The sequence below is a fragment of the uncultured Cedecea sp. genome, assembly GCF_947498825.1.
Taxonomy (GTDB): Bacteria; Pseudomonadota; Gammaproteobacteria; order Enterobacterales; family Enterobacteriaceae; genus JGM124.
Window position 1 is genome coordinate 115344 of record NZ_CANMLV010000005.1, and the last position, 57671, is coordinate 173014.

Consider the following 57671-nt stretch of genomic DNA (forward strand, 5'->3'; position numbering starts at 1 on the left):
TGTCTCCGGCAACCAGAGGGGCTGCGGTCTGCATCAGGGCATGGGGACGAACTTCTCCCATATTATTATGCAGATCAACAATGCCATTATTACCAAAATCGCTGCAGAGCTTACCTGTGTCCGCATCGAGTGCAATAAGCTTCGCATCAGGAGAAGCATTGAACACGCGCTTACGACACATCGCTGGTTCCGCATTTTCTACGACTGGGTTTGCTGACTCAACTGGCGCATCTTCATAATAGCTGACGCCCCGGCAGGTCTGATGTTGTTGTAAGTAAGAAGGGTTTTTCTCAGGAGCAAATTTCCACTTCACTTCACCCGTTTGAGGATCCAGCGCATGGATTTCACTGTGTGGTGTACACAAATAAAGCATGTTATTCGCCTTCAGTGGCGTGGCTTCAAAAGTGTACTCAGAGGCATCTTTATCCTGACGTACGTCACCCGTATGGTAGGTCCAGGCGACTTCTAACTCTCCAACATTCTTATTATTGATCTGATTAAGATTTGAAAAACGCTGTCCTGCGTTACTGCCACCATAGGCAACCCAATCAGTGTCCGGTTTGGTGTCAGACATTTGCTCGCGGAAATTAGTGACTTTTCCTGCCTGGGGCAATGGATCGTAAAAACAGAGTCCAATCACCACTGCAATCATAATAATGACAGTGCTCCCGAGGAAAGGATGAAAACGGCGTTTTCCTTTGTAGAGGGGCTTAACAATCCAGGGCATTGCCAGCCAGAAACCGATTACGCCCAACAGATCGCCACGCGGGATCCACTGCCACTTGTCCATTCCCACTTCCCAGATAATCCAGGCCAGTGTTATCCACATCAACAAGGCGTACAGAGAAAGTGCGGCAGGTTTGCGACACAAGAGAAGTACTGCGGTAATCATTATGCCTATTGCCATAACGATATAGAACGGACTGCCTCCCACAAGAGCAAGCTGCCCGGCCATATACAGTAGAATCAATCCTATGACGAGTAAGATCACGCCCGTTATTTTATTTAGCATGTTGTTTCCTTATGACAACGATTTCTTTTCTGCTTATCTGCTGTCTGGTCGCTTACACCAAGAAAACTATCGCTATTCGCTGATATAAAAATGTTTCCATGGTATGGCACCAGCACCACTATCCTTCTGGTCAAGATACATACCTGTATGAAACACGTTTTTTTGGCTGCATTTGGAGTTAAGTTGAAATTTTAAGCTAACTAATGAGCAGAAAACGTTTTCACCTGAACAATATATGGCGAGCTTTAATCTGTCATCTTTTCACTTCAGGTATAACAGCGGCGAGAAATAGCAGAATATACGCACGAAAAAAAACATAAAAAAAATCAATTAACATGATTAAAATCAGATGGATATAAACATTCCCTGTTAAACCCTAATAACTAGAAGTGAGTAGTAAAAAAGCAAATGAATTTCCCGCTGAACAATAAGAGGAAGGGCAAAAGCCATATAAATATAAATTAAAATAATTATATGAAAATTATAATATTAATTTAACAGAACCCTTTTATTAAAAGGGTTCTGCGTGCAGATATTGATAAAATTGTAAGTAGATGAAAAAGTTTCAAAAATAAAACCATTTTCAGATTATGCCTAATACAAGTCGCTTGCTGCCGACTCTAAAGCGAATACTCCGACGCTGACATATGATCTTCAAGATTCAATTTCCTTCAACCAACAGCGCCAGCTGATCCGCAATAATCCGCTTCAGTTCCGGAATACATGAGCCGCATTGCGTACCGCATTTCAGCGTACAGCCAAGCTGCTGTACGTTGTGACAGCCGCTGCGTACAGCATTGGTAATCGGGATTTCACCGACCGAGAAACAGCTACAGATAATCGCGCCAGTTGGGGTTTTATTACTATCAGAGCACCCCGCCAGTAAGGCGAGGCGTCCCTGCGCACTATTTGGCGGCAGGCTAAAAGCAGCAACCACTGCAGCTCTGTCTGGAGCGGGCTGGCTTTCACCAGCATAAAACGCCAGCTGTAGCTGCCCGTCCCCCCAGGCCAGCAAGTTAAAACCCTTATCACCCAAATCAGCTATCTGGCATATCCAGCGCCCACACCCCATTTGTTCATCTAACCAGACACGCCAGTCTTCCGGTCGCGAAGAGTCCGCCAGCAAATAATGAGTAATACCTGTCTGGGTGATGCGACTCCAGTAGGCAATCGAGGGGGGAGATATATCCTCACCGCGAATAAATAATTCAGCCTGCCAGGCGGCTTTCCAGTGTCGTAAGTTAACGGGCATATGCTTACTTTCTGGCTGCCCCGAAAGAGGGTCGGTATATGCTGCAATCAATGCATCTACCCGCGCTTGCTGACTGAATTGCGAATTCCAGTGCATAGGGACAAAGACACTACCCCGGCGCTGCAGGCTATCCGGCTGTGCTCGCAGTAACAGCCAGCCGTGAGAGGAAGACACCCGGACTAAGTCACCTCGTTCTATATGAGGCGCATCATCAGGATGAAACTGACAGAAGGGTTCGCTGATGTGCTGCATAAGCCGGGGGGACTTTCCGGTTCGTGTCATGGTATGCCACTGATCGCGTATCCGGCCGGTATTCATCACCAACGGATAAGTCGCCGTGGGCTGACTTATCGGCAAACGAGGCGTGACAGCAATGAGTTGAGCTCGACCGTTGGGATGGAAGAAACGTTTATCGGCAAAGAGTTGCGAAGTCCCCTGGGGATTTTCAGCATTGACTGGCCACTGAATCGGCTGTAACTGATCCCATTGCTGATTGGAAAGTTGTGCCAGTCCGCTGATATCAAAGGCCCGAGTACCGTTATTTTCAAAACCAGACAGCGCGGCATGTTCACGAAAAATCTCTGCCGGATGTGTCCAGTTAAAGGCCTCGGTAAACCCCAGTCTCTGTGCAACCTGACTCAGGATCCACCAGTCCGGTTTTGCTTCTCCTGGTGCAGGTAAAAAACTACGCTGACGTGAAATACGGCGTTCTGAGTTGGTCACGGTACCGTTTTTCTCCCCCCAGCCCAGTGCCGGCAGGCAGATATCTGCGGTCGAGGTGGTATCGGTATCGCGCATAATATCGGAGACAATCACCAGCGGACAACGTGCCAGCCCGGCACGTACCCTGTCGGCATCTGGTAAAGATACCAGCGGGTTAGTCCCCATTATCCATACAGCTTTAATCTGCCCTTCTGCTATCGCCTGAAACAGGGGAACGGCATTGAGCCCGGCCGATTGTGCGACGCGGTTACTGTTCCAGAAACGCCCCACCCTGTCGATATCAGCGGCAGTGAATCCCATATGTGATGCCAGCTGGTTTGCCAGTCCGCCAACCTCGCGCCCTCCCATGGCATTGGGCTGGCCGGTTATTGAAAATGGCCCACATCCAATACGGCCAATTTTACCCATTGCCAGATGTAAGTTAATAATAGCGTTACACTTATCGACCCCAGAGCTGGACTGATTAATGCCCATGGAATAGAGCGTGACCAGTCGTTCACTGTTTCCAACAATCTGATAGAAGGCCTCTAGTTGTGCAACGCTCAGGCCGCAAAAGGCAGCGGTTTTATTCAGCGTCCACTCTTTTACCGCCTGCAGAGTTTCTGCCGCGCCCTCGGTATGATGCTGTAAAAAATCATCATCGAGTTTACCGCTAAGCGCCATCGCATTTAATGCTCCACAAAATAATCCAGCATCGCTTCCTGGTCGTAAGGCAAGATGCAGATCGGCAAGATCACAGGTAGCTGTCTGGCGCGGATCGATAACAATGATCCGCATATGCGGCCTGTCTTTTTTCGCCTGCACCAGACGCTGATAGATAACCGGATGTGCCCAGGCGGTATTCGATCCTATCAGGATAGCGCAATCGGTCTGTTCCAGATCCTGATAGCTGCACGGTACAGCATCGCTACCCAATGCGCGTTTATAGCCCACGACCGCCGAAGCCATACAGAGACGCGAGTTAGTATCCATATTCCCCGTGCCAATAAATCCTTTCATCAGTTTATTGGCAACATAGTAGTCCTCGGTCAGTAACTGGCCCGAGCCGTAAAAAGCCACGGCCTGTGGTCCATGCTCTTGAATTATTGACTGTAATCCCGTAGCAACTGCATCCAGCGCTTCGTTCCAGCTCACCTGCTGGCGATTAATTTCTGGATAGAGTAAACGTCCCTGTAAGCCCAGCGTTTCGCCCAGGGCGCTGCCTTTTACGCACAGACGACCATAATTTGCCGGATGATTCAGGTCACCGCTGGCAGCAAATCCTCCTGCCTTAGGTTGCATATGAACGCCACAACCCACACCACAATAGGCACAGGTTGTCAGCCTGGACTCTGACACAGGGACTTTATTCATACGCCCGCCATCGCAATAATTTCAGCCACTTTCAAGTCTGCAGGCTGAGGGGATTCTTGTACCCAGACACGACCCTGCTCTATTTTCACTGGCCAGACATTCAGTACCTTATCCGCATCGTCGATGCTACGTCCGTCCCGTAAACGAAAACGCTGCTTATAGAGCGGTGAAATCACGACAGGCTCACCTTTCACATCCCCCAGTATGCCTCTGGCCAGCACATTCGCATTGCTGTCAGGCTCATGATTACTCAGCGCAAAAACTTTTTGTGGGTGACCGGGCAAGTGGAATAGCGCTATCTGTCGATTCGAGAGTCTTGCTGCCATGCCAGCATTCGCCGGGATAGCCTCCAGGTCGCACAACTCGACCCATCCCTGCACCGCAGTACGAGGATGATTAACGGTCACGATCGGTATCATCAATCGTTCCTGAGATGTCGCCGGGCGAATTTGCTGGCGTTCAGTCACCATCACCACCGCTTCATCAGGTTCCGGGCTGTTGATAAATGGCTTGAATAACGCAAGACTCTCCGGACTGGCGAGAGTGGTTTGCCATTCGCACTGATAGGTCGCGACCACCGATTCCATTTCACTTTCCAGCTCGCCAGCAATCTGTAGGCTGTCTTCCAGCACCACCTGCCGCAGGTAGTCTATTCCGCCTTCAAGATTATCCATCCAGGTACTGGTACGTTGTAGACGATCGGCAGTACGGATATAAAACATCAGAAAACGATCGACAGTACGGATCAGGGTATCGGTATCCAGATCCTGAGCCAGTAAACTGGCATGACGCGGTTTCATGCCACCATTACCGCAGACAAACAGATTCCAGCCCTTTTCCGTGGCGATCACGCCGACATCTTTACTCTGCGCTTCGGCACACTCGCGGGTACAGCCAGACACTGCCATCTTAATTTTATGCGGCGAGCGTAGTCCCTTGTAACGACTTTCCAGTTGGAGAGCCAGCAAAGTAGAGTCCTGAACGCCATAACGACACCAGTTAGATCCGACGCAAGATTTAACGGTACGCAGCGATTTACCATAGGCATGACCGGTTTCAAACCCGGCATCGACCAGTTGCTGCCAGATTTCAGGCAACTGTTCAAGACGAGCCCCAAAGAGATCCACACGCTGGCCGCCGGTGATTTTGGTGTAGAGGTTGTAACGTTTAGCGACCTGACCAATGGTAATCAGCCCGTCCGGGGTAATTTCTCCTGCCGGGATACGCGGTACAACAGAGTAAGTACCGTCTTTCTGAATATTGGCAAAATAGCGATCGTTGGTATCTTGTAGTGGTAAATGCTGTGGCTTGAGTAAGTAATCATTCCAGCATGACGCCAGAATTGAACCTACCAGCGGTTTACAGATCTCACAGCCACTACCCTGCCCATGTTGATGAATAAGATCCTCAAAGCTACGGATCTGGCCGACACGGACTAAGTGATAGATTTCCTGACGAGAATAGGCGAAGTGCTCGCAGATATCTTTTTTCACTTCCACGCCCATTTCTGCCAGCGCACACTCCATTACCTGTTTGGTCAGTGCAGCACATCCACCACAGCCAGTAGCAGCCTTAGTACAGGATTTGATCGCCGCCATATCACCGCAGCCCCCCTTCACCGCATCAAAGATATCCGCTTTGCTGACGTTATAGCAGGAACAAATTTGCGCACTGTCTGGCAGCGCCGCAACGCCGAGACTCTTCGGCGTTGTACCCGCACCAGCAGGCAAGATCAATCCTTCAGGATGCGCCGGCAGAGGCATATCGTTAAGCATCATCTGTAATAGCGTGCTGTATTCACTGCTGTCCCCTACCAGCACAGCCCCCAGCAGGCGTTTACCGTCGCCCGAAACAACAATTTTTTTATAGATTTCAGCCGGGCCGTCGACCCAGTTGTAGCTCTGACTGTCTGGCGTCCGGCCATGGGCATCGCCGACAGAAGCGACTTCAACCCCAAGTAACTTGAGTTTGGTGCTCATATCTGCACCTTTAAACGCCACCTCACTGCCACACAGAGTATCTGCCAAAGTACGCGCCATCTGATAACCCGGCGCCACCAAGCCAAAAATCTGGCCGTTCCACAAGGCGCACTCACCAATGGCAAAAATAGCGGGATCCGAGGTCTGGCATTGATCGTTGATGACAATCCCCCCACGCGGGCCTACCTCCAGCCCACCGTCTTTAGCCAGCTGATCGCGTGGGCGAATACCTGCCGAGAACAGCACCAGATCGGTTTCCAGATGGCTGCCATCAGCAAACTCCATCCGATATCGGCTATCCTCACCCGCAACAATGGCACGGGTTTCTTTGCCGGTGTGTACCTGTACGTCCAGCGCCTCAATTTTACGGCGTAACATGGCCGCGCCACCTTCATCAAGCTGGACACCCATCAGCCTTGGCGCAAACTCAACAACATGGGTTTGAAGTCCGAGATATTTCAGCGCATTTGCCGCTTCCAGCCCCAAAAGCCCACCACCGACCACGACACCGACTTTACCTTGTGCCGCATATTCCTGAATCGAGACCAAATCATCCAGCGTACGATAGACCAGACATCCTGGCGCATCGTTACCCGGAATCGGCGGTACAAAGGGATAGGATCCGGTTGCAAGAACCAGTAAATCATAGGCCGTCTGTCGCCCTTGTCGGTCAACGACAAAACGGTGTTTGCTATCAATATGTTCGATAGTATGGGCAAGGCGTAGCTCAATGCCAGTAGACTCAAAAAAGTCACCCTCGACCATCGACAGTGACTCGGCACTGCGCCCGGCAAAAAATTCCGAGAGATGAACCCGGTCATAGGCCGGTGACTTCTCTTCGGCAAAAACAATAATTTGATACTGCAGATGCAGTTCACGCTCAACCAGTTGCTGCAAGAAATAGTGGCCAACCATGCCGTGTCCGGCCATCACTAATACGGGTTTAGACATCACATTGCTCCTCGCTACCTCCAAGGGTAACGGCTCATTGAATGGTTTTATGGTCATCACAGGCGATTCATCGGGGTTAAAAACACTCGGCGCTCCCTGTTGAGTGGCAGGCGCCCCCAGGCGAGATAAATAGCCAGCGCCGTCGCTGATATCTCCCCAGAGCAATACGCCTTGCAGTTGGTTATTACGTAACAGTAAGCGGCGATAGTGGCCTTCAAGCGGATCGAAAACGGTATGGATTTGTGTCTGTTCTGTGGGGTGTAACTCACCGCCGCAAAACAAATTGATGCCAGTGACTTTTAAGCGCAGCGGAATGTTTTGTGTCAGCAGAGGCGGCATCTTTGTCCCCTTCAGCCGGGCAGCAAGCGCTTCAGCTTGCTGCCAGCATGGGGCGACCAGACCGAAAGTCATCTCTCCTAGCTGACAACACTCGCCTATTGCTGAAATATGGGGGTCAGAAGTTTGAAGTTGTCGATCAACGATGATGCCGCGATCGCACAGCAGGCCTGCAGTTTGTGCCAGGGCAATATCTGGCTGCACGCCAGCGGCCACGACGACCCGTTGCGCCGGGATCTCTCGTCCGCAATCAAGCTTCACCGCCTGAACGGCACCGGAGGCGTTGCCAGTATAAGACAGGGTTTTTGCCCGCAGCAGAGTATCAATACCGCGACCAGACAAATCGTCATACAACAATCCTGCCGCATGAGCATCAAGTTGCTGATCCATCAAGTGCGGGCCTCGGTGCAACAGCGTCACACGCATACCGCGCAGAGCCAGCGCTGCTGCTGCTTCCACTCCGAGTACACCACCACCAATGACCGCCACCGGTTGCCCGCTGTAATATCCTTGCAGAATATCGGTAACATCCTGGTGTGTACGAAAGCCGTGGATCCCTGATAATTCAGAGCCAGGTAATAACGGCATAAAGGGCCGTGAACCGGTGGCAATGACCAGATGGTCATAATGCAGAGTCTGTTCCCCCACCCGTACCGTACGTGCGAGTCGGTCTATTTCACTCACAGCAACACCAGACATCAAAGTAATATTGTGCTGCTGATACCATTGAGCATGGTGAGTCACAATATCGTCGAGGCTCTTTTCACCTGACAGCACAGGGGTCAGTAAAATGCGGTTATATGCGGTCTGATTTTCATCCCCTATGATTATCAGCTGAAAACGTTCTGGTGCTTGTTCACATAAGCGCTCTGCCAGCCGTATGCCCGCCATACCGTTGCCGATAATGATCAGCGTTGGTTTATCCATTACGCTCACCCCGCCCTGAATCAGACTACAGCCTGATGTTTTTCATACAGGAATTGCAGTACCTGCTGGCGGTACTGATGGAACAGAGGGGCATTCGCCAGTGCCACCCTGGAGCGCGGACGTTCCAGCTCGACATGTAATACCTCACCCACTTTCGCCGCAGGGCCGTTGGTCATCATCATCACGCGGTCCGATAGCAACACCGCTTCGTCAACATCATGAGTAATCAACAGGATGGTTGTTTTCAGACGCACCTGTATTTCCATTACCGCATCCTGAAGATGTGCGCGGGTTAACGCATCAAGTGCGCCAAAGGGTTCATCCATCAACAGGACTTTCGGTTTCATCGCCAGGGCTCGGGCAATGCCAACCCGCTGCTTCATTCCTCCGGAAATCTCGCCCGGGCGTTTATCAGCGGCATGTTCCATGTGAACCAGCTCGAGGTTATGCATGATCCATTCCTGCATCTCGCCTCTGCTCATCTTGCCCTGGAATACCTGGCGTACCGCCAGAGCGACGTTTTCAAAGGTGGTCAGCCACGGCAGCAGGGAATGGTTTTGAAACACCACCGCACGTTCCGGGCCGGGTTCGGTCAGTTCCTGGTTATCGCATAATAAGACGCCTTGTGTAGGACGACTTAGCCCGGCAATCAGATTCAGTAGCGTGGATTTTCCACAACCAGAATGGCCTATCAGGCTGACCGTCTCGCCGCGTGCAATATCAAAACTGACATTGTCGAGTGCCAGAAAAGGGCCTTTTGCGGTCTTAAAACTCTGACTGACGTTTTGTACCCGGATAATAGCTTGGTCATTTTTCATCGCAGACTCCTAACGCTTGTCGTAGCTAAAACGGCGAGCAATCGCCACCAACCCTTGATCCAGCAACATCCCCACCACGCCAATCAGCAAAATGGCAATAATGATGTTTTCCACATTGAGGTTGTTCCATTCATTCCAGATCCAGAAACCAATACCCACGCCACCGGTCAGCATCTCAGCCGCGACGATCACAAGCCACGCAATGCCAATCGATAAACGAACGCCGGTCAGAATGTAGGGCAGCACCGCAGGAAAGAGGATTTTGCGCATGACGGTAAATTCACTGAGTTTCAGCACACGTGAAACATTCAGATAATCTTGCGGAATACGGCTGACCCCTTCTGCGGTATTGAGGATCATCGGCCAGATGGAACAGATAAAAATGGTCCAGGCAGAGGCCGGTTCTGCGCGTTGGAACAACAACAAACCAATAGGTAACCAGGCCAGCGGACTCACCGGACGTAACAGAGAGATAATGGGATTCAGCATGCTGGCGATAAAACTAAAGCGACCAATCAGAAATCCCACCGGAATACCAACGAGTGCCGCCAGACCGAAACCCGTCACCACACGCTGTAAGGACGCTAATACATTCCAGCCAATCCCGACGTCATTCGGTCCGTCGATATAGAACGGGGCGGCAAAGATCACTTTTGCCGCTTCCCAGGTTTTCAGTGGCGTCGGAAAACCTTTGCTATTGAGAGCAGCAATCTGCCAGACAACGATCAGAATAAGAATACCGAGCAAAGCCGGTATGGCTTGCTGGATAACCTGTTGTAGCGCTATTCGAACCTGCAACCCAGCAGGCGTTTTAGATGTTGTTGACATCGGATATCTCACTTAGCGTTTCATCGCAAAACTGTTGGCATATTCAGCGGGATTACTGCCGTTCCAGACTTTTCCGTCCATAAGCGTACTGGTACGCATATCGTCGGCTGGCAGATTGACTCCACCGACTGCGGTCGCGGCCTGTTTATAAACGTCGGTACGATTGATCTTTCGGGCAATCGCCAGATAGTCAGGATCACTGTCGATCAGGCCCCAGCGCTTGTGTTGGGTCAGGAACCACATTCCGTCGGAGAGATAGGGATAATTGACCGCGCCATCATTAAAAAAGCGCATGCTGTGAGCGTCCTGCCATTGTTTTCCCAGTCCGTTGTCATAATTTCCGAGCATCCGACCCTGAATAGTGGCGACTGGGGTATTGATATAAGCGCGTGCCGCGACGGTCTGTGCGGTTTCGATTCGGTTAGCGTCGGAAGTATCAATCCAGCGTGAGGCATCCAGCACTGCAGCAGTCAATGCACGTGCAGAATTTGGATTAGCAGCGACCCAGGCAGAGGTCGTACCAAGAATTTTTTCCGGATGATCGGGCCAGATCTCCTGTGAAGTTATGGCGGTATAGCCAATGTCATCCTGAATCGCCCGTTGATTCCAGGGTTCACCAACACAAAAACCGCTCATATTGCCGATTTTCATATTCACCACCATTTGTGGCGGAGGGACCACGACATTTCTCACATCATCAAAAGGATGGATCCCGGCATTGCCCAGCCAGTAATACAGCCACATCGCGTGTGTTCCCGTCGGGAGCGTCTGGGCAAAGGTGTAAGTACCTTTATCGCTGGCATCAACTAACTTTTTCAGCGACTCGGCATCGGTAACCCCGGCCTGTTTAAGCTGGTTCGATAAGGTAATTGCCTGGCCGTTATTGTTAAGGGTCATCAGCATCGCCATATCATGCTGCGGCCCGGAAACACCAAGCTGTAATCCATATACCAGGCCATACAGCACATGCGCGGCATCCAGTTCACCAGAGACCAGTTTGTCGCGTACTGATGCCCAGCTTGACTCTTTGACGGGTATAATTTTGATGCCATATTTCTCATCAAATTTTTTCACCGCGGCCATCACCACAGAAGAGCAGTCAGTCAGTGGAATAAAGCCCACCCGTAGCTCTTTTTTTTCTGGCGCATCCGACCCGGCGGCCCAGACACTGTTGATAAACCCCGGCATCATCATGCTGCCCCCCAGCGCAACGCTACCTGCAATGAAGCGTCGACGGGATAATTCTCCGAAAGTTTTTTTGTCATTTTGCGTCATTGCGGCTTCCTGTAAGCTTGAAAAACAACCAAAAAAAAACGTCCAGTTAGTACCCAGTTTCCTGAGTACTAATGGACGTCTTTATCCTTGATTCTTACCAGACCGCCATTGGCCCGGAATTTATGTTGTAAAAATAATGCAGTTTGTGTGCCAACTTACAAAATGCGCCAGTACAGCGTCATCACCACCGCTATCACATCCGGCTTGCACCGCAACAGAACGTTATGCACATCACTTTGGTGCAGCAGCAATCCTTAAATCATCGTTCTTTTGTCACCCATACCGATGATACCGCCAGCATGGCTTCAGCAATTTCGCCAAGCTTTTTGTTCTGATTCATCGCCATATCACGCAGCATTTTATGGGCCTGTGGTTCAGTCAATCCCTGATATTGAATGAGTAAATTTTTTGCTCGCTCAACTAATTTTCGTTCCGCCAGCGTCGCGCGAAGTTCCGCCAGCTCCGCTTCACGGGCCTGTAACTGACGCGATTGCTGCTCTACCAGTTCCAGTACCGAACGGCTAAGTTGCAGTGGGATCAGCGAGGAATAATGATGTTCCTGCTGCGGGATTTGTTCGATATCTTGCTGCTGAAGTTGCAGCGCAATTTGTGCTTCAGAAATTCGCTGACGGCAGCATTCCATCAGAATGTCTTCCAGCAAATCTTCAACAATCTTCATGCCATCAATACGTGCCGTGGTGACAGCAAACCACTGTAATGCCACTTGTCCGGCTTCACCTTCAGGCGTCCCCCCTGTGCAGGCAATACGCCGAAAACGCTCAAATTCGCTGCTATCAACGCTCAACTGTTGCTGCCAGAGAGTCAGGCAACGAGCATCAGCAAATTCAGTAAACGTCTGGAAACAGCGTTCCTGACCTTCAATCAAATCCAGTAATTGCTGGTGAGCACGCTCATCAAAACAACCAGCAGTAAAACCTGCCGCACCAGTGGCACGCTCCTGAGCAGCCAGTTCTTTCCCTTGCATAAAGCTGAACATAGCCAACAATACCCGGGAGATTGCCGGGTCGCCCGAAATATCTGCCGCTTCAAATACCAGGGCTAAATGAGTGCGTATCACCTCTGTATATTGACGCATGGCATCAGGCTGACTGATGTCCAGTGCCTGAATCTGCTGACGTAGCAGCGATAAGGTACTGAGACTATGTAATACAGCCGCGATACGACTCAATAATCTTGGTGCATTCCCCGTATGCTGACCGGTTAAGTCCAACGCCAGAATATGCTGATTGACCACCTGCTCAGCCATTTGAACTTGTAATGCCCGCTCACTTCGCTGCCCGGCCCAGGTCTTTCCTTGAGAACACAAAAAAATATTTGCCGTTCCCCGTTCACGCTGTAGCACATGAATAAGCTGGCTCACAGCACCAACCAGTTCCCCCATCTTTAACAGTTGCTCAAGACAGGCAATTTCACTTTTTTTCGATGCCAGCACAAAGCTGAGGGCTGAGAGAGTCATGGAGCAACCTGATATCTGGGATAAAACAGAGATAAAGCAAGAATTGTGCCTGGCTGGTTATCGCATTAGCCTGTGGCGACTCTCTGATGTCAGGATCTTAATATCGATCTTCATCACGTTTCTTCTTATGCCTCATTGAGACTGAGGAAGAAACTGATAAGATGCGCGAACTGGATTGTTACTGCGTAAGGCAGGCAAAACCTGATCATCTGACATCTGTCGGAGGTCAGGTTTTTTTGTTTCTGGAGTTCCGATGAAAATCGCCAAAGTTCTTAATAATAATGTGGTGGTGGTTCAGGATGAACGAGGATGCGAACAGGTCGTAATGGGTCGTGGACTGGCCTTCCAGAAACGTACAGGCGACACTCTGGATAACGATAAAATCGAAAAAGTTTTTGCTCTACAAAGTGATGAAATGATTCATCGCCTGGGGGAACTGCTTAATCAGATCCCCCTGGAAGTAATGACTACCTGTGATTGTATTATCAGACTTGCCGCACAACGGCTGGGAAAATTACAGGACAGTTTGTATATCACGTTAACCGATCACTGCCATTTCGCCATCGAGCGGCAAAAGAAAGGGCTGGCGATTAAAAACGTGCAGTTGTGGGAGATTAAACACCTCTACCCAAAGGAGTTTGCCCTGGGACAGGAAGCAAGAGCGATTATTGCTGAACGGTTAAAGGTCGAACTGGTTGAGGATGAAGCAGGTTTTATCGCCCTGCATTTGGTTACCGCACAACTGAAAAACGAAATGCCAGAGGTGATGCATATCACCCGGGTAATGCAGGAAATACTGCATCTGGTGAAGTATCAGCTAAAGATAGAATATGACGAAGAATCATTAAGTTACCAGAGATTCCTGACACACTTAAAGTTCTTTGCACAGCGGATGCTGACCCGAACAGTTGTGGCAGATGATGATGTCTCCCTGCATGTTGCGGTGAAAGAAAACTACGCAAAATCATGGAAATGCGCCGAGAAAATTGCGCAACATCTGGAAAAAAGTTATCAGCGTGAGCTGACAACAGAAGAAGTGATGTTTATCACCATTCATATTGAACGGGTGAGAAAAGAAGGGCGTAAAGCCTAAAAAAACGGATTGCTACTGCATTACGCAGGCAAAACCTGAGCGTATCTTCCTGACAAAGGGAGATATTCTCGGGTTTTTTTATTTTTATAGCCCAAATAATTCGGGTTGCCTGTAGGCCCTGAGTGAGGCACAACGATGAACTATGTGATTCGGTGGGCCGAACGAAAGCAAGGCTCAGGCAACTTGAAGTATGACGGATATGACTCAGTCAACAGGTGCTTTAAGCATCAGAGGTAAGGAAATTAAGATGGAATATCAAGCTTTAGCAAAAGATATTCTCAGCCACGTTGGGGGCAAAGAGAACATTGTCAGTCTGGTTCATTGTGCAACCCGGCTTCGCTTCAAACTTAAAGATAATAAAAAAGCCGATGCCGAAGGACTGAAAAAAAACCCCGACCTTATTATGGTTGTCGAAAGTGGCGGTCAATTTCAGGTCGTCATTGGTAATCACGTCAACGCTGTCTGGCTGGCAGTTCGTCGTGAGGCGGGATTAACGGATGACACCCCTGTTGAAACCGATGAAACGAGTGAAAAGGCGAGCCTGTTCAGCCGATTTATTGACATTGTCTCCAGTATTTTCACCCCCTTTATCGGCATCCTGGCGGCCTCCGGTATTCTGAAAGGCTTGCTGGCCCTGGCTATCGTCTGTGGCTGGATGACCACCGATAGCGGTACCTATAAAATTTGGTTTGCCGCCAGTGATGCTCTGTTCTTCTTCTTGCCTCTGGTTCTGGGCTATACCGCCGGGAAAAAATTTGGTGGTAGCCCGTTTATCACCATGATTATTGGTGGCTCGTTAGTTCATCCGATGATGATAGAAGCCTTCAATGCCAGTCAACAGGCAGATGCGGCAACCGAACTGTTTCTCGGTATTCCTGTCACTTGGTTTAACTACGGTTCATCGGTCATTCCGATAATTCTTGCTTCCTGGCTTAGCTGCTGGATAGAAAAAAAGAGCATGAAGTTATTGCCATCATCAATGAAAAACTTCTTCGCTCCACTGATTTGTATCGGTATTACCGTACCTTTAACTTTCCTCGCGATAGGTCCTGTCGCCACAGGCCTGAGTCAGATGCTGGCAAACGGCTATCAGTGGATTTACGATATGGCACCATGGTTAGCCGGCGCGGCAATGGGAGCATTATGGCAGGTCTGTGTGATTTTCGGCCTGCACTGGGGACTGGTGCCGCTGATGATCAATAACTTGTCAGCGCTGGGCAGTGACTCGATGCTCCCGATGTTACTCCCGGCTGTAGCTGGTCAAGTTGGTGCGGTACTGGCGGTGTTCTTACGTACGCAAGATAAGCGCATGAAAGTGCTGGCAGGTTCTTCCGTTACTGCAGGTATTTTTGGTATCACCGAACCTGCAGTCTACGGCGTAAATTTACCACTACGTCGTCCTTTTATCTTCGGCTGTGTCGCAGGTGCTGTAGGGGGAGCAATTGTCGGCTTGAGCGATACCCACGTTTACTCCTTCGGTTTTGCTAATATCTTTACCTTCGCGCAGATGATCCCACCAGGTGGGGTAGACGCGACATTATGGGGCGGAATTATCGGTACGCTTGTGGCATTAGCCATGAGCTGTGTGATGACTTTAGTCGCCGGCATGCCAAAACAACCACAGTCCACGGAAACTAAACCGGCCTCAGTCGCGACTGTGGTGGTGACTGAAAACGATATTTTGTCACCGATGACAGGTACTGTACTGGCTCTGGATCAAGTACCAGACGCCACCTTTGCCAGCGGCCTGTTAGGTAAGGGGGTGGCAATTATTCCTTCTGACAACAAAGTTACTGCTCCCTTCGCCGGAGAAGTGGCCTCTCTGTTCCAAACCAAGCATGCTATTGGCCTGCTCAGCGATAACGGTATTGAAGTACTCATCCATGTGGGTATCGATACGGTAAAACTCGATGGAAAACCCTTTACGGCACACGTCAAAGTCGGGGACAAAGTACAGGCCGGTGACTTGCTGCTGGAGTTCGATCGCCAAGCCATTATCGATGCCGGATATGACCTGGCAACACCTATTATTATCAGTAACAGTGACGAGTACCACGAAGTTATGACCCTGGCGTCAAGCACGGTCCAGGCCGGTTCACCGTTACTCAGTGTTAGTCATCAATAACAGGAGCACATGATGAAAACTTTTCCAGATGCATTTTTATGGGGTGGCGCGGTTGCCGCAAATCAGGTTGAAGGCGCTTACCTGGAAGACGGGAAAGGGTTATCTACTTCTGACGTTCAGCCGCAGGGTGTTTTTGGCTCCGTCGTAGAACGTGTCGCTGGCGATAGCGGTATTAAAGATGTGGCGATTGATTTTTATCACCGTTATCCCGAAGACATTAAGCTGTTTGCTGAAATGGGTTTTAGCTGCCTGCGTGTTTCTATTGCCTGGACGCGTATTTTCCCGAACGGCGATGAGCAACAACCTAATGAAGCAGGACTGGCATTTTACGACCGCCTGTTTGCTGAGTTAGCAGCGCATGATATCACCCCACTGGTCACCCTTTCCCACTATGAAATGCCGTGGGGACTGGTAAAACAGTACGGCGGCTGGGGTAGTCGTGACGTAATCACCTTCTTTGAACGCTATGCCCGCACCGTATTTGCGCGCTATAAAGACCAGGTTAAATTGTGGCTGACGTTCAACGAAATAAACATGTCCCTCCATGCGCCAATGACGGGCGTTGGGCTGCCAGAAACCAGTAGTAAGGCTGAAGTGTTCCAGGCAATCCATCATCAACTGGTGGCAAGTGCACTGGCGGTCAAAGCCTGCCGAGAGATTATTCCTGATGCTAAAATCGGCAATATGATCCTCGGAGGTCTGGTGTATCCGCTGACCTGCAAACCTGAAGACATTTTCGAAACCTTGCAGGAAAACCGCACCTGGCAGTTCTTTGGTGATGTACAGTGCCGGGGAGAATATCCGGGCTATATGCTGCGCTTCTTCCGCGATAACGGTATTCAGCTCAATATCACCGATGCTGACCGCACTGCGCTCAAAGCTACCATCGATTTTATCTCGTTTAGTTACTATATGACCGGCTGCGTCACCACTGATGAAGAGCTGAACCATCAGGCTCGTGCCAATATTCTCAATATGGTACCTAACCCGCATCTTGCCAGTTCTGAGTGGGGCTGGCAGATAGACCCTATTGGTCTGCGTACCCTGTTAAACGTGCTGTGGGATCGCTATCAAAAACCACTGTTTATCGTTGAAAATGGTCTGGGTGCCAAAGATAAACCCGATGCTGATGGCGTGGTTCAGGATGACTACCGTATCAGCTATCTCAACGATCATCTGGTGCAGGTGCGTGAAGCTATCGATGATGGTGTTGAGGTGATGGGTTATACCAGCTGGGGGCCCATCGACTTGGTCAGTGCCTCAAAAGCCGAGCTATCCAAACGTTATGGTTTCATTTATGTCGACCGTGATGACCAAGGTAACGGAACGCTGGCGCGTAGTCGCAAGAAAAGCTTCCACTGGTACAAAGAAGTGATTGCCACTAAAGGTGGATCTTTAAAAGACTAATCTACACCCTGAGTCATGGGTAATTTGTAGTCACTGATAAGGAGTCGCACAGCACCGCTTAAGATGCGTTAACCAGAATACCGAATAGGTTTTTAAGCGCCCGTTTACCTGCCAGAGTGATGCTCACTTCACGGTAACCGGGCGTGCGGGTTATCCACTGCTGCTGCTCACACCAGGCAAAAAAAGCAGCGCCTGCTTCCCCACCCAGATGAAAGCGACGTTCGCTCCAGTCCAGGCAGGCGCTACATTTTTTACGTCGTACCTGTGGATTGAGTGTTATCCCCAGTAACGCAAACTGTTGTTGCCCTTTGACCGTAAGGGCACTGCCATCTGCACTCAGCCAAGCCTGCTTGAGCATCGCATCATAAATATTTACGGCGACTTCGCCTGCCAGATGATCATAGCAAGTCCGCGCCAGACGCAGCGAAGAAGGGGTGGTAATTTTCGCACTCGTGCCCGACTGCCATGATATTCCCATCACTTTCTCAAGTAACTCAGCCACTTCTCTGCTCGACAAGCGATAATAGCGATGACGCCCCTGGCTCAGGCAGGTAAGAAGATGACCACTTACCAGACGAGCGAGATGTGCGCTGGTAGTGGAGGAACTCACCTCTGCCACCACGCTAAGCTCCGTTGCGGTCCAGGCACGACCGTCCATCAACGCACAGAGTATTTTTACCCGCGAGGCGTCCGCCATGGCTGCGGCGACGGTCACCATGGCATGCTCCAGAGCCTGACTGTCATCGAGAATATCGGCTTGTTTTAACATATTACTCCACAATGACTGCCCAGCGTTGAGTGACCCTGGCGGCAACAATATCATTGTCAGTAACGAGGATCAGCTGATTACTATGGTCGCTATATTGGGTCAGAATATTGACGCCATTATCCGCCAGCATAGCGGCTATTTCGCCTAATTCACCAGGGCGCTCTTGTTTAAGTTTACGGATTAACGGCTGGCAAACCCGTTCAACATGAAAACCGGCACTTTCCAGCACCGTTCTGGCTCTCTCCCCCTCCTCGACCAGGAAGTGGGCATGCGCCTGATGCGCCACGGTGAAAACTCCGCCACCTTCCAGACCAATACCAAGACGTCCCAGGAGACCACCCAGCGCTGCCAGCCCACCGGGCTCATTGTTTAATATAACGTGGATATCATACATGGCGTGCCCCTTGCGCTGCTGAAGTGTAATCTCTGAGAGTCTGAGCCACACGAATACGGTAAAACGAGAAAATAGTCGCCTTGCCTTCCGCCTGGGCCGCTTTATGCAGCAGATTCTTTCGCCACAATAACACCGACTCTTCATCCCGCCACCAGGAGAGCGACAACATCTTACCTTCCGTCGTCAGACTCTGAAAACGCTCGATTGAAATAAAACCTTCAATATCGGCTAACAGAGGTTTGAGCTCTGCAGCCAGTTCCAGATAACGCGTCTGCTGAGTGGGCACAACATCTGCCTCAAAAATAACTGCAATCATATTAGTATCCTCTGTGAATGAGCAGAAACAGAGTGCCTGTTTTCACCAGGGGATACTTCGGCTGACAGCGAAGTGTGGATGTATTTCGCAGGAGAGAGTTGAGTCGTTAGCTTTTAAGTTGAGAGAAGCCCGGTGCTAACAAAACACTTTGCGGGGCGCTATCACTGTCGTTCATGCGCTGAATGATTCTGCTGGCGGCATTAATGCCAATTTCTCTGGCTGGCTGAGTAATAAAGGAAACCGGAATATCGTATAAAGCTTCACTACCAATATCATCAAAACCTAACAGGGTTATTTCCTGATTAAAATAACTGTAGTTATCAGCAGAACTGATCGTATTCCCTATTTTTAAGGCCCCCAAATAAGCACCCAGCGCCGTAGCCGTGTTATGACAAATAACAGCACTCACTTTAGGATACTGATGTAAAAAGTCGGTCATCTTCTCAATAATATGCTGTTGCTTATTATCAACATCAATAATCCATTCGGTTTTAAAGGGCAGACCATATTGAATCAAGGTTGAGCAGTAACCGCCGATTCTCTCAGCACGGGTTAAAGAATGGCCTTCACCACCAAAATAGGCAATCTGATGATGTCCGTTATTAATTAAATGCTCAGTCGCTATCTTTGCCGCCAGAGTATTATCCGGGCGAATAATATCAATACCTGAGCACTCACTAGCCCGCGCGGCACAGACCACAGGAATATGATGACGGGCCAGGCGCTGCTGAATATCTTGATTAAGATAGGATCCGCCGCCAACAATAATACCATCGACGCCATAGCTGATTAAGCTATCCAGGCAGAGGTTAAAACTCTCACGACTGTTGCCGCTCTGGGTTAAGAAGACAATTTTATTGTGCGTTTCAAGATACCGACTGATACCTGAAGCAACTTCAGAGTAAAATGGGCTGGTTAAATCAGGAATGATTAAGCCGATAACATTCGAAACGTTATCTCTTAAAAAGGCCGCCTGTTGGTTACGCACATAGCCCAATGCTTCGATTGTAGCATTCACTTTATCCGCGGTTTTTTGAGAAATACGCCCCTTGCCACTCAGTACCAGCGATACGGTAGCGACAGATACCCCCGCCTCTTGTGCTACGTCAGTGATGGTCACTTTCCTGACAGTCATAAGTACCCGCACCCCTGAAAATAGAGGCCTATTTTACATCATCAAAGATAAAACGTTTTATCTGTTTAGAGACGAAGATCACAAAATAATAGATATTTTTGTGATCAAACAGGCAACTTAAGGTGATTAAACGTTTTACCCTATTTAACCTCTGGATTTCATCTGTCTGTAGGACACTGTATGAGCAAACCACAAAAGCAAAAAATCACACTCTGGGAGTTTTTTCAGAGTTTGGGCAAGACATTTATGTTGCCTGTCGCCCTACTTTCGTTCTGCGGGATCATGTTGGGTATCGGCAGTTCACTCAGTAGCCGTGATGTCATCACACTGCTGCCTTTTCTTGAGCACCAGGCCTTCCAGTTAACCTTTATCTGGATGAGTAAAATCGGCTCGTTTGCCTTTAGCTTCTTACCAGTAATGTTTGCTATTGCTATCCCTCTCGGTTTAGCCCGCGAAAATAAGGGAGTTGCGGCATTTGCCGGTTTCGTTGGCTTCGCCGTATTTAACCTGGCGACCAATTTTTACCTTACAGTAAAAGGTATTTTACCGACCACCGACCCGGCTATCTTAAAAGCCCATAACATTCAAAATATCGTAGGAATTCAATCTATTGACTCAGGTATTTTGGGCGCGGTGATTGTCGGTATTATCGTTTATTTTCTGCATGAACGCTTTAATACCATTCGCTTACCCGATGCTTTAGCCTTCTTCGGCGGAACCCGATTTGTACCTATTGTTACTACTCTGGTATTGGGCTTAGTCGGGCTCGCGGTTCCGCTCGTCTGGCCATGGTTTGCGATGGGTATTTCTGGATTAGGTAACCTGATTAGCAGTGCCGGAGCCTTCGGCCCGATGATTTTTGGTACCGGTGAACGTCTGTTATTACCTTTCGGACTCCAGCATATTTTAGTTGCTCTGATTCGCTTTACCGAAGCAGGCGGCACCATGGAAGTCTGTGGCCAGCAAGTCAGCGGCGCATTAACCATTTTCCAGGCACAATTATCCTGTCCGACCACTCACGGCTTTTCTGAAAGTGCGACACAGTTCCTGTCACAAGGTAAAATGCCGGCATTTTTAGGCGGGTTACCCGGGGCAGCACTGGCTATCTATCACTGTGCTCATCCAGGAAATCGTCATAAAATTAAAGGATTACTCATCTCTGGTGTTGTTGCCTGTGTTATTGGTGGAACCACAGAACCGATTGAGTTTCTGTTCTTATTTGTCGCGCCTTTCCTGTATCTGATCCACGCAGTATTGACTGGTTTAGGCTTTACCGTCATGGCGGTTACTGGCGTAACCATCGGTAATACCGACGGTAACCTGATTGACTTTGTCGTTTTCGGTATTCTGCACGGCCTGGAAACAAAATGGTATATGGTGCCAATCGTCGCCTTTATCTGGTTTGTTTCTTATTACGCGATTTTCCGCTTTACCATCACCCGGTTTAATATCAAAACACCGGGCCGCGATACGGATGAAAAAACTTCGAGTAATGGCAAAACCACAGCACCTGTCACCAGCAAATCAGGCTATGACTCAGCCGCTATGTTGCAAGCATTAGGCGGTAAAGAAAATATTATTACGCTGGATAACTGTATTACGCGTCTGCGTATGTCGATTAAAGATATGAGCAAAGTTGATGATGCAGAATTAAAGTCATTAAGAGCCATTGGTGTTATTCGCCTGAATGATAATAACCTGCAAGTGGTTATTGGTCCGCAGGTCCAGTCAGTCAAAGACGAATTAGAGCGACTAATGCAGACAACCGAAAATTAACCCCTTACGGCACTGATACTTATCAGTGCCGTATTGATTAGGATAATGGATAACATCAATGAATAACGATAGTCCTTTCTCACAACCCGTTGATCGCCATAATACCTACTGTACTCAGTGGGATTTTGTTCAAGACCGATTTGGCGAGGCTGATTTACTGCCGTTTACTATCTCTGATATGGATTTCGCAACGGCACCACAAATTATTGAAGCAATGGTAAAACGCACCCAACATGGCGTGTTTGGTTATAGCCGCTGGCAGCATCGTGATTTCCTTTCCGCCATTCAGTGTTGGTTTAAAAAATCCTTTCATCATGATATTCACACCGACCAGGTCGTATATGGCCCGTCGGTTATCTATATGGTGAGTCAGTTAATTTGTCAGTGGAGCAATGTCGGTGACGGCGTAGTGATCCACACCCCCGCCTATGATGCCTTTTTTAAGACTATCGAAGGTAATCAACGCAAAGTTCGCCCTTGCCCATTAACCCGTCAGAGAGGCCAATGGGTGTGTGATATGGGGCAACTGGAGAAAATATTATCAGAACCCCACACTCGGATATTATTACTCTGTAGCCCACACAACCCCACCGGAAAAGTATGGTCAGCAGAAGAACTGTCGGTCATGGCAGAGCTCTGCAAACGCCATAATGTACGGGTGATTAGCGATGAGATTCATATGGATCTTTGTTGGGGTGAAGCAAAACATATTCCCTGGTCCGCGATAAGCACAGAACCCTGTGCCCTTTTTACCTCAGCCTCAAAATCCTTTAATATTCCTGCATTAACAGGTGCTTATGGCATTATTAATGATAATGCGTCTCGCGAGGCCTATTTTAATCAATTAAAAGTGTGTGATGGTTTATCCTCCCCGGCTATTTTTGCAGTTATTGCACATATTGTGGCTTACACCGAAACGGATGATTGGTTTGTATCGTTACGCGAGTATCTGCTTGCCAACTTAAATTATCTTCATCAGAGGCTGAATGCCGAGCTTCCGGAATTACACTGGCAGGTTCCTGAATCAACCTATCTGGCGTGGATCGATATCGCCCCACTGAATATTGATGATAAGGAACTACAGCAACGTTTAATTCATCAGGAAAAAGTCGCCATTATGCCGGGCGAGACTTACGGAGAGGAAGGTCGGGGATTTATTCGCTTTAATGTTGGCTGTTCACGTATAAAACTGGCCGATGGCCTGGACAGATTTATTCGCGCGGTAAAATCGTTTAAATAAGTGCGTCAGACAAGTTGCTCAGAGTCCCCTGTCATACTGAGCTTTCAACGGATGTTTTTTGGTAAACATCCGTAATGATTATGGAAACGAGCGGTAAAGCGCGAACCGGAAAGATAACCGCATTTGAGTGCTATCTCAGCGACCGGTAAACGAGTCGATTGCAGCAGCGACAAAGCACAGGTCATGCGTACCTCTTCAACAATCTGCCGAAAATTTTGACCTTCATTTTGCAGCCGACGCCGTAGAGTCGAAGCCCCCAGAGATAGCTGGCTGGCCACGTCATCAACGCTCCACTGCGTAGCGGGTGCAAACAGAATCAGCTGTCTGACTTGCTCGGTGAGATTAAAGCGCGGTTCAATTAATAATGGCCCCGCCAGCCCCTCTTGATGTAGCACCAGCAATAAACCCATCACCAAATGTTCCTGTACACTCGCGGATAAATCGTTGCGTACCGCATTCAGTACCGCAGACCAGAGATAAGACAGGTCGGAGCTAAAAGGCGCACAAAGCGATGTCAGTTGACCGGGAGTCACACTGCTCAGATATTGCTGCTTAAAACGGCTGAGCAGCTCAGGGGACAACAACAGCAAATCGGAATTAAAAGAACCGTTTTCGGGCTGATTAATAATTTCCAGCGCGGTATTGGCTGGAAGAATAATCAGTGATCGAGATGTCGCGACTAAACGATTCTCATCCTGCACAATCACCTTGCTTCCCTGCGTGACATGGCAAAGTGCAGCGGAGAACAGTTTTACGCGGTGCAAATGATGCAGACGGCTGGAATGAACTTCCGTAGACGTCAGACGATTAAAGCGCACCTGCACCTTTGACACCGCATTAGTTTGCAATTTATCGTCCAAATTTTACCGTCATTTCAGCTTTCGCCAAGGCTGCATTATTTAGCATATACCCTACCATAGCACCGCTCGATTGGTTATCTAATGGTAAACTCTCGGTATTCAACGCCCAGACAGTAAACTGATAACGGTGTGGTTTTGCTCCCGGTGGAGGACAAGCCCCACCAAATCCGGCATAACCGTAATCATTACGCCCTTGCACTGCCCCAGCCGGTAACTGTGGTTTTTCCCTGGCTCCGGCACCTGCTGGCAGACTGGTTGTATTTACAGGAAGATTCACCACGGTCCAGTGCCACCAGCCGCTACCGGTTGGCGCATCGGGATCGTAGGCGGTGACGGCAAAACTTTTGGTTCCTTCAGGCGCATTAGCCCATGCCAGTTGTGGTGAGATATTCTGCCCTGAACACCCAAAATCGTTAAATACTTGCTGCTGCGATAACGGTTTATCACTGCTCATATCGGTACTGGTGATACTAAAATTGTTCGCTGCAAAGCTGCTAACGCTGAACCCCAACAAAGCAGCAGCCGATACTGTAATTATATTTTTCATCTTCGGTTCCACGAGGTAAACAAGATCTTTAGCCTACCGAAGATGCCCGAGTAAAGTTGTGCAGAAAAGCTTTAATTTTATGCCATAACGCTCACTTTAACCTGCCAGCAATACGGTCAATAAAGCTCACTTTATTGCACTGCGCTTTTCTGCAAGTCCATAACCGCTGGTTTTAATCTTTTCAATCACTCTCTGGATCTCTTCGTCAGCAAGAATCGGTGGCTCGCCCAGAGACAGCGCCTGTACATACATTCTGGAAATCGTTTCGACTTCGATAGCCAGCCATAATGCTTTTTCCTGGGTCGCGCCAATCGCTATCTGTCCATGCTGTCCTAGCAGGCATGCATCGCGGCCTTCTAACGCTTTAACCGCAACGTCAGATAACTCCTGAGAGCCAAAGGTGGCATAAGGTGAACAGCGGATAGAGCTTCCCCCGGCCACAGCAATCATATAGTGAAAAGCCGGGATCTCTTTATGGTGTATAGCGAGCGTTGTGGCATACATCGAGTGCGTATGAAGTACCACATTACGTTCTGGACGAGCCGCCAGAATATCACGGTGAAAACGCCATTCTGATGAGGGAATATGCAGACCTTCCCAGCTTCCATCAAATCCCATTTCAACAATATCTTCCGGCTGCATTCGCTCATAGGGCATTGAGCTCGGTGTTATCAGAAATCCACTTTCTGTACGTACCGAGAGATTCCCTGATGTTCCCTGATTAATACCGACTTCATTCATTTTCAGACAGGTACGGACCATAGATTCACGTATATCAAGATGTTTAATTACGTCAGTCGTCATACTGTGTGCTCCGGTAATAAAAATTTTTACGGTCTCGCTCGCGTGAGTGACATATGATATTTCAAAAAAACCTTTGTCAAACAACAAGTGACATATGACCACATTAATGTGACATTTGTCTCTTTCTGCTCAGTTTAAGGTGACGTGGATAGCGTGAAGCAGGCACAATTAAGTCAGTCTTAAAAAATAAACGGATGACAATGATGGAATACCCGATTAATCAGCAGGTTCACGATAAGGTTGCCGACGTTCCCGTTGAATTCGATGGTAATCCATTAATTTGGGCCGCCTGGCTTTACTATGAAGAAGGTATGACCCAGCAGGCCATTGCTGACCTGTTGCATGTATCACGAACCTCGGTAGTGAAAATGCTCCAGGCTGCGCGAGACGAGGGAATCGTCTCAATCAGTGTTGCCCCACAACATCTTGGTGCCGTTCGCGGCGCTCGTGAGCTCAAAGCACGTTATCAGTTAGAAACCGTCATCGTCGTGCCCGATGATGGCGGAGTCGGTCAGGATTATGAACGCATCGGCCGCGCTGCGGGTCGCTATCTCGCCTCGGTTATCAAACCGGAAGATATTCTTGGTGTTTGCTGGGGCAAAACGGTTCTTGCCATGTCTGAAACGGTGCCGGAAATGACCCTCCCCAACCTGACTATCGTCCAGGCTGCGGGTAGTGCGATGGGTGCCTATGAATCATCCACTGAACGCTGTACTGCTAATATAGCCGTCAGATTACATGCTCGTAGTGTCAATCTTCATGCCCCCGGCATTGTTTCCAGTTATGCATTAAAAGAAGCATTAATGGCAGAGAAAAGCATTAAAGAGAAGTTCTCCCTGCTGCACTCCTGCTCGAAAATTGTTTTCGGAATGGCTGATTTAGGCTCACAGAGTATGGCTTTTGCGAGTGGCTATTTAGAAAGAGAAGATGCTCAGCCTTATCTGCATAATGGGGCGATCGGCATGGCAGCAGGGCGATTTTTTGATGCGTCAGGTCAGGCAGTTCTGGGTGAGCTGGATAATAAAATGATAGGGATTACCCTTGAAAAATTAACCCAGATACCCGAGCGTATTTGTATTGCCGGCGGCAAAGATAAAGTCGCCGCCCTTCATGCCCTGTTATCAGGCGGAAATGCCACGGTATTGGTCACTGATGAGAGTACGGCGTTAATGTTGCTCCAGCAGCCTTAACGCAACATAAGTCGTTCCCATACTCTGAGATTACTTGTAAGATTTGCTCATTTGATAGAGCATCGTACTCATATTACATGATAGCCTGGGAGTAAAACATTGTGACTAACCTGCCTCTTTCCACCATTCAAGCTATCACTGTAGCAAAGGCCTATTTTATTGAACGTAAAACCAAAAGTCAGATTGCCGAAGAGATGGCTATCTCACGCTTTCGGGTTGCTCGTTTGATAGATGACGCCATCGAACGCGGATTGGTTAAGTTCGTTATCCAGGACCAGCAAGTTATTGATGTTGAACTGTCGCAGCAAATTAAGAAAAAATTTAATCTCGATGAGGCCGTCGTGCTGGCAGGGCCAGATCTTCCGTCAGGAGCGCTAACTGAACAACTGGGTAAGCTCGGGGCATCGGTTGTTGAAGAAATTCTTAAACCCGGAATGAGTGTTGGCATCGCATCTGGCCGGGTACTTTCCGCCGTGGCAGATGCCTTGAGTGTGCTACCGATGCTTGATGTGGTACAAGCCGCAGGTGCACAACCGGGGATGGAGTTCACACATAATTCGATTGAATTAGTCCATCGTATTGCGGCTATCGGTGGCGGAAAAGCCTACCCAATCTATGTTCCGATGTGGGTCGATAATCCGGAAACTGCACAAAATTTATTACTGGAACCGAGTATCGCTGCAGTACATAAAATGTATGACTCGCTGGATGTATTACTGACGGGAATAGGCTCCTGGTCGCCCGCGGAGTCCTGCATGTTCCATACCTTCCCTGCTGAGTGGAAAAAAGAGGTCTTACAGGCAGGCGTCTGTGCAGATATCTGCACCACGATAATTGACCATCAGGGTGTCGCCATTCCTTCTCCGTTAGATAAAGTGGGTCTGTCTATGGTGGCAGAACAAGTCCGTAAAGTGCGGCAAGTGGTGGCGATTGCTGGTGGTTTGGAAAAACGTGAAGCCATTGCTGCGACGCTAAAAGGCCAGTGGGTCACCACCCTTGTTACCGACGCCGGAGTCGCCCGTTATCTGTTAACCATCTAGAACCCAGCCCCCTTTAAACCTCCTTTTCAATCCGATTTGATAATCTCATCACTGTATTCATGCAACGATAACTTATTGTTGCATGAAAAATGATGCGCTCATTTGATAAGACCATGTGCACACTTGACGCCTGATATCACCAATGTATGTTAGGGATAATCAAATGAGCAAAGAGTGAAATCAAATGAGTAAGCAACTTGATGTCGCAGAAATAGCGCAAAGCGTTATAGAGAATGATCTCCAGGCAGTAAATGCTATCCGCTCCCTGTTTGAGCAACCGGTTTTCCATGATGTTGCGACAGCGATTGCCCGTTGCAAAGGCAAGGTGTTGGTTACCGGAAGTGGCACCAGCGGGGCTGTTGCTCATCGTTCCGCACACCTTTTTTCCGTCTGTGGCACACCCTCATTCTATCTTCCGCCAAGCGACGGGCTACACGGTGGTATGGGCGCCTTGACCTCGGAGGATCTTATCCTCGCTTTCTCAAAGGGCGGCAGTTCACAAGAGCTGAATGATTTTTGTCGCCTGAGCAAGAAATTATGTAAATCACTCATAGTCGTTACCGCCAACCCACACTCTGAGTTTGCACAACTGGCCGACTATGTGCTGACCATTCCTCTGGCGAAAAATTGCGATTTAGGCGGTGTTGTCGCCACGGGCTGTACCCTTTCCTTCTCTGCACTGACTGATGTATTGGTGGAAATCACCCGTCAAATGCGGGGTTATGAGTGGGAGTCATTCTTCTATACTCATCCAGCAGGCGCTGTCGGTAAGCATGCAGAAAATAGTTTAAAACAACTGCATAACTCAACGCAGGGGTAATGACCATGATGCGGGATATTGTTGCGGGAATAGACTCATCGACCCAATCATGCACAGTGATGCTGCGTGATCTGAAAACAGGTGCTGTCGTTGCACAGGCAAGGGCGCCCCATCCACCTTCCACGCCACCTTGCAGTGAACAAAACCCGGAAGTCTGGTGGGAAGCATTGACGACTGCCTTGCATGAACTACGTGACTGGTGGCCTCGAATTGCCGGACTTTCCGTTGGCGGCCAGGGGCATGGATTAGTGATCCTCGATAAAGATGATAATCCGCTACGTCCCGCAAAACTCTGGAATGATACCGAGTCAGCCCCCCAGGCTCGGGAATTATGCTGTCTATTATCCACTGAGCAGTGGGCAACACTAACCGGCTCGGTACCGGGCCCGGCGATGACTATTGCCAAACTCGCATGGACGGAAGAGCACTGTCCGGGATTACTCGCAGCCAGCCAGCGTATTATGCTGCCTTTTGACTATCTGGTGTACAAGCTCAGTGGAAGTTTTGTTACTGAACGTGGCGGCGCATCAGGAACCGGTTATTTCAATCCTTTTGATAACAGCTGGCAGCCGCAACTGGCTGAACTGATTAATCCGGATATTGACTGGCTTGCGCGCTGGCCGACCATTATTCCCTCCAGCCAGCCGGCCGGAAAAGTGATTGCAGCAGCAGGATTTGAGCAATTAACCGGGGCGATTGTCGGTGTCGGTACCGGGGACAACATGTCCGCGGCGTTGGGAATGAATTTGTTGCCAGGGGATATGGCTATCTCTATTGGCACCAGCGGCACGCTCTATGGCATTAGTCCGGAAGGTATTATCGATACCACCGGTACTATCAATGGCTACGCTGATGCAACGGGTCAGTTTATGCCGATGATAACGACGTTAAATGCAGCCAAAGTCACCGATACCTTCCGCCGTATTTTACGCGTCACAACCGCTGAATTTGATGAAATGGCACTGACAGCCACACCCGGTTCCCATGGACTGACGCTACTTCCCTGGCTGGATGGCGAACGTACGCCAAATTTGCCGCATCAGACCGGGCAAATGCATGGCCTTCTGACCACTACCACAGCAAACGATATTGCCCGCGCCGCCATTGAAGGAGTGCTCTGCGGGCTGCTCTCTGGCGGTAAAAAACTCGCGGAACATCACTTTATCAGCGACGGTCGTTTGGTCATTACCGGGGGCGGCGCAAAGTCAAAAGCCTATTGTCAGATACTGGCCGACCTCACAGGTAAAACGGTCTATATCTCCTCTATTGGCGAAACAGCCGCCGCCGGTGCCGCAGTGCAGGCCGCCGCCGCGGTATTAAAATGTAGTAATGCCGAGATGGCTGAACGCTGGAGCTGTCCGCTGGAGGTGGTCGCAGAGCCACAGCATGATAGCCGACATGTCCTTGAACATTACCAGTTATGCGTCAACACCAGTTTGGGAGAATATTAATGAGCACTCAGGACAATACTAAACCCCGGACGAAACCTTTCAGGGTGCCTGCTGAAACAGGGATCGCTGTCGTCTTTATCCTGGTAATGATTGGCGGGTTTATTGCTTCACCCAATTTTTTAACCGTCTCGAATATTATGATCCTGCTTCTTAATGGCGCAGTGATCGCTTTTCTCTGTCTCGGGCAGTCGTTCGTATTACTGACTGGAGGAATCGATCTTTCCTGCGGCTCTATTGTCGCCATGACCTGCGTTGTCGCTGCACTACTAATGGAAAAATTTGGTATCTCCTGGCAATTAACTATCCCGATTGTACTCGCGGTAGGGGCGCTGACCGGTTTTGTTAATGGCTTAATTATTGAGCGAACCGGTGTTCCGCCGTTTATCGTGACCTTTGCCATGATGGGCGTTGCGGCCTCCATTCCACAAATTATTACCGGTGCTGAGTCCATTCGTGTGACCCAGATTGGTTACAGCTTAATTGGTCAGTCAAAACCATTAGGTATCCCCTTCCCGGTTATTGCCTTGCTGATTGCCGTTGTGATTGCAGTTATTTTCTTACGCCGCACCGTTACAGGTACGCACATCTATGCGGTGGGCGGTAATGCTGATGCAGCGCGACTTTCCGGGATCAGTATTCCACGCATTACACTGCTGGTGTATTCCATTTCAGGTCTGTGTGCTGCTTGTGGTGGTTTAATTTACGGTTCAAGACTGATGACCGGCTACCCGACCGCAGGTCGTGGCGATGAACTCTTCTTCTCTATTGCTGGTGCGGTGGTCGGTGGCGTCAGTCTGTTTGGCGGAACCGGGAGCATTATCGGCGCAATGATTGGTGCCATGCTCATCGCCGCCATCTCAAATTTAATGAATGTTATGAATGTCAGTGCCTACTGGCAGCCCCTGGTTATCGGTCTCATCATCCTGTTCGGTGTCACTTTCGATACGCTTCGTTCCTCTAGAAAACTGACACTACCCTGGTTGAAATCGAGGAAAACGCTTCACGCTGCACCCATAAAAAATGAAAACCAAAGTACCTTACAAGAAGGGGATTCACATGCAAAATAGTAAGAAGTTATCAGTCGGCATTTTAATTCTTGCCGCCATCACTGCGCTGTCCGGTTGCAACCGCGAGGAAGATAAGCAGGCCGTAAATGAACCCGCCCAAAAAACGCTGGGAGTCACTTTGCCTAACTTAACTAATCCTTATTACGTGGCGATGAAAAAAAGTTTTGAGGATAGCGCAGCCGCTCAGGGCATCAATGTGAAGATCTCTATTGCAGATAATGACGATGCTAAACAGCTTTCTCAGGTTGAAAGTTTTATTCAGCAGAAGGTTGATGCTGTCGCCGTAAACTGCGTTTCTTCCGGCCCTTGTGTGGCAGGTATCAATCAGCTTAATAAAGCCAATATCCCTGCTTTTACTATCAACTTATTACCTGATAGTGAAAGTATGAAAATACAGAACGTCACTGTCGTACAAGGTGTACAAACAGATCAGCGTGAAGGTGGTCGTTTAATCGGTGAAGCGTTACTGAAAGAAATCGGCCCTGATGGCTCGGCCGTTATCGGTATTGTCGGTGAGCCAACCTCCGTTTCAGCCAATGCTCGTGATGATGGTTTTAAAGAGGCTCTGGCTGCGAATAAAAACGTTAAATTTGTTGCTCTGGTAAACGGTAAAGTTGAAGAGACCACCTCGCTGAAAGTGACTACCGAAATGCTGCAAGGTAACCCAGATATTACTGTCGTATTCTCTGATACCGAACCGGCAGCGATCGGCGCATTAGCCGCAATTAATCAACTGGGTGCAAAAGATCGCGTCAAACTCTATAGCTTTGTTGATAAAGAAGGCGTTAAAGCGATTCAGGAAAATAGCGTGCTGAAAGCGGGCGCGATTCAAGAGCCAGTGAAACTGGCAGAGATACTCGTGGAAAGCGTTAAGAAGAGCCTGAACGGTGAAAAAGTCCCTCAAATGATCAATAACCCGCCGTTATTGGTTAATAAAGATAACGCCGCTGCCGTTATTGGCTCTGCTTATTAATATCTATTCCTAATAATTCAAGTTGCTATATGGCAGCTTGGATTATTCAGGATATTGGCTGCAATTCACCTGAGAAGATTGAAAGATGAATTATATTGCTCAACAAATAAAAATCGGATTTTCTGGTGTACAGGTTTTACATGGTGTTGATTTCTGTGTCGAACCTGGCACTATCCATGGTTTGTTTGGCCATAATGGTGCGGGAAAATCGACATTATTAAAAATTCTCGCGGGGGTTAATACACCAGACAGCGGGGAGCTTTTAATCGGTGATGTACCTGTTCATCTTTCCTCTCCCAGGGATGCATTAAATCAGCGTATTGCCTGTGTTTATCAAGAGCTCAGACTGATCCCGGGCATGAGTGTCTGGCAAAATCTCTTTCTTGGACGAGAGTTAAGAAAAGCAGGGGGATTTTTAGATGAAAAAGGCATGATAGCCCATACAGAAGCCGTTCTGACGGAATATCAGCTTAATTTTCTCCCGACCACTCTGGTGAAAGAGCTTTCTCATCCCGATAAACAGATGCTGGAAGTCGTCACTAACCTTGATCGCGATGCCCGTTTTCTTTTTCTGGATGAACCCACCACGGCTCTGGAAGGCGCTCAGGCTGAAGACTTATTAAATGCCGTTCAGCGCATTGCGAAAGCAAAAAATATTGGCATCGTTTTAGTCTCTCATAAACTGGATGAAGTGCTCCGTGTCTGTGATAAAGCAACGGTAATGTGTGGGGGGAAAGTCATTTATAGCGCAGATAAACTCACGCTCAGTAAAGCGGCAATCGTTGAGGCCATTGTCGGTAATGCTGCCGTTTATGAACAGTCAGCTAATCGGCGTGAGATTATTCGTGGTGCCCAGACACGCCCGTGGCTGGCAATTGAAAATCTAAAAACTGACCGCCTGAAAAATATTAACTTACAGGCTTTCCGCGGCGAAATTTTAGGTGTCTATGGGTTAGTCGGAGCGGGCAGAACCCGTTTATGTCGTACCCTGTTTGGCCTTGAAACCGTGGTGAGTGGCAATATTCAGCTTTCTCATAAGAGTTATCATCCCAGCTCCCCTGCTAAAGCAATACAGTCAGGTATTGCCTATCTGACTGAAGAGCGCAAAAAAGATGGTTTTATTCCTTTAATGTCTAGCTTTGCCAATGCCACCTTGCCGATTTTAAAGCGTTTTCGTCACTTTGGCTGGGTAAATCATGATGCAGCCGAGAACTCTGCTTCAGCCCTGTTAGCAAAAATGAATACTTTAGGAAACTTACACGGACCGATTCGTTCACTTTCGGGCGGTAACCAACAAAAGGTATTGCTGGCCAGGGTCATCGCTCAAAATGCGACTTTGGTGCTACTCGATGAACCGACCAAAGGAGTCGATATCGGAGCCAAAGCCGATATCTATAAAATAATTTATCAGCTAGCTGAAAGTGGTTGTTGTGTAGTAATGGTTTCCAGCGAAGAAGAAGAATTATTAGATGTCGCTGATAACATAACGGTCTTTCGCAATGGCGAATGTGATGGCAGTGTTATTCCTGCACACAATCTTACTCCAGCTGATTTACGTAAGGCCGCCTGGGAAAATGAGGAGGCAACAGTATGAATATTTCAGCCAGTGTTTATGCAGCAGATCCGCTGAATATTGAGCGCGATATTCAAACCGTAATATCAACCATAGATTCACTGCATTTTGATGTTATGGATGGTCATTTTACTCAGGCCTACGGACTCAATATTTCATTATTTTCTCGTTTAAAAACATTTACCAGCAAGCCTATTGATGTCCATCTTATGGTGAACAATCCGGAAGTGTGGGCGGAAAAATTCGCTGCTTTAGGTGCTCGCTGGGTCGCGTTTCATCCTGAGTCTTGTCATCATCCTGAGGCACTGATTCAGGCGATACAAAATAGTGGATCTAAAGCCTATCTCGCTTTTGGTTTAAACAATCAACCGCATGATTATAAACATTTATTTTCTAGTATAGACGGGGTTCTTATTTTAAGCGCTCCTGCAGGTGGTGGGGAATTTGATGTCACTGCTCTGGATAAAATCGCCCAGATCCCCGCCAACTTACCTATCGCTTTTGATGGCAAAATCACCCCAGCCCGCCTTCCCGACTTACGTAAAAATAACGGTGACTTAGCGATTATGGGAGCGGCCATGTGGCCATAAAACGAACAAAAATGGCAGGCGGATTTTAATTTTATGGTAAGCGGTCATATGTATATTTGATATTTATTAAACATACATCCAGCAATAATAAAATATTACTGGCGCCATTAAGACGCATGTTTTAATAATCCAAGAATTTATTTTTACATTCCCTCTTACTTTTTCAATACGCCTCATGGTAAAACTAACAGCAATCAGAATTTAATTATCATGATTTCTGAAGGCTCCCAGTTTATTAGAGAGAAAACGTAGAACATCCAAAAAACTGAAAACACTCTATATATACCTTGAATAATTCAAATTGCTTGTAAGCGCTAAGTTCAGGCAGTCGATGAGCACAGATAAACAGGTATCAGCAACTTGAAGTATGACGGGTATAACCATATATACACGGAGGTATTATATGTCGATTCGAGTCATTAGACGTTGGACTATACGAATTGTATTACTGATCGTTGTCATGCTGCTTACTCTGCTGGTAATAAGAATCTATGATACACAGCGAGGACCAAAACTCGAGCTCTGGCATACCTTTGTTCCAGATGATATGGACGCAGCTGAAATCGATAAATCCGATTGGACCGATTATCTGAAAGCGGAAAAAAAACTTTTCGATGAAGTCAAAACCAATGTCACCGACAAGCTAAATCCTGAAGCCCGGATCCCATCGAACCGTTATTATTCAGGTAGCGATATTTATCCCCCTCATTTTAGTACCGACTGGAATCGTTCTTATATTCTTCATCCCAAGGGAGCACCAAAAGGTGCTGTTGTCTTACTTCATGGACTGACGGATACCCCTTATAGCTTGCGTCATATCGCACAGAATTATAGAGAGCATGGTTATATCGCGATTGGTATTCGCTTACCTGCACACGGCACCGTTCCCGGAGCATTAACGGATGTGAAATGGCAGGATTGGTTAGCTGCGACACGTCTTGCTGTTCGTCAAGCAAGGATCCTTGCAGGTAGTAGTTTACCGCTGCATATTGTGGGTTTCTCAAATGGCGGTGCGCTGGCGATGAAGTATACTCTGGACTCGCTGGAAAACCCGAGGCTGGCGAAACCCGATCGCGTGATTCTGATATCACCCATGATTGGTGTCACAAGCTTTGCACGTTTTGCTGGTGTTGCAGGCTGGCCTGCTGTCTTTCCCGCTTTTGCTAAATCAGCCTGGCTTGGCATCGTACCCGAATTTAATCCCTTTAAATATAATTCATTCCCGGTGAATGGCGGACGGCAGTCTTATCTTTTGACCGCCGCGTTACAGCAACAAATTTCCCGAGATTCCAGAAATAACCGACTTGATGAGCTGCCCCCTATTTTAACCTTCCAGTCATTAATGGACTCAACCGTGAGTACTCGGGCGGTCGTTACTGCCCTGTATAACCACTTACCGAAAAATAACAGTGAAGTTGTATTATTCGATTTAAATCATGCCGCTAATATCGGTCTTTTACTGAGGACCTCTTCTTATACCGCGTTAACCCGTTTATTACCGCCACCGCCGCGAAATTACAGTGTGACTATCGTTACCAACGTTTCACCAGAAAGTGGTGAAACTGTGGCGTTAACGACGCTGGCAGGTCAGGTCAACGAAACCGTTACCCCAACAGGATTAGCCTATCCACCAGATATTTTCTCTTTATCCCATGTAGCCTTACCCTTCCCGATGAGTGATTCACTCTATGGTCGCTATCCCGAAAAGCCCGATCAGTACGGTGCCAGCCTGGGAACCATTACCGCCCGTGGCGAACGTTCAGTATTGAGCGTGGGCATGGACTCCTTGATGCGTATTTCATCAAACCCATTCTATTCGTATATGCTGCAACGTATTGATGACAAAATAGAAAACTCAAATAAGCAATAAGCCTGTAGCTGGAGTAATTCACGTTGCCTGCAGGTATTAAGGGAAACCTACGATAAACATAGATACGCTATGTAATTCGATGGGTAGAACTGAACTCTCAGGCAACGGCAATACGCCATACTCCAGCATTGCAACCCCTGAGTAATTTGAGGTATGACGGGTATATCCACCTTGAGATATATCAGTACATGATAGGAAGCGACCGTCATTTACTATGGCAGATCACAGAGTGTATCTCTGCTCTTTACTGGGCTTGTTCTGACTCAATACTCGCCACCACAGGGTTAGAGCAGAATATTTATCAGCAAAAACTGGCCATCGAAAAAAACAGCTTCATAATTTTCTTAATTTAGATGACGCATTTCATTAACAAATATCGATGATGGCTGAATATACACTCACATGGAGTACGATAGAAAATATTAAGGTTAACGTTGACCGCGTACGATTTATGAGCCTGGAACAAACGTCTCCTCTCCATGGCCTGTATCAACAGCATCTGGATATTTTCTCAGCTATTCAGCAGCCCCGCTTTTATCCACAGGTCCCCATTAATCTCTTACCGCGCTAAGTTCTGCTGTCAACGCCATCCGAGCTGTGGTCAGAAAAAACATTATATGTTGCACGACTTCCTCAGTTACGCGATGCTGTCATTAACAACGGTGATGAGGAGAAGTGCATGACGCCTTGGTTAATTTTTGGTGCCGGTGGTAAAGGTGTGGGCCTGCTAACGACTTTACAGGCGCTAAAGGCATCTCAACCGGTTATCGCCGTTGTCAGAAAGGAAGAGGCCGCCCGCTATCTGCGTGAGCAAGGTGCAACGGTTTTGGTAGGTGATGCCTGTGATGAAGACCTGGTGGCCGAGGCCTGTCAGTTGGCAGGGACAGAAGCAACCGTTATCTCAACCATGGGGGGATCCCAGGACTACCTGGCTCACCGCACTGTGATTAACGCGGCCGAGCAAGCCGGGATCTCACGTATGCTGTTAGTCACGTCTCTTGGCTGCGGGGATAGCTGGGCTTATCTTTCCCCTCGTTATAAAGCCGGATTTGGTCAGGCCGTTCGGGAAAAATCGCTTGCTGAAAGCTGGTTACAAACTAGCACCCTGGATTTTGCAATTCTCCGTCCCGGAGGTCTGCTCCATGGCGAGCCGACAGGTAAGGCGCAACTTTCTCAAGCAGATGACGTGCATGGCCTGGTGATGCGTGCGGATGTGGCCGCAGAAGTGGTTAAACTCGCCAAGAGCCCGGCGCTGAATGGCCAAATCTACAGCATTGTTGAACCTAATCTGAAACCTGCATAAGCAACGAAAAAATTTAGCATTTCTGGCGATACGGTCGATATCCACTTCCCTGGTAGCCGATATCAGGGTAATGATTAATAGTTCCCCTTAGCAAAGAAGGCAAATTATCTTATGTCTGAACATCACTATCATCCCCCGAAAACCTGGGTTTGGAATACCACTGAAGCAGGAAAATTTTCTAACATTAATCGCCCTGTTTCTGGCCCGACACATGAAAAAACCTTGCCTGTTGGTCAGCATCCATTGCAACTCTATTCAATGGGAACCCCCAACGGACAGAAAGTCACTATTCTGCTTGAAGAACTGCTGGCGGCAGGTGTCAGTACCGCTGAATACGATGCCTGGTTAATCAGCATTGGTGCTGGTGATCAATTCTCCAGTGGTTTTGTCGGCGTCAACCCCAACTCAAAAATACCCGCATTACTGGATAATTCCATTAATCCGCCGATCCGCGTATTTGAGTCCGGTGCAATTCTGCTCTACCTGGCAGAAAAATTTGGTCACTTCCTGCCAAAAGATATTCATGCCCGTACCGAAACACTGAACTGGTTATTCTGGCTACAGGGCGCAGCACCTTACCTGGGTGGCGGTTTTGGACATTTTTATCACTATGCACCAGAAAAAATAGAGTACGCCATCAACCGCTTCACCATGGAAGCTAAGCGTCAACTGGATGTCCTGGACAAACAGTTAGCTAAAAACCGCTTCATTGCCGGAGAAGACTACACCATTGCCGATATCGCTATCTGGCCGTGGTACGGTAATTTAGCTCGCGGCGAACTCTATGAGGCTGCTGACTTCCTTGATATCACCTCTTATCGCCACGTTCAGCGCTGGGCAGAAGAAATTGCCAGCCGTCCGGCGGTAAAACGGGGCCGTATTGTTAACCGTGCATGGGGTGAGGTGCAGTTAGCCGAACGTCATTCAGCCTCAGATTTTGACGGACTCGCTCTGTAAATATCCTCTGGCAGATAGCCGTATTCTGTTATCTGCCACACTGTATTTCTGCTCATCGTCTCTCATCTTTTTTATCTCCCAGTGATAATTATTTGCATTTAAAAATAGCAGAGGCTATGTTTTATAGCACGTGCTATAAATGATGAATAAATCATCCCTCAGAGAGTCATATGATGCCCAGAAAACTCAGGATAAAACAGATAATCACTCTCGCCGGTATCGCTCTGGCTCTGCTGCAATTCCCCGCTCATGCCCAAGAAAAATTCAAAGCTGTCACAACGTTTACTATTATCGCGGATATGGCTAAAAACGTGGCTGGCGATGCTGCAGACGTTGAGTCAATAACTAAACCAGGGGCAGAGATCCATGAATATCAGCCAACGCCAGGTGATATTCGCCGGGCGCAAGGCGCTAATCTGATCCTCGCCAACGGCATGAATCTTGAACTCTGGTTTGAGAAATTTTATCAGCACCTTAATGGCGTACCGGAAGTTATCGTCACAACCGGTATTGAGCCAACAGGAATAACGGAAGGGCCTTATAACGGTAAGCCGAATCCACACGCCTGGATGTCACCTAAAAATGCGCTGATTTATGTTGATAATATTCGCGACGCATTCGTGAAATATGATCCCGACAATGCAGAAACCTATAAGAAAAATGCCGAAGTCTATAAGCAGAAAATCAGCCAAACTATCGAACCGTTACGTCTTGAGCTGGCAAAAATTCCTGCGGATAAACGCTGGTTGGTGAGCAGTGAAGGTGCCTTTTCTTATCTGGCGCGCGACCTTGATATGAAGGAACTATATCTGTGGCCAATTAATGCCGATCAACAGGGTACACCGCAGCAGGTACGTAAAGTCATTGATACCATTCGTCAGCACAATATACCGACTATATTTAGTGAAAGTACCATTTCAGATAAACCCGCTCGCCAGGCAGCACGTGAGTCAAAAGCACATTATGGCGGCGTACTGTATGTCGACTCCTTAAGTACGGCTGATGGTCCGGTACCGACTTATCTGGATCTGTTACAGGTCACCACCAGCACTATCACCGACGGGATTAATAAAGGGATGCAAAAATGAGTCACGCGCCAGGCATTGTGGTGAAAAATGCAAGTGTCACTTATCGTAACGGCCATACCGCGCTGAGGGATGCAAGCTTTGAGATCCCTACAGGCACCATTGCCGCACTGGTTGGCGTGAATGGCTCCGGTAAATCGACCCTGTTTAAAGCGATTATGGGTTTTGTTCGTCTGGCCCAGGGGAGCATTTCTATCCTCGGTCAGCCGACACGCCAGGCCCTGCGCCGTAATCAGGTATCTTATGTGCCCCAGTCAGAGGATGTCGACTGGACCTTCCCTGTGTTGGTTGAAGATGTGGTGATGATGGGCCGGTTCGGTCATATGGGTATGCTGCGTATCGCCAGCAAAGCGGACAAGCAGGCTGTGGATTACGCCCTGGAACGTGTAGGTATGATTGAGTACCGTCACCGACAAATTGGTGAACTTTCTGGCGGGCAAAAAAAACGCGTCTTCCTTGCTCGTTCTATCGCTCAGGATGGTCAGGTTATTTTACTGGACGAGCCATTTACCGGGGTTGATGTCAAAACTGAAGAGCAAATCATTCAACTGTTGCGTGAGCTGCGTAATGAAGGCCGTACCATGCTGGTTTCTACCCATAATCTGGGCGCCGTTACCGATTATTGTGATTACACCGTACTGGTAAAAGGGACCATCCTGGCCTATGGCCCGACTCAAGAAACCTTTACCCAGGAAAATCTTGAAAAGGCATTTAGCGGTGTACTCCGTCATGTCAGATTAACCGGTTCGGAAACCAGCGTACTCACCGATGATGAACGCCCGTTTATCCGCATTCCGTCGAAGGAGGAGTAAGTTGATATCCTTGCTGCTTGAGCCTTTTAGCTACGACTATATGTTCAATGCCATCTGGGTCTCTGCCCTGGTGGGCGGAGTCTGTGCATTTCTCTCTTGTTATTTAATGCTAAAAGGCTGGTCGTTGATTGGTGACGCCCTCTCCCATTCTATCGTACCGGGTGTTGCGGGTGCTTATATGCTGGGGCTGCCTTTTTCCATTGGGGCATTTTTTTCTGGCGGGTTGGCTGCCGCGACCATGTTATTTTTAAACCAGCGCACGAAGCTGCGGGAAGATACAATAATTGGTCTGATCTTTTCTTCCTTCTTTGGGCTTGGGCTTTTTATGGTCTCACTCAACCCAACCTCAGTGAATATTCAAACCATTGTGCTGGGTAATATTCTGGCGATAGACCATTCAGATATTATCCAGCTCGCGATTATTGGTTTCGTTTCACTGGCAATTTTGCTACTGAAGTGGAAAGATTTGATGGTGACATTTTTCGATGAAAATCATGCGCGTTCCATCGGACTTAATCCCGTCTGGTTAAAAGGACTCTTCTTTACTCTGCTTTCTGTCACTACCGTTGCAGCTTTACAAACCGTAGGTGCATTTCTGGTGATTTGTATGGTTGTGACCCCGGGAGCCACCGCTTATTTGCTCACTGACAGATTCCCAAAACTGCTGATGATATCCGTGACGCTGGGTACACTGACCAGTGCGGTGGGCACCTGGATTAGCTATTTTCTTGATGGGGCAACCGGGGGAATTATTGTTATTTTGCAAACGCTGATATTTCTTAGCGCTTTCTTATTTGCACCAAAACACGGTTTGTTAGCCAGTCGTCGTCGGGCACATCTGAACAGGGAGTCTGCATGATGAGCGTAGTAGAAACCTTGCTTTCGCCCTTCCAGTTTAGTTTTATGATCAATGCTCTGGTGATGACAACCCTGGTGGCTATTCCTTGCGCTTTGCTCTCATGCTTCCTGGTACTAAAAGGTTGGGCACTGATGGGTGATGCAATGAGCCATGCAGTATTTCCGGGAATTGTGTTGGCCTGGATGGTCGGTCTGCCACTGGGAGTCGGTGCCTTTGTTGCCGGTCTCTTTTGTGCGCTCGCTACCGGTTATTTACAGGAAAATAGCCGTATTAAGCGTGATACCGTGATGGGAATTGTCTTTTCCGGAATGTTTGGAGCCGGTCTGGTACTGTACGTTTACCTCAAACCAGAGGTCCATCTCGACCATATTCTGTTCGGTGATATGCTTGGCGTCAGCTGGAACGATATCTGGCAAACTGCGGTCATTGTCGTGATTACTGCGGTGATTGTCCTGGTGAAATGGCGTGACTTGTTACTGCATGCCTTTGATCCTGTTCAGGCCCAGGTTTCTGGTTTAAACGTTAAACTGCTGAACTATGGTTTGCTGTGCCTGGTCTCCCTGACCATTGTTGCCGCCTTAAAAGCCGTAGGGATCATTCTTTCCATTTCACTGCTGATTGCGCCCGGAGCGATAGCTTCGTTATTAACACGGACCTTCTTTTCAATGATGGTCGTGGCACTGCTCATCGCCATTTCATTTTCGTTTATTGGCGTTTACTTATCCTTTTTTATCGACAGTGCACCTGCGCCAACGATAGTGGTATGTCTCTCTGTGGTGTTTATTTTTGCCTTTATCTGGTCTTCTGTCCGGCAACGTCGACTGGAAAACCGTACCCGTCTATCCTGATAACTACCGGCAAGAGTGCCTGTTCTCTTGCCGGTAGTTATCATCCTGTCATTCGCTACAACTTGCCGACGCCGCCATCCAGCAGTAAATGAGTTCCGACGATAAAAACAGGCTCATCAGAAGCAAGAAATACCGCGGCTTTTGCCAGTTGCAGCGTGGTGCATCCCATCACTCAGAAAGAGCTGACGCGCCAGTTACGCCAGTTTGAAATGCGCGGACTGGTGAACTAATAATTCATCCACCATAGCACCACCCAAGCGCATCGCAGAACAGATACGCGGCATACCCAAAGAGATACTGCGCCAAGTCTGAGTGACTGAGTAGCTGACCGGATGCTGTTCAATATGGCAGGTATCTCCCAGCCAGGCGAGTGCCTCTTTATATTCCAGGGCACCCGCTGAAGTCGGTGTTGTCAGCCATTCATGGTAATAATGACGCGTGTGAGACGAAGCCCTGGTCTCATCAGCCAACTTACCGATAACACGTTCTCTGACTTCTTCAATCAAACGTGTTTTCTGTACATCATCAGCGAGTATTATCGCCTCCCCAAATTCTCCCCAGTAAAGCTCCTGAAGTGCAACATAACAGCGTCCGGCGGGAGAAAATGGATAGTAATTCCCATGCTCCCAATGCGTGAGTACCTGTTCATAGTGTTTTCGCCCACGCTCCACCAGGTTAATGCTTTGCAGCTGACTTTCAATTTGTTCCAGTTTGAAAGCCAGTTGAGTTTGTAACTTATCTGGCAATAAATGTCCGTCAAAGGCTCCCGCACTGGTAAAGGTTGCCGTTTGTTCCAACTGGAGCAGCTTTTCTCTGACCAATCTGGTTGCTAAATAACCTGGTTCCAGACGCGTCATAAACTCCGTTAGCCAGGATATTGTTGTTCTGGAGTGAGGCGTAAACACACTTTCCAAACCGCGCTGTACATCCTGGTATTGCGCTATCAGCTGGCTGCGCAGGTTTTCGTAAAATGACTTACTTTGCTGAGTATGTCGGGGCTGACGCACCATCCCAATACCCAGAGCAAAATCAACAATAAATTTTTCGTTAATACAAGCTAACGTTCGGCCGGAGCCGGCCGGTACAAAATGCTTCATGGTTTCTCCGCTGAAGAAAGCATCCGCAGATCCTTATGCAGTAAGCGAGTATCTTCATGAATATGATGTACTGTTCTGATGAAATGTTTAAGCTGATTTTGTAATGAGAGCTGTACGGTTTCACTCTGTTGCCTGGCAATCAGGCTTTGCGCCAGGTTGCTACGAATAGCATCCAGAGAATGGGAGAAATCAGCCATCAATAGCGACACACTCTCAGCCACCGATGCATTAAGTTGTGAGCTAATAACATGACGAACATGCACCAGGTAATCAGTAATATATTGATGTAATTTCTGATTCAGCGATTTTAAGTCAATGCAATAAAGCGTCTGCACGGGCTGTTTGCTTTCAGTATGCCCTTCACTGTTGTTCAACCAGCGCGCTAACATATCCCGCATACCGCCTTGGGGAGATGGAACTTGCTGGTATTCAATAACATTAGTAAAGATATGGTGGGTATTGGAGTGCAGTTGATTGGTTTCCAGGGGTGGCAACTTAACCTGAGCACGGAGCCCAACGTCTGCCAGTTCATCACTGACACGTTTCTCAATCGGCTTTAATGCTTCATGTAAACTATTTGTTAGCATAACCTCCAGGTGACTCAATGAAGACTTCAGATCTGCGGTAATTGTTTCCAATGCGGTGAACAATAGCCTTTCTCCGGATACCCGAATTTTAAGCAGTAAAGTACGTGCCTGAGTTTCATTATCAAGGGTGATATTTTCACTTCCGGGCGCAAAATCTCTCCGTTGTTCTGAGACAGCCGATGATGAAATATCAAACCTGTCGCCTACGATTAATCCCTCGCGAAAATAGTCATTCATCGCATCATGCAGCCGGGATTCAATATGATTAATGTTGTTATTAATCACCGTTAGTGTTGCGGTGGTTTTTTGCTGGATAGTTAAATCAAGATCCTGACGCGTATTCTTCAGCCACAGAGCATCTTGCTCGAGGCGAGTAATTTTATGCTGCAAGCTATCGTTGGTGACTTGCAAGCCCTGAGAGCGAAACTGTAAATATCGCCCTGCATCTTGAGTAAAATCAATTAATTTATGGCAGGCAGAAAACAGGGCATATTGCGCAGCATTGGCGTGGGCTGTGTGTAAGATATTTTCAATTGCTGGACCAAGCAGAGAGTCTTCCCATAAAAGATTAGCGGCGTGACGAACAATATTTTCATCAGCCAGATCCTCATTGCGCCAGCGTCGCCCCAGTGCTTCTTCGGCAAAATCTTGTACCCAACTGTGCGTATCCACTGGCGGCAGAGATCCTCGTTTGTCCAGCTCATAGCGAGTACGATTCGCAAGGTATCCCCACATACTGGACACGGGAAATACTCGGTCTGCACTGATAGTACCTTTCATCAGCGTTGCAGCTACCATGGCTTTAACCTGAAACTCATCATCACTATTACGATCTTTTTGATCGAACTTATTCACTAAGATAGTGAGTGGGGTAGACTTTGAAACACGCTGAATAGCCAGTCTGACTTCTTCATCAGATACCGATTTTAACTGGGTATAATCCATAATAGCCAGAATAGCCGAAGCCTGAGCAAGCTGCTCATTCAGCATTTCTTGCAAATGGGGTTGCCCTGCTTCATTGGGTCCTGGAGTATCAAGTAATGTTAACTGCCCCTGACCATCATTCAGGCCGGCAAGATGCACAAACTCTACTTCAATAAAGGGGATATGCTCAATTACAGCATAGGATTTAAAGGGAAATGGCACTTCCAGCGCAGCAGCCAGTCGTACTAAATCATTTAAACTTTTCAGGCAGTGAAAGATAGGTCTGGCACCCAAGTATTGACTCTCAAAACGAGTGCCTTCAATAATTCTGTCGAGCAATGCGTCCATATCCCGATCAACTTCCAGCTTCTGTGCCAGGCTCTGCCTGTCTGCTCCTGACAGTTTTTCTTGTAACTCACTCATTAAAGTTTCAATTGGCAATACATGAGGAAAGTGGAGGATAGGCTCATGTTGCCCTTGAGTGTGACGAATCAACGTTGGCAGCGCAGTCATCGGACGATTACGGTTAGGCAGTACTTCAGTACCAATAATGGCATTGATCGTCGTTGATTTACCCGCCTTCATGGTACCGACAATGGCCAGAACCATTTCATGCTGAGTGACTTTGCGCAGTTCGTTTTTCAGCATATCCATCTGTATATCTATGCCAGCAGCACTAAATGTTAATGGCTGAATTGAAGAATCATAAGATTGTGACGAAATATCCTTATCATTCTGTAATGCCAGTGGCGCGATTTTTAACTTATTCAGATTGTGTAACGTGAGTTGTAATAATCGCTCTGCTTCTTGACTTAATTCGAAAATTGTTTGCGTACGCATAAAATCTTCCCTTAACTCAAATTTATCGAGTTCTTTAATGCCGGGCTTTTATTTTTATAATTAAAAATGGTTTGCTGTGATTAAATAACTTGTCAAATTTTTACTTGATGTTGCCCCACACAGTAATCCTTTTTTTAGGCTACTCTGCCTATTTTCTGGCGATATTATAGTAATAAGGTGGGGAGCCAATACTGCACGTTCGGAACAAACTGTTCAGGAAATTCAATATATACCCTGAATAATTCGAGTTGCTTCCAGATGCCAAGAGTTCAGGCAAGCGATGAACATAGATAAACTATGTGATTCGCCTGTCCTCATTACGACAATGCTCAAGCAGTTTGAAGTATGCCGCTTGCCGCTCAGCATAAACAACAATTTTCTGGTACCAGCCGGAACATGCTCAGAGAACTGACAGGAAGAACTACCTGACTTTAAATGAAATTGATATTTTAGCCACTATTCCATGCAGAATATTTTCAAGTTATGGCTGATCGTGCATGTTCTTCACATTAATACCTAATAACCATGTGGTTTTAGTGTATAATCCTGCGTTATTTTTGCAGTCGCTGACTGCTCTTTTTTATATCATTATCCTACCTTGAGGACCTGACAATGCCATTACCTCATTGCCCAAAATGCAATTCTGAGTACACCTATGAAGATAACGGAGTCTACATCTGCCCTGAGTGTGCCTACGAATGGAATGATGCTGCAACGGGAGAGTCCGACGACGTGTTAGTTGTCAAAGATGCCAATGGTAACCTGTTGGCTGACGGCGATAACATCACCATCGTTAAAGACCTTAAAGTTAAGGGCAGCTCTTCTATGCTCAAAATAGGTACAAAAGTTAAAGGTATTCGTCTGGTTGAAGGCGACCACAATATTGACTGTAAGATTGATGGCTTTGGCCCGATGAAGCTCAAGTCTGAGTTTGTAAAGAAAAATTAATCTGCCAAGTGTACGGTGAAAAGAAATTTTCACCGTACAATGGTCATATATCACAACCTTCTATTATCATTGACTTTTTCCTACGTTTAACCTTTTTGTTTTAAATAATAATCCCACTCTTATGCATGATATAACTCCTGCCATTTAGGTCTGTGCTTCTATTTTATTTTGACGCAAAATCGTATCTTTGATACCTGTCTGTTACCTCAATAGTTTGTTGTTATTTTATTACTGGGATCTGCTATGTCTGACCTGATGACGTTTACTGGAATTACTCCCGAGCAAAGCGATATTGTTTATGCTCTGATTTGTGAATTACGCCAGGATAAAAAACTGGATAGTCGGCTGATTAAGGAAGGCCTGATAGCTAATCTTAACGATCCGAATATTGCATATCAGTTCGCGTGGCTGGACAATAAAGTGGTGGGGTTTATTAGCCTGCAATTTCAGTTTCATCTTCATCATGCACGCTGGATAGCCGAAATTCAGGAACTGGTGGTAATGCCACAAGCCCGTAGTTTTGGTGTCGGTAAAGCATTACTCGCCTGGGCTGAACAACAAGCGCGTTATCGTCATGCAGAACTTTTGGAACTCTCAACGAGTACCAAAAGAGTGAATGCTCATCGATTTTATATTCGGGAAGGTTATCAGGCAACACACCTGCGTTTCACTAAACCACTTGCCTACGAATGATATCGTCGAATAATCAAATAGCTCTATACCAGATTGATTTATATTATTTTTCTATAAATAATGTACAGACTCTGTTACTAGGCTACAATATACAACTGAGTTTGAATAGAGATAAATGAATGATGAAAAAGATTGCTATCGTAACAATGCTCGGTGCGTTTCTGGTTTCAGGTTGTGCAGTACACACCGATGAGACCAGTGTGGGTAAGTTTGGCCTGGCTTATAAAAGTAATATCCAGCGCAAACTTGATAATCAATACTATACCGAAGCTGAAGCGTCCTTGGCACGTGGCAGAATATCTGGCGCGGAAGAGATAGTAAAAACTGATGCGACAAATTTCTGTGTTACAGAAGGCAAAAAAATGCAGATTGTTAACTTGACCACTGAAGGCGTTGGTCTGCATGGTGTTGCCCGTCTGACATTCAAATGTGAAGCTTAAAATATGAATATAAGACTGCCATCTGTCTTAACATTTTTACTTCTGGCGGGGTGCTCTGCTACACCATTAGTGGGCACTAGCAATGCTGTCAAAGAGATCGATGCAAACGAAGCTAAATCTTGTACCTTTGTGCAGTCTTTTATCGTAAAGAATGATAACCCACTGGATAAAAATTCAGACAATGATGTCAAAAATATTGCGATGAATCGTACAGATGTACTGGGTGGGAATGCGTTTTTAGTTAAAAATGAAGCCTTCTTACCCTCACCACTCAATATAGGTACAGTGATAGAACTTACCGGTGATGCTTACAAATGTCCTTAAGCAAACAGAGGTGAGTACCGTAGTCGTAAAGTATTATTTAACCTGTGTGCCTGTCCGGCACACTTATTGTCGATAGTCCCCCGTTGTACCTGCCTGTCTAATATTCATAGATATAAAACAGACTAATAACCGAGAGCTATTTTCTTGGCGGCATTTTTATCTCATATTTGATTCCTGGCCAAATAAGTACTGTGAGTTTATCTGCTTATACCCAAAATAATTCGAGTTACTTGTAGGCACCCAGTTCAGCCCGTCGATGAGCATAGATAAACTCTGTGATTCACGGGCTGGACGCAGACAACACCCAAGCAACTTGAAGTATGACGGGTATATAAATGGCCGATTTAAATGAGGGTTATTACAAGACCTAAAAAATAAATTAGTTTTTAAAATAAGAATTGGGAAACTGAAATATAAAATAAATTCAGTTTCCCAACCATCAACACACCACCTGATTACTCATAAAGCATTGCTTACTTGGCGATAATGAAACGTGCGTCATTTTCAATAAAGGTTTTAGTCGCAGGTGCAGCGCCAGTAATAGAACCGAAGTTCAGCTGCGCACGCAGTTTCCAGCTTGCAGGTACATTCCATTCAGCCTGAACATCGGCATCAACCAGTGGATTATAGTGCTGTAAGTTAACACCAAGACCTTTTTCAGCCAGTGCCAGCCATACTGCATACTGAGCAATAGCAGAACTGTGTTCTGACCATACAGGGAAGTTGTCAGCATAAGCAGGGAATGACTCTTGCAGCCCTTTCACCACGTCCTGATCTTCAAAAAACAGAACAGAGCCCGCAGCGGCTGCAAAACCGTCAATCTTATCTGAAGTAGGCTGGAATTTATCCGCCGGAACTCGTTTTCTTAATTGTTCACGAGTCAGTTCCCAGAATTTTTCGTGCTCTTTGTCCAGCAAGATCAGGGCGCGTGAACTCTGGGAGTTAAAGGCAGAAGGAGCCTGTCTAATGGCCTCTTTGATGATCTCAACGATAGCATCGTCACTCACCGGAAGTGTTTTTCCCAAGGTATAAGAAGTTCTGCGTTTTTCAGCAAGAGAGGCAAAAGTTCCTGACATATCAGCTCCTGATTTTCGTATATATACGGTTATAGTAAGAAATAGGTATTTTTGGTTTATATCCGTCATACTTCAAGTTGCTTGGGCGTTACCTTCGTCAATCCTGCCGAATCACATAGTTTATCTATGCTCATCGCCAGGATTGACTCTGCGCCTACAAGCAACTTGAATTATTTAGGGTATAGTTCGAAATCTAAAACAAGTATAAATATTTCAGTCAACAATACTTTACCGATAGTGGCGTTACTTAAAATACTCCCAAAATAAGACACCAAGAGCCAGCCCCACCAGGCGTACATGGTTGCAGCCGTTTAGGCAGGAACGGCGCACGGAGCGTACATGCAGTACATAGGGGTTTTGAGCACTGTACTGGGCCAAAATGGCAAATAAAATGGCCTGACAGGATAAGCTCTAAGCTAAGCTTAACCCTGTAAACGACACACCAGTCGTAAGCACAGACCTTCCTCATACTTATAGACTAGAATAGAACACTAAAGCCAACAACATCTGGTTCCCTATAGCGAAATTATTCGCATTCAAAGGAGTTTTATTAATGAAAAGAATATTCATCGCACTGGCCCTTTCTTGCTCTGCCCTTTCTGTTCACGCAGCTGAACCTCTCACCATCAGTAGCCTGGCAACAGATAAAGCGACGGCAGCAGCATTCAAAACGATGGTGGGCAGTCAAGACCTGCCGCAATGGGTCACTCAGGGTGGAACGACGAGCCAAAATCAGGATGTCGTTATCGATGGAAAAAAATATACTGTGCTGAACAGCTGCAAGCCTCATGACTGTGCCGCTGAGAGCATCGCTGTGCTGTATTCTCCGGAATCAAAAACTCTGGCTGGCGTATTTTCGCAGCTCGACGAACAAGCCGTCGTTCAGAAACTGACCTGGTTAAATATCAGTGATGATTTATCTATTGATGGTAAAACAGTCCTCTTTGCTGCACTGACAGGCAGCCTGGATAATCATCCGGACAGTTTTAACTTTAAATAATCGGTTTAAGGTGGCAGAAACTGCCACCTCTGATTACCGACAAAGAAAGGAAAAACCGGGTTTTTTCTTTCTTTGTCATGCGAAACAACCAATAGTAACGAGATAAATTAACACAAATCCTGCTCATCACTCCAGATGACCGCCTGGGCTGCAATCACTTCATTTTTATCTGAATTATAAGTGACTGAAGGACTACCATAGAGTTCATAGCCTAACTCCAGAGCCTCAGAGACTCGATGACAAAAAGTCGCATCATCCGGACCGGTAATTAACCGATAGGCTGGTAAATCTTGTGGTTTTACTTTTTTCATTTTGCTTCCTTACTGAGAAAGGAAATTAACAGGAATATTCATCATCTGCTCATCAACCTAATGGTAGTACGCAAGTCTCTGGCTGGCTATATGCCCACAGACTATGATTTCACCGCCGATTCTTCAGCCGGTTTTAATTTAAGCTTATATATTGGTAATAAAATAATAACGGATATAAATTATCAGGGCATTTATCAAGCTATCAGGCTATCCCACCCCAATGCTATGCCCCCTGGTGATTAAAAAGCAGCCATATTCACTTAGTTTTCTATATAAAACAGGATTTTCATCAAAAAATAAATCATAACCTATTGTTATGGAAAGACTTTAATCATTATTTTTTAACATGATTTTCAGCGTCGGACCATTTTCCAGATGATTATTAATCCAGCATTTTTAGCCATGTTTTTAATGCGTGATCTCCCCCTCAAAAAGTAAACAAAGCTCTCACCCCCTCTATGATTAACGTTTATTTGACATATTATTAACACACTAAAGGAGAGCCAAAAGCCATGAGCCAATTGAAAAAACATGCTATCCCTGCTGCGATTGCCGAACGTTGTCTGGTAAATCCAGAACAGTATCAAGCCATGTATCAACAGTCAGTTCAGGACCCGGATACCTTCTGGGGTGAGCAAGGAAAGATCCTCGATTGGATAACGCCTTATCAGAAAGTAAAAAACACTTCTTTCGCGCCAGGAAATATCTCAATCAAATGGTATGAAGATGGCACGCTTAATCTTGCCGCCAACTGTCTTGATCGCCATTTAGACACTCAGGGTGATGCCACAGCCATTATCTGGGAAGGCGATGATGCGACTCAAAGCAAACATATCTCTTATCGGGAATTACACCGCGATGTATGCCGTTTTGCCAATGTGTTACTTGCTCAGGGCATAAAAAAAGGCGATGTCGTTGCCATCTATATGCCAATGGTACCAGAAGCCGCTATCGCGATGCTCGCTTGCGCCCGTATAGGTGCGATTCACTCAGTTATTTTTGGCGGTTTTTCACCGGAAGCGGTTGCCGGGCGTATTATTGATTCCCATACTCGTCTGGTCATCACCGCAGATGAAGGCGTCCGCGCCGGACGAGCTATCCCGCTGAAAAAAAATGTCGATGAAGCCCTGAAAAACCCACAGGTTACCAGTGTTGATCGCGTAATTGTGCTTAAACGTACCGGTGGAAATATCGACTGGCATCAGGACCGTGATATCTGGTGGCATGAAACGATTGATCAAGTGAGCGATCAGCATACGCCCGTTGCAATGAATGCCGAAGACCCCCTGTTTATTCTCTATACATCGGGTTCAACCGGAAAACCGAAAGGTGTGCTGCATACCACAGGTGGATATCTGGTCTATGCTGCAACAAGCTTTAAATATGTCTTTGATTATCATCCGGGCGATATTTATTGGTGTACCGCCGATGTTGGCTGGGTCACGGGTCATAGCTATCTGCTTTATGGCCCACTGGCATGTGGTGCGACGACGTTGATGTTTGAAGGTGTTCCTAACTGGCCGAAACCGAATCGCATGGCTCAAGTTGTGGATAAGCATCAGGTCAATATTCTCTACACTGCGCCAACTGCAATTCGGGCCTTAATGGCTGAAGGCGATAAGGCCACTGAAGGCACCAGCCGTACTTCATTACGCCTGTTAGGGTCGGTCGGGGAACCTATTAACCCGGAAGCCTGGGAATGGTACTCCAAGCATATCGGGAATGGCCAGTGTCCGATTGTTGACACCTGGTGGCAAACCGAAACCGGCGGTTTTATGATAGCGCCCCTGCCAGGTGCGACCGAACTTAAGCCGGGTTCAGCCACACACCCATTCTTTGGTGTACAACCTGCAATAGTGGATAACGAAGGTAATCCTCTGTCCGGTGCAACTGAGGGTAATTTAGCGATTATCGACTCATGGCCAGGCCAGGCACGTACGCTGTTTGGCGATCACGAACGCTTTGAACAAACCTATTTCTCCACCTTTAAGAATATGTATTTCAGTGGTGACGGAGCACGTCGTGATGAAGACGGTTATTACTGGATAACCGGTCGAGTGGACGATGTTCTGAACGTTTCTGGTCACCGTCTGGGTACGGCTGAAATAGAGTCTGCTTTAGTTTCTCATCCAAAAATCGCTGAAGCCGCGGTAGTAGGTATTCCTCATAATATTAAAGGTCAGGCGATTTATGCCTACGTCACCCTAAATCATGGGGAAGAGCCGTCACCCGAGCTTTATACCGAAGTTCGTAACTGGGTACGTAAAGAAATAGGCCCGCTAGCCACACCGGATATTTTGCACTGGACGGATTCTCTGCCAAAAACCCGCTCAGGAAAAATAATGCGCCGTATTCTCCGTAAAATTGCCAGTGGGGATACCAGCAACCTCGGTGATACTTCAACGCTCGCCGATCCGGGCGTTGTCGAGAAACTGCTGGAAGAAAAGCAGACCTTAACCACTTCCTGATAACACCATAACATCATAACACCTGCGCCACCCTCTTCCTTTTGGGAGAGGGTATCATTCCCCATATAAGAACCCTGGAGGTTCTGCGATGAATGACGATATTTATCAACGGATAGAAAGTAATGCGCATTTCAAAGAACTCGTCACCAAAAGACAACGTTTCGCCGTCATGCTCTCATTACTCATGTTATTTGTTTATGTTGGCTTCATCTTACTTATCGCCTTCGCCCCCGCCTGGCTTGGCACGCCACTGCATTCCGGAACGACTGTAACACGCGGTATCCCCATCGGAATCGGCGTAATTGTTTTTTCTTTTATTCTCACCGGAATTTATGTCTGGCGAGCTAATGGTGAATTTGATCGTTTAAATCGTGAAATTCTGGATGAGGTAAAAGTTTCATGAAATATATTTTGACGATATTCACCTCCCTGCTTCTTAGTTTACCTGTCAGTGGTTTCGCTGCCGATGCACTTACTGGCGATGTCGAACGACAGCCCACTAACTGGCAAGCGATTGTGATGTTTCTTATCTTCGTACTGCTGACACTCTATATTACCTACTGGGCATCCCGACGTACCCGTTCACGTAGCGACTACTATACCGCTGGCGGTAATATTACTGGTTTCCAGAATGGTCTGGCGATTGCCGGTGACTTTATGTCAGCCGCTTCGTTTCTGGGTATTTCGGCGCTGGTCTACACTTCGGGTTTTGATGGTTTAATCTATTCACTCGGTTTTCTGGTGGGCTGGCCTATTATCCTGTTCTTAATTGCCGAACGTCTGCGTAATCTGGGACGTTACACCTTTGCAGATGTAGCATCTTATCGCCTGAAACAAAAACCGATTCGAATTTTGTCTGCCTGTGGTTCTCTGGTGGTCGTGGCTTTATATTTGATAGCCCAGATGGTCGGTGCCGGTAAGCTTATTCAGCTGTTATTTGGCCTCAATTACCATATTGCTGTGGTGTTAGTTGGCGTACTGATGGTGCTTTATGTTCTGTTTGGCGGCATGCTGGCAACCACCTGGGTACAGATAATTAAAGCCATTCTGCTGTTATTCGGCGCCAGTTTTATGGCTTTTATGGTTATGAAGCATGTCGGTTTTAGTTTCAATAATCTGTTTAGCGAAGCCATCGCTGTACATCCTAAAGGGATTGCTATTATGAGTCCCGGTGGACTGGTCAAAGATCCTATCTCAGCACTCTCGCTTGGACTCGGCCTGATGTTTGGTACTGCTGGTTTACCGCATATTCTGATGCGTTTCTTTACCGTCAAAGACGCGCGTGAAGCACGTAAGAGTGTGTTTTATGCTACGGGTTTTATGGGTTACTTCTATATCCTGACCTTTATTATCGGCTTTGGCGCTATTGTTCTGGTCAGCGCAAATCCGGCCTTCAAAGATGCCGCTGGCGCGCTGATTGGCGGTAACAATATGGCCGCCGTTCACCTGGCTGATGCTGTAGGTGGAAGCCTGTTCCTTGGTTTTATCTCTGCGGTGGCCTTCGCCACAATCCTCGCGGTGGTTGCCGGACTGACGCTTGCGGGTGCTTCTGCGGTATCTCACGACCTGTATGCTAACGTGTTCCGCAAAGGAGCCAGCGAACGTGATGAACTGAAAGTATCAAAAATTACTGTACTGGTACTTGGAATAGTGGCAATTCTGCTAGGTATTTTATTTGAAAATCAGAATATCGCCTTTATGGTCGGTCTGGCCTTCTCTATTGCCGCCAGCTGTAACTTCCCTATTATCTTGCTGTCCATGTACTGGTCAAAACTGACCACCCGAGGAGCAATGATAGGTGGCTGGCTTGGACTCATAACCGCAGTTGGGTTAATGATCCTCGGCCCGACTGTTTGGGTGCAAATCCTTGGTCACGAGAAGGCAATATTCCCTTATGAGTACCCGGCGCTGTTTTCTATTCTGATAGCCTTTGTCGGTATTTGGGTATTCTCGGCCACTGACAATACGGAACAGGGTAAACTAGAACGCGAAAAATTCCGTGCTCAGTTTATTCGTTCGCAAACCGGAATAGGCATTGAGGAAGGGCGTTCACACTAACGAGGCAGATTAAACGATACCGGGAGCAAAGAGCTCCCGGTACATTACAGTTCATTATTCTTGTTCGATTAATAATGTCTCAAGCAAATCAAGGTCATGAAGTAATTTCTTCAGCGTCTCGTTGCTGATTTGTTTGGTCGCGCGGAGATGATAGAGCTCACCACGCTCAGAACGTAATGCCGCCAGACGGAAGCGTCGTTCCAGGTTCTCTTCCAACTCGCTGTTATCCGCATTTTTACTGCCATCAATACGACGACGCAGGTTACCAATAACCCGGGAACTGACTTCTTTGAGTAACTGGTTATCGATATTCTCCTTAGCATCCGCCGATAAACGCTCTTCCATTTTTTGAATAGTTACGATGGCGACTTCTCCAGTTGCCGCCCGAGCCAGACGCTCTTCTTTACGCATCAACAGTGGATCACCCATATCAACATGCCTGAGCAGGATAGGCAGCATAATGACCCCGGCAAATAACGAGAACAAAATAACGCCTGCAGCAATAAATATCAGCTCATAACGTGCCGGGAATGGCGTACCATCTAACAGAAATAACGGGATGGAAAGGACACCCGCCAGCGTGATAGCACCACGAACCCCCGCAAATGATGCAATAAACAACTCACGAGTCGTAAACGAACCAAAGGCCAGCGGGCGTTTTTTCATAAATTGATGGCTGATCTGTTTCATCGCCCATAACCACAGAAAACGCAGTGCAATCAAGGCAAAATAGATAATGACCACATCCAGGAAGAGCATCCATAACTCAACATTCGGATCAGCATTCGCCGCACTGATTGAGGTTTCAAGGATGCCCGGAAGCTGCAAGCCTAATAGCAAGAAGACCATACCGTTAAACACAAACTCCAGCATCGCCCAGACACTGTTGGCACGTAAACGCATCGCCAGAGGCGCATTACGTAGCACACCGGCACGGGTGATAGTCATCCCTGCCGCCACTGCTGCCAGGATACCAGAGACACCAATATGCTCAGCTATCAGGTAAGATGCGAAAGGCAGTAACAGTAACAGCAAAATTTGCGTCGCAGGTTCGTCGCCATTATAACGGCTCATCAGACGCATTGATTTACCGTACAGCCAGCTGATAGCAATTCCCGCCAATAAACCACCGATGGCAACTTTAAAGAATTCTAATGAGGCCCCTCCGACGGTGAAAGCCATGCTTCCTATCGCCACAGCAACAGCCAGTTTAAGGGAAACCAGACCAGAAGCGTCGTTCATTAACGCTTCACCCTGCAGAATTCCCATAATCCGCTTCGGTATTCGTCCTTCACCCACGATACCAGACAAGGCTACAGCATCCGTCGGTGACAGTACCGCAGCCAGAGCAAATGCAGGTACTAATGGTATCCCCGGCACCATAAAGTAAATCAGGAGGCCTATCCCAACGACAGTGACTATGACCAAAACTAAAGCCAGACCAATGATTTCCCGTCCCTGTCCCAAAAACTCATTCACCGGCGTTTTCCAGCCATCTGCAAATAGCAGCGGTGGGATAAACAGCAGTAAAAAAAGTTCGGGATCAAATTCCACATGCAGGCCAAAATGAGGCCAGGCAAGCAGTGCGCCGATGCCAATTTGCATCAGGGGGAGAGGGACCTGAAAAGGTAATATTTTTGTTATCACGCCTGAGAGTGATACCACAAGGGTCATAATGAGAATAGTAAAGAAAATTTCCATGCTTTCCTTAGTTCCAATATCGGTAAAAAATTATCTTAAAGCTAAATTTAGATGAGCGTCATTTCCTGTCTTTAACAGAGATGAGAGTAGAGTCCGGACATATCATTCTATATTGCATCGGCCAGCCTCCTGCACACAACTCTGTAGCTAAAATAATTCGCGTTGTTTGTAAGTATCCAGGCCCGCCCGTCAATGAGCATAAACAGGCGCTGCGGTTCGCCGGAATGAAGGCAGGCAACTTGAAATATGGCGGATATATACCACTACCTTTTCAAAAGCGACCTGTTTGTGGTCAAAAACAATATAGAGAATAGATAACATGGTCATTTTTACTGATGTCTTTCGCTAAAATACGCTCCTGAAAGCAAGATGCTGAGTCTGTTTTTAACTTCATCGTAAACTCAATTTGCATCCTTATTCCCCTCTCATTTTCACGATAACCTTCTAAAAAAAAACTAGTTACATCCTAAATAATTCGAGTTGCTTGTAGGCGCCAAGTGCATGCCTTCGATGAGCACAGATAAACCATGTGATTCGCGACATGAACGCTGGCAACGCCCAGGCAACCTGAGATATGACGGGTATATCGTGATAATACGGAGATTAATGAATGAATAAGTTCAAAAGTACCTTGCTTGCGACCACTCTTATTATCTGCACTGCCAGTGCATTCGCAGCACCCGCTGATAAAGGCAGACCAATATGCCATAATAATGAGCGCCCTGGTTTGATGGGCCCATCACCTGTTCCGCCGTTATATTTAATATTGCAGCAACCTGATTCCCCGAATGAAACCCTGAACAATGCTGTCAAAAATCTCCCCGCTCTGGAAAAAGGAAAACGCTACGAAATAAACTGGAAGTGAAAGAATTACCTCTGGCCCCTCAACCCATGCCTGCATCTCAGCAATGAGACTAAAAGCCCTCGCCCCCTGAACTTACCCTACTAAGAGGGCTTTCTCTTTCTGATTCAGAAGCAAATGTCGCCGATGAAGGGCTCTTCTGCCAGAATTTAAGAATAAAATTTAAAAGAGAGAACGAAAACCTGGGGGACGAGTTACCAAAGGTAACTCGTCTGGAGAAAAGCTAGATGGCCCAGCCACCCGCGTAAAATACAACCAGTGCAATGGCTATCACCACAGTACCGATATTCAATTTACGCCATTCACCCGCCACAACACGGCCAATAACCAGAGAAGCAAAACCAATCATAATTCCGGTAACAATGTTACAGGTCAGTACAATAAAGACTGCCGTAATCAATCCGGTCATCGCATCAACAAAGTCAGCAAAATCAAGTTTCGAGACATTGCTTAACATCAGTAAACCGACATACATCAGAGCAGGTGCCGTTGCGTAAGCAGGAACCA

At 47.4% G+C, this 57671-nt stretch carries 49 protein-coding genes and 1 pseudogene (2 of these 50 cut by a window edge); 29 read left to right on the top strand and 21 right to left on the bottom strand.

Annotation, left to right across the window (positions count from 1 at the left end):
- From Q1A40_RS08015 to Q1A40_RS08045, 7 genes are all read right to left on the bottom strand, one after another.
- Nucleotides 1-1012: the beginning of a membrane-bound PQQ-dependent dehydrogenase, glucose/quinate/shikimate family gene (locus Q1A40_RS08015; protein ID WP_299999081.1), read on the bottom strand. 1367 nt of this gene lie to the left of the window's left edge; only the first 1012 of its 2379 coding nucleotides appear in the window; its start codon is at nt 1010-1012; its stop codon lies off the left edge, out of view.
- Between the two features lie 661 nt (nt 1013-1673).
- Nucleotides 1674-4340 (bottom strand): nitrate reductase, encoded by a 2667-nt coding sequence (locus Q1A40_RS08020; protein ID WP_299999083.1) that lies wholly within the window; start codon nt 4338-4340, stop codon nt 1674-1676.
- Nucleotides 4337-8533 (bottom strand): nitrite reductase large subunit NirB, encoded by a 4197-nt coding sequence (gene nirB / locus Q1A40_RS08025; protein WP_299999086.1) that lies wholly within the window; start codon nt 8531-8533, stop codon nt 4337-4339. Before nirB ends, Q1A40_RS08020 begins: the two co-directional genes overlap by 4 nt.
- A 20-nt stretch (nt 8534-8553) precedes the next feature.
- A complete protein-coding gene (locus Q1A40_RS08030; RefSeq protein WP_299999088.1) occupies nt 8554-9351 on the bottom strand; it encodes an ABC transporter ATP-binding protein in 798 nt (265 codons plus the stop codon).
- Nucleotides 9352-9360: 9 nt separating this feature from the next.
- A complete protein-coding gene (gene ntrB, locus Q1A40_RS08035; RefSeq protein WP_299999090.1) occupies nt 9361-10179 on the bottom strand; it encodes a nitrate ABC transporter permease in 819 nt (272 codons plus the stop codon).
- Between the two features lie 12 nt (nt 10180-10191).
- The gene (locus Q1A40_RS08040) at nt 10192-11454 is read right to left on the bottom strand and encodes a CmpA/NrtA family ABC transporter substrate-binding protein (protein WP_299999092.1); all 1263 of its coding nucleotides are present in this window, start codon (nt 11452-11454) and stop codon (nt 10192-10194) included.
- Nucleotides 11455-11713: 259 nt separating this feature from the next.
- Nucleotides 11714-12931 carry a nitrate regulatory protein gene (locus Q1A40_RS08045; RefSeq protein WP_299999094.1) on the bottom strand — a complete coding sequence of 406 codons (1218 nt, stop codon included), beginning with the start codon at nt 12929-12931 and terminating at the stop codon, nt 11714-11716.
- 253 nt (nt 12932-13184) lie between these two features.
- On the opposite strand from Q1A40_RS08045, the gene licT reads away from it, so the two are divergent.
- From licT to Q1A40_RS08060, 3 genes are all read left to right on the top strand, one after another.
- Nucleotides 13185-14024 (top strand): BglG family transcription antiterminator LicT, encoded by an 840-nt coding sequence (gene licT, locus Q1A40_RS08050; RefSeq protein WP_299999095.1) that lies wholly within the window; start codon nt 13185-13187, stop codon nt 14022-14024.
- Nucleotides 14025-14271: 247 nt separating this feature from the next.
- Nucleotides 14272-16149, top strand: coding sequence for a PTS beta-glucoside transporter subunit IIABC (gene bglF / locus Q1A40_RS08055; RefSeq protein ID WP_299999096.1), 1878 nt, complete (start codon nt 14272-14274; stop codon nt 16147-16149).
- Between the two features lie 12 nt (nt 16150-16161).
- Nucleotides 16162-17556: a glycoside hydrolase family 1 protein gene (locus tag Q1A40_RS08060; RefSeq protein WP_299999242.1), complete on the top strand. Its 1395-nt coding sequence runs from the start codon at nt 16162-16164 to the stop codon at nt 17554-17556.
- 58 nt (nt 17557-17614) lie between these two features.
- Here the strand turns inward: Q1A40_RS08060 and Q1A40_RS08065 are convergent, their stop codons facing one another.
- The 4 genes from Q1A40_RS08065 to malI all read right to left on the bottom strand — a co-directional run bounded on the left by Q1A40_RS08065 (nt 17615) and on the right by malI (nt 20170).
- On the bottom strand, nt 17615-18325 hold the full coding sequence (locus Q1A40_RS08065; RefSeq protein ID WP_299999098.1) for a helix-turn-helix transcriptional regulator: 711 nt from the start codon (nt 18323-18325) through the stop codon (nt 17615-17617).
- 1 nt (nt 18326) lies between these two features.
- Entirely contained in the window at nt 18327-18719 is a 393-nt protein-coding gene (locus Q1A40_RS08070) for an amino acid-binding protein (protein ID WP_299999100.1), read from the bottom strand.
- A complete protein-coding gene (locus Q1A40_RS08075) occupies nt 18712-19035 on the bottom strand; it encodes an antibiotic biosynthesis monooxygenase (RefSeq protein WP_299999101.1) in 324 nt (107 codons plus the stop codon). Before Q1A40_RS08075 ends, Q1A40_RS08070 begins: the two co-directional genes overlap by 8 nt.
- Nucleotides 19036-19141: 106 nt before the next feature.
- A complete protein-coding gene (malI, locus tag Q1A40_RS08080) occupies nt 19142-20170 on the bottom strand; it encodes a Mal regulon transcriptional regulator MalI (protein WP_299999102.1) in 1029 nt (342 codons plus the stop codon).
- Nucleotides 20171-20350: 180 nt separating this feature from the next.
- Here malI and malX point away from each other — a divergent pair, with 180 nt between their 5' ends.
- On the top strand, nt 20351-21946 hold the full coding sequence (gene malX, locus Q1A40_RS08085) for a maltose/glucose-specific PTS transporter subunit IIBC (RefSeq protein ID WP_299999104.1): 1596 nt from the start codon (nt 20351-20353) through the stop codon (nt 21944-21946).
- 58 nt (nt 21947-22004) lie between these two features.
- Nucleotides 22005-23186, top strand: a complete 1182-nt coding sequence (locus Q1A40_RS08090; RefSeq protein WP_299999106.1) for a MalY/PatB family protein — start codon at nt 22005-22007, stop codon at nt 23184-23186.
- Between the two features lie 44 nt (nt 23187-23230).
- Here the strand turns inward: Q1A40_RS08090 and Q1A40_RS08095 are convergent, their stop codons facing one another.
- The 3 genes from Q1A40_RS08095 to Q1A40_RS08105 form a co-directional block, all read right to left on the bottom strand.
- A complete protein-coding gene (locus Q1A40_RS08095; RefSeq protein ID WP_299999244.1) occupies nt 23231-24019 on the bottom strand; it encodes an AraC family transcriptional regulator in 789 nt (262 codons plus the stop codon).
- Between the two features lie 16 nt (nt 24020-24035).
- Complete coding sequence (locus Q1A40_RS08100) at nt 24036-24593, bottom strand: kinase inhibitor (RefSeq protein ID WP_299999108.1); 558 nt, start codon at nt 24591-24593, stop codon at nt 24036-24038.
- Nucleotides 24594-24719: 126 nt separating this feature from the next.
- Nucleotides 24720-25397, bottom strand: a complete 678-nt coding sequence (locus Q1A40_RS08105; protein WP_299999110.1) for a class II aldolase/adducin family protein — start codon at nt 25395-25397, stop codon at nt 24720-24722.
- Nucleotides 25398-25597: 200 nt separating this feature from the next.
- Between Q1A40_RS08105 and Q1A40_RS08110 the strand changes: the two genes are divergently transcribed.
- The 15 genes from Q1A40_RS08110 to Q1A40_RS08180 all read left to right on the top strand — a co-directional run bounded on the left by Q1A40_RS08110 (nt 25598) and on the right by Q1A40_RS08180 (nt 41835).
- A complete protein-coding gene (locus tag Q1A40_RS08110; RefSeq protein ID WP_299999112.1) occupies nt 25598-26587 on the top strand; it encodes a sugar-binding transcriptional regulator in 990 nt (329 codons plus the stop codon).
- A gap of 101 nt (nt 26588-26688) precedes the next feature.
- The gene (locus Q1A40_RS08115) at nt 26689-27627 is read left to right on the top strand and encodes a sugar-binding transcriptional regulator (protein WP_299999114.1); all 939 of its coding nucleotides are present in this window, start codon (nt 26689-26691) and stop codon (nt 27625-27627) included.
- A 184-nt stretch (nt 27628-27811) separates the two neighbouring features.
- Nucleotides 27812-28447, top strand: a complete 636-nt coding sequence (locus Q1A40_RS08120; RefSeq protein WP_299999116.1) for an SIS domain-containing protein — start codon at nt 27812-27814, stop codon at nt 28445-28447.
- A gap of 5 nt (nt 28448-28452) precedes the next feature.
- Nucleotides 28453-29898 (top strand): xylulokinase, encoded by a 1446-nt coding sequence (gene xylB / locus Q1A40_RS08125; RefSeq protein WP_299999118.1) that lies wholly within the window; start codon nt 28453-28455, stop codon nt 29896-29898.
- Nucleotides 29898-30965, top strand: coding sequence for an ABC transporter permease (locus Q1A40_RS08130; protein WP_299999120.1), 1068 nt, complete (start codon nt 29898-29900; stop codon nt 30963-30965). The genes xylB and Q1A40_RS08130 overlap by 1 nt, the downstream gene beginning before the upstream one ends.
- Nucleotides 30955-31938 (top strand): substrate-binding domain-containing protein, encoded by a 984-nt coding sequence (locus tag Q1A40_RS08135; RefSeq protein WP_299999122.1) that lies wholly within the window; start codon nt 30955-30957, stop codon nt 31936-31938. The genes Q1A40_RS08130 and Q1A40_RS08135 overlap by 11 nt, the downstream gene beginning before the upstream one ends.
- Nucleotides 31939-32023: 85 nt before the next feature.
- Nucleotides 32024-33532 (top strand): sugar ABC transporter ATP-binding protein, encoded by a 1509-nt coding sequence (locus Q1A40_RS08140; RefSeq protein WP_299999124.1) that lies wholly within the window; start codon nt 32024-32026, stop codon nt 33530-33532.
- The gene (locus tag Q1A40_RS08145; protein ID WP_299999126.1) at nt 33529-34101 is read left to right on the top strand and encodes a hypothetical protein; all 573 of its coding nucleotides are present in this window, start codon (nt 33529-33531) and stop codon (nt 34099-34101) included. The genes Q1A40_RS08140 and Q1A40_RS08145 overlap by 4 nt, the downstream gene beginning before the upstream one ends.
- A gap of 403 nt (nt 34102-34504) precedes the next feature.
- Nucleotides 34505-35971 (top strand): carboxylesterase, encoded by a 1467-nt coding sequence (locus Q1A40_RS08150; RefSeq protein ID WP_299999128.1) that lies wholly within the window; start codon nt 34505-34507, stop codon nt 35969-35971.
- Nucleotides 35972-36650: 679 nt separating this feature from the next.
- Complete coding sequence (locus tag Q1A40_RS08155) at nt 36651-37274, top strand: SDR family oxidoreductase (protein WP_299999131.1); 624 nt, start codon at nt 36651-36653, stop codon at nt 37272-37274.
- 111 nt (nt 37275-37385) lie between these two features.
- Nucleotides 37386-38231 carry a glutathione-dependent disulfide-bond oxidoreductase gene (yghU, locus tag Q1A40_RS08160; RefSeq protein ID WP_299999133.1) on the top strand — a complete coding sequence of 282 codons (846 nt, stop codon included), beginning with the start codon at nt 37386-37388 and terminating at the stop codon, nt 38229-38231.
- A gap of 173 nt (nt 38232-38404) precedes the next feature.
- Nucleotides 38405-39319 (top strand): metal ABC transporter substrate-binding protein, encoded by a 915-nt coding sequence (locus tag Q1A40_RS08165; protein ID WP_299999246.1) that lies wholly within the window; start codon nt 38405-38407, stop codon nt 39317-39319.
- The gene (locus tag Q1A40_RS08170) at nt 39316-40128 is read left to right on the top strand and encodes a manganese/iron ABC transporter ATP-binding protein (protein ID WP_299999136.1); all 813 of its coding nucleotides are present in this window, start codon (nt 39316-39318) and stop codon (nt 40126-40128) included. Before Q1A40_RS08165 ends, Q1A40_RS08170 begins: the two co-directional genes overlap by 4 nt.
- Nucleotides 40129-40132: 4 nt before the next feature.
- A complete protein-coding gene (gene sitC / locus Q1A40_RS08175; protein ID WP_299999248.1) occupies nt 40133-40987 on the top strand; it encodes an iron/manganese ABC transporter permease subunit SitC in 855 nt (284 codons plus the stop codon).
- Complete coding sequence (locus Q1A40_RS08180) at nt 40987-41835, top strand: metal ABC transporter permease (protein WP_299999249.1); 849 nt, start codon at nt 40987-40989, stop codon at nt 41833-41835. The genes sitC and Q1A40_RS08180 overlap by 1 nt, the downstream gene beginning before the upstream one ends.
- Before the next feature lie 55 nt (nt 41836-41890).
- Here the strand turns inward: Q1A40_RS08180 and Q1A40_RS08185 are convergent.
- The 3 genes and pseudogenes from Q1A40_RS08185 to Q1A40_RS08195 form a co-directional block, all read right to left on the bottom strand.
- Nucleotides 41891-41995, bottom strand: a pseudogene (locus Q1A40_RS08185) (short-chain dehydrogenase); the annotation flags it as partial.
- A 34-nt stretch (nt 41996-42029) separates the two neighbouring features.
- Nucleotides 42030-42932 carry a diguanylate cyclase regulator RdcB family protein gene (locus Q1A40_RS08190; RefSeq protein ID WP_299999138.1) on the bottom strand — a complete coding sequence of 301 codons (903 nt, stop codon included), beginning with the start codon at nt 42930-42932 and terminating at the stop codon, nt 42030-42032.
- Nucleotides 42929-45283 (bottom strand): dynamin family protein, encoded by a 2355-nt coding sequence (locus Q1A40_RS08195; protein WP_299999139.1) that lies wholly within the window; start codon nt 45281-45283, stop codon nt 42929-42931. Before Q1A40_RS08195 ends, Q1A40_RS08190 begins: the two co-directional genes overlap by 4 nt.
- Nucleotides 45284-45895: 612 nt before the next feature.
- On the opposite strand from Q1A40_RS08195, the gene Q1A40_RS08200 reads away from it, so the two are divergent.
- From Q1A40_RS08200 to Q1A40_RS08215, 4 genes are all read left to right on the top strand, one after another.
- The gene (locus Q1A40_RS08200) at nt 45896-46231 is read left to right on the top strand and encodes a zinc ribbon domain-containing protein YjdM (protein ID WP_299999141.1); all 336 of its coding nucleotides are present in this window, start codon (nt 45896-45898) and stop codon (nt 46229-46231) included.
- Nucleotides 46232-46474: 243 nt separating this feature from the next.
- The gene (gene phnO, locus Q1A40_RS08205) at nt 46475-46924 is read left to right on the top strand and encodes an aminoalkylphosphonate N-acetyltransferase (RefSeq protein ID WP_299999144.1); all 450 of its coding nucleotides are present in this window, start codon (nt 46475-46477) and stop codon (nt 46922-46924) included.
- Nucleotides 46925-47046: 122 nt separating this feature from the next.
- Nucleotides 47047-47364, top strand: coding sequence for a hypothetical protein (locus Q1A40_RS08210; RefSeq protein WP_299999250.1), 318 nt, complete (start codon nt 47047-47049; stop codon nt 47362-47364).
- Between the two features lie 3 nt (nt 47365-47367).
- Entirely contained in the window at nt 47368-47688 is a 321-nt protein-coding gene (locus Q1A40_RS08215; protein WP_299999146.1) for a hypothetical protein, read from the top strand.
- A 473-nt stretch (nt 47689-48161) separates the two neighbouring features.
- Here the strand turns inward: Q1A40_RS08215 and Q1A40_RS08220 are convergent, their stop codons facing one another.
- Entirely contained in the window at nt 48162-48764 is a 603-nt protein-coding gene (locus tag Q1A40_RS08220) for a nitroreductase family protein (protein ID WP_299999147.1), read from the bottom strand.
- A gap of 553 nt (nt 48765-49317) precedes the next feature.
- Here Q1A40_RS08220 and ivy point away from each other — a divergent pair.
- Nucleotides 49318-49764, top strand: a complete 447-nt coding sequence (gene ivy, locus Q1A40_RS08225) for an Ivy family C-type lysozyme inhibitor (protein ID WP_299999149.1) — start codon at nt 49318-49320, stop codon at nt 49762-49764.
- Between the two features lie 107 nt (nt 49765-49871).
- Here ivy and Q1A40_RS08230 read toward each other — a convergent pair whose 3' ends face one another.
- Nucleotides 49872-50075 carry a DUF1737 domain-containing protein gene (locus Q1A40_RS08230; RefSeq protein WP_299999151.1) on the bottom strand — a complete coding sequence of 68 codons (204 nt, stop codon included), beginning with the start codon at nt 50073-50075 and terminating at the stop codon, nt 49872-49874.
- Between the two features lie 512 nt (nt 50076-50587).
- Here Q1A40_RS08230 and acs point away from each other — a divergent pair.
- From acs to actP, 3 genes are all read left to right on the top strand, one after another.
- The gene (acs, locus tag Q1A40_RS08235) at nt 50588-52543 is read left to right on the top strand and encodes an acetate--CoA ligase (protein WP_299999153.1); all 1956 of its coding nucleotides are present in this window, start codon (nt 50588-50590) and stop codon (nt 52541-52543) included.
- Between the two features lie 88 nt (nt 52544-52631).
- Entirely contained in the window at nt 52632-52946 is a 315-nt protein-coding gene (locus Q1A40_RS08240; protein WP_299999155.1) for a DUF485 domain-containing protein, read from the top strand.
- The gene (gene actP, locus Q1A40_RS08245) at nt 52943-54601 is read left to right on the top strand and encodes a cation/acetate symporter ActP (protein WP_299999157.1); all 1659 of its coding nucleotides are present in this window, start codon (nt 52943-52945) and stop codon (nt 54599-54601) included. Before Q1A40_RS08240 ends, actP begins: the two co-directional genes overlap by 4 nt.
- Before the next feature lie 54 nt (nt 54602-54655).
- On the opposite strand, the gene Q1A40_RS08250 is transcribed toward actP, so the two are convergent.
- Nucleotides 54656-56302, bottom strand: coding sequence for a Na+/H+ antiporter (locus tag Q1A40_RS08250; RefSeq protein WP_299999159.1), 1647 nt, complete (start codon nt 56300-56302; stop codon nt 54656-54658).
- Nucleotides 56303-56912: 610 nt separating this feature from the next.
- On the opposite strand from Q1A40_RS08250, the gene Q1A40_RS08255 reads away from it, so the two are divergent.
- Nucleotides 56913-57167 carry a hypothetical protein gene (locus Q1A40_RS08255; protein ID WP_299999162.1) on the top strand — a complete coding sequence of 85 codons (255 nt, stop codon included), beginning with the start codon at nt 56913-56915 and terminating at the stop codon, nt 57165-57167.
- A 220-nt stretch (nt 57168-57387) separates the two neighbouring features.
- Here Q1A40_RS08255 and Q1A40_RS08260 read toward each other — a convergent pair whose 3' ends face one another.
- On the bottom strand, nt 57388-57671 hold the final stretch of the coding sequence (locus Q1A40_RS08260) for an NCS2 family permease (protein WP_299999164.1). The gene runs 1066 nt beyond the window's last position; 284 of the gene's 1350 nt are visible here — the last part of the coding sequence; the start codon falls outside the window, past its right edge; the stop codon is at nt 57388-57390.

Coding starts and splice junctions, on each gene's coding strand:
- ntrB (WP_299999090.1), bottom strand. CDS start 10,179: ATGTCAACAACATCTAAAACGCCTGCTGGGTTGCAGGTTCGAATAGCG.
- acs (WP_299999153.1), top strand. CDS start 50,588: ATGAGCCAATTGAAAAAACATGCTATCCCTGCTGCGATTGCCGAACGT.
- Q1A40_RS08060 (WP_299999242.1), top strand. CDS start 16,162: ATGAAAACTTTTCCAGATGCATTTTTATGGGGTGGCGCGGTTGCCGCA.
- nirB (WP_299999086.1), bottom strand. CDS start 8,533: ATGGATAAACCAACGCTGATCATTATCGGCAACGGTATGGCGGGCATA.
- xylB (WP_299999118.1), top strand. CDS start 28,453: ATGATGCGGGATATTGTTGCGGGAATAGACTCATCGACCCAATCATGC.
- yghU (WP_299999133.1), top strand. CDS start 37,386: ATGTCTGAACATCACTATCATCCCCCGAAAACCTGGGTTTGGAATACC.
- Q1A40_RS08110 (WP_299999112.1), top strand. CDS start 25,598: ATGATGGAATACCCGATTAATCAGCAGGTTCACGATAAGGTTGCCGAC.
- Q1A40_RS08250 (WP_299999159.1), bottom strand. CDS start 56,302: ATGGAAATTTTCTTTACTATTCTCATTATGACCCTTGTGGTATCACTC.
- phnO (WP_299999144.1), top strand. CDS start 46,475: ATGTCTGACCTGATGACGTTTACTGGAATTACTCCCGAGCAAAGCGAT.
- Q1A40_RS08145 (WP_299999126.1), top strand. CDS start 33,529: ATGAATATTTCAGCCAGTGTTTATGCAGCAGATCCGCTGAATATTGAG.
- Q1A40_RS08045 (WP_299999094.1), bottom strand. CDS start 12,931: ATGACTCTCTCAGCCCTCAGCTTTGTGCTGGCATCGAAAAAAAGTGAA.
- Q1A40_RS08030 (WP_299999088.1), bottom strand. CDS start 9,351: ATGAAAAATGACCAAGCTATTATCCGGGTACAAAACGTCAGTCAGAGT.
- Q1A40_RS08140 (WP_299999124.1), top strand. CDS start 32,024: ATGAATTATATTGCTCAACAAATAAAAATCGGATTTTCTGGTGTACAG.
- Q1A40_RS08170 (WP_299999136.1), top strand. CDS start 39,316: ATGAGTCACGCGCCAGGCATTGTGGTGAAAAATGCAAGTGTCACTTAT.
- bglF (WP_299999096.1), top strand. CDS start 14,272: ATGGAATATCAAGCTTTAGCAAAAGATATTCTCAGCCACGTTGGGGGC.
- Q1A40_RS08040 (WP_299999092.1), bottom strand. CDS start 11,454: ATGACGCAAAATGACAAAAAAACTTTCGGAGAATTATCCCGTCGACGC.
- Q1A40_RS08220 (WP_299999147.1), bottom strand. CDS start 48,764: ATGTCAGGAACTTTTGCCTCTCTTGCTGAAAAACGCAGAACTTCTTAT.
- Q1A40_RS08065 (WP_299999098.1), bottom strand. CDS start 18,325: ATGTTAAAACAAGCCGATATTCTCGATGACAGTCAGGCTCTGGAGCAT.
- Q1A40_RS08230 (WP_299999151.1), bottom strand. CDS start 50,075: ATGAAAAAAGTAAAACCACAAGATTTACCAGCCTATCGGTTAATTACC.
- Q1A40_RS08240 (WP_299999155.1), top strand. CDS start 52,632: ATGAATGACGATATTTATCAACGGATAGAAAGTAATGCGCATTTCAAA.
- Q1A40_RS08255 (WP_299999162.1), top strand. CDS start 56,913: ATGAATAAGTTCAAAAGTACCTTGCTTGCGACCACTCTTATTATCTGC.
- Q1A40_RS08075 (WP_299999101.1), bottom strand. CDS start 19,035: ATGATTGCAGTTATTTTTGAGGCAGATGTTGTGCCCACTCAGCAGACG.
- Q1A40_RS08150 (WP_299999128.1), top strand. CDS start 34,505: ATGTCGATTCGAGTCATTAGACGTTGGACTATACGAATTGTATTACTG.
- ivy (WP_299999149.1), top strand. CDS start 49,318: ATGAAAAGAATATTCATCGCACTGGCCCTTTCTTGCTCTGCCCTTTCT.
- Q1A40_RS08210 (WP_299999250.1), top strand. CDS start 47,047: ATGAAAAAGATTGCTATCGTAACAATGCTCGGTGCGTTTCTGGTTTCA.
- malI (WP_299999102.1), bottom strand. CDS start 20,170: ATGACTGTCAGGAAAGTGACCATCACTGACGTAGCACAAGAGGCGGGG.
- Q1A40_RS08195 (WP_299999139.1), bottom strand. CDS start 45,283: ATGCGTACGCAAACAATTTTCGAATTAAGTCAAGAAGCAGAGCGATTA.
- Q1A40_RS08120 (WP_299999116.1), top strand. CDS start 27,812: ATGAGTAAGCAACTTGATGTCGCAGAAATAGCGCAAAGCGTTATAGAG.
- Q1A40_RS08090 (WP_299999106.1), top strand. CDS start 22,005: ATGAATAACGATAGTCCTTTCTCACAACCCGTTGATCGCCATAATACC.
- Q1A40_RS08070 (WP_299999100.1), bottom strand. CDS start 18,719: ATGTATGATATCCACGTTATATTAAACAATGAGCCCGGTGGGCTGGCA.
- Q1A40_RS08190 (WP_299999138.1), bottom strand. CDS start 42,932: ATGAAGCATTTTGTACCGGCCGGCTCCGGCCGAACGTTAGCTTGTATT.
- Q1A40_RS08215 (WP_299999146.1), top strand. CDS start 47,368: ATGAATATAAGACTGCCATCTGTCTTAACATTTTTACTTCTGGCGGGG.
- Q1A40_RS08165 (WP_299999246.1), top strand. CDS start 38,405: ATGCCCAGAAAACTCAGGATAAAACAGATAATCACTCTCGCCGGTATC.
- Q1A40_RS08180 (WP_299999249.1), top strand. CDS start 40,987: ATGAGCGTAGTAGAAACCTTGCTTTCGCCCTTCCAGTTTAGTTTTATG.
- Q1A40_RS08100 (WP_299999108.1), bottom strand. CDS start 24,593: ATGAAAAATATAATTACAGTATCGGCTGCTGCTTTGTTGGGGTTCAGC.
- Q1A40_RS08020 (WP_299999083.1), bottom strand. CDS start 4,340: ATGAATAAAGTCCCTGTGTCAGAGTCCAGGCTGACAACCTGTGCCTAT.
- Q1A40_RS08135 (WP_299999122.1), top strand. CDS start 30,955: ATGCAAAATAGTAAGAAGTTATCAGTCGGCATTTTAATTCTTGCCGCC.
- Q1A40_RS08105 (WP_299999110.1), bottom strand. CDS start 25,397: ATGACGACTGACGTAATTAAACATCTTGATATACGTGAATCTATGGTC.
- malX (WP_299999104.1), top strand. CDS start 20,351: ATGAGCAAACCACAAAAGCAAAAAATCACACTCTGGGAGTTTTTTCAG.
- actP (WP_299999157.1), top strand. CDS start 52,943: ATGAAATATATTTTGACGATATTCACCTCCCTGCTTCTTAGTTTACCT.
- Q1A40_RS08200 (WP_299999141.1), top strand. CDS start 45,896: ATGCCATTACCTCATTGCCCAAAATGCAATTCTGAGTACACCTATGAA.
- Q1A40_RS08130 (WP_299999120.1), top strand. CDS start 29,898: ATGAGCACTCAGGACAATACTAAACCCCGGACGAAACCTTTCAGGGTG.
- Q1A40_RS08155 (WP_299999131.1), top strand. CDS start 36,651: ATGACGCCTTGGTTAATTTTTGGTGCCGGTGGTAAAGGTGTGGGCCTG.
- licT (WP_299999095.1), top strand. CDS start 13,185: ATGAAAATCGCCAAAGTTCTTAATAATAATGTGGTGGTGGTTCAGGAT.